This window comes from Aeromonas sp. 160P, assembly GCF_055193095.1.
In genome coordinates this window covers 740172-797233 of record NZ_JBUXKV010000001.1, presented here as the reverse complement: position 1 = coordinate 797233, position 57062 = coordinate 740172, and the positions used below count along the sequence as shown (strand labels likewise).

Annotated in this window: 52 protein-coding genes, 4 tRNA genes and 1 pseudogene (2 of these 57 cut by a window edge); 35 read left to right on the top strand and 22 right to left on the bottom strand. The window is 58.3% G+C overall.

What is annotated here, in order from left to right:
• Together ACY8FN_RS03790 and ACY8FN_RS03785 are read left to right on the top strand one after the other, a co-directional pair.
• A protein-coding gene (locus ACY8FN_RS03790; RefSeq protein ID WP_101323206.1) for a DMT family transporter crosses the window boundary here: on the top strand, window positions 1–874 show its 3' portion. Its footprint begins 26 nt before the window's first position; the window shows 874 of its 900 coding nt (coding positions 27–900); its start codon lies off the left edge, out of view; it ends in the stop codon at window positions 872–874.
• On the top strand, window positions 859–1020 hold the full coding sequence (locus tag ACY8FN_RS03785; protein WP_463099267.1) for a hypothetical protein: 162 nt from the start codon (window positions 859–861) through the stop codon (window positions 1018–1020). Before ACY8FN_RS03790 ends, ACY8FN_RS03785 begins: the two co-directional genes overlap by 16 nt.
• A gap of 123 nt (window positions 1021–1143) precedes the next feature.
• Here ACY8FN_RS03785 and ACY8FN_RS03780 read toward each other — a convergent pair whose 3' ends face one another.
• Window positions 1144–1602: a DUF6314 family protein gene (locus tag ACY8FN_RS03780; RefSeq protein ID WP_463101128.1), complete on the bottom strand. Its 459-nt coding sequence runs from the start codon at window positions 1600–1602 to the stop codon at window positions 1144–1146.
• 42 nt (window positions 1603–1644) lie between these two features.
• Here ACY8FN_RS03780 and ACY8FN_RS03775 point away from each other — a divergent pair, with 42 nt between their 5' ends.
• Window positions 1645–2499, top strand: coding sequence for a carboxylate/amino acid/amine transporter (locus ACY8FN_RS03775; protein WP_463099266.1), 855 nt, complete (start codon window positions 1645–1647; stop codon window positions 2497–2499).
• Window positions 2500–2505: 6 nt separating this feature from the next.
• Here the strand turns inward: ACY8FN_RS03775 and ACY8FN_RS03770 are convergent, their stop codons facing one another.
• Together ACY8FN_RS03770 and ACY8FN_RS03765 are read right to left on the bottom strand one after the other, a co-directional pair.
• A complete protein-coding gene (locus tag ACY8FN_RS03770) occupies window positions 2506–3369 on the bottom strand; it encodes a sensor domain-containing diguanylate cyclase (RefSeq protein ID WP_139719784.1) in 864 nt (287 codons plus the stop codon).
• 70 nt (window positions 3370–3439) lie between these two features.
• Window positions 3440–4153: a 3-deoxy-D-manno-octulosonic acid kinase gene (locus tag ACY8FN_RS03765; protein WP_463099265.1), complete on the bottom strand. Its 714-nt coding sequence runs from the start codon at window positions 4151–4153 to the stop codon at window positions 3440–3442.
• 134 nt (window positions 4154–4287) lie between these two features.
• Here ACY8FN_RS03765 and ACY8FN_RS03760 point away from each other — a divergent pair, with 134 nt between their 5' ends.
• The 8 genes from ACY8FN_RS03760 to ACY8FN_RS03725 all read left to right on the top strand — a co-directional run bounded on the left by ACY8FN_RS03760 (window position 4288) and on the right by ACY8FN_RS03725 (window position 12362).
• Window positions 4288–5343, top strand: coding sequence for a glycosyltransferase family 9 protein (locus ACY8FN_RS03760; RefSeq protein ID WP_463099264.1), 1056 nt, complete (start codon window positions 4288–4290; stop codon window positions 5341–5343).
• Between the two features lie 300 nt (window positions 5344–5643).
• Window positions 5644–6270: a guanylate kinase gene (gene gmk, locus ACY8FN_RS03755; protein WP_101323201.1), complete on the top strand. Its 627-nt coding sequence runs from the start codon at window positions 5644–5646 to the stop codon at window positions 6268–6270.
• A gap of 79 nt (window positions 6271–6349) precedes the next feature.
• On the top strand, window positions 6350–6625 hold the full coding sequence (gene rpoZ, locus ACY8FN_RS03750; RefSeq protein ID WP_005307060.1) for a DNA-directed RNA polymerase subunit omega: 276 nt from the start codon (window positions 6350–6352) through the stop codon (window positions 6623–6625).
• Between the two features lie 130 nt (window positions 6626–6755).
• Window positions 6756–8873 (top strand): bifunctional GTP diphosphokinase/guanosine-3',5'-bis pyrophosphate 3'-pyrophosphohydrolase, encoded by a 2118-nt coding sequence (gene spoT / locus ACY8FN_RS03745; RefSeq protein WP_139691574.1) that lies wholly within the window; start codon window positions 6756–6758, stop codon window positions 8871–8873.
• A 153-nt stretch (window positions 8874–9026) separates the two neighbouring features.
• On the top strand, window positions 9027–9758 hold the full coding sequence (trmH, locus tag ACY8FN_RS03740; protein ID WP_463099263.1) for a tRNA (guanosine(18)-2'-O)-methyltransferase TrmH: 732 nt from the start codon (window positions 9027–9029) through the stop codon (window positions 9756–9758).
• Window positions 9758–10417 carry a CatB-related O-acetyltransferase gene (locus ACY8FN_RS03735; RefSeq protein WP_463099262.1) on the top strand — a complete coding sequence of 220 codons (660 nt, stop codon included), beginning with the start codon at window positions 9758–9760 and terminating at the stop codon, window positions 10415–10417. Before trmH ends, ACY8FN_RS03735 begins: the two co-directional genes overlap by 1 nt.
• Window positions 10417–11457, top strand: a complete 1041-nt coding sequence (locus tag ACY8FN_RS03730) for an alpha/beta fold hydrolase (RefSeq protein ID WP_463099261.1) — start codon at window positions 10417–10419, stop codon at window positions 11455–11457. Before ACY8FN_RS03735 ends, ACY8FN_RS03730 begins: the two co-directional genes overlap by 1 nt.
• Before the next feature lie 89 nt (window positions 11458–11546).
• On the top strand, window positions 11547–12362 hold the full coding sequence (locus ACY8FN_RS03725) for a Cof-type HAD-IIB family hydrolase (RefSeq protein ID WP_101345860.1): 816 nt from the start codon (window positions 11547–11549) through the stop codon (window positions 12360–12362).
• A 34-nt stretch (window positions 12363–12396) separates the two neighbouring features.
• Here the strand turns inward: ACY8FN_RS03725 and ACY8FN_RS03720 are convergent, their stop codons facing one another.
• From ACY8FN_RS03720 to ACY8FN_RS03700, 5 genes are all read right to left on the bottom strand, one after another.
• Window positions 12397–12912: a ricin-type beta-trefoil lectin domain protein gene (locus ACY8FN_RS03720; RefSeq protein WP_139691567.1), complete on the bottom strand. Its 516-nt coding sequence runs from the start codon at window positions 12910–12912 to the stop codon at window positions 12397–12399.
• A gap of 184 nt (window positions 12913–13096) precedes the next feature.
• A tRNA-Pro gene (locus ACY8FN_RS03715) sits at window positions 13097–13173 on the bottom strand.
• An 80-nt stretch (window positions 13174–13253) separates the two neighbouring features.
• Window positions 13254–13339 (bottom strand) — tRNA-Leu (locus tag ACY8FN_RS03710).
• 20 nt (window positions 13340–13359) lie between these two features.
• Window positions 13360–13435: transfer RNA gene (locus ACY8FN_RS03705), tRNA-His, on the bottom strand.
• A 50-nt stretch (window positions 13436–13485) separates the two neighbouring features.
• Window positions 13486–13562: transfer RNA gene (locus tag ACY8FN_RS03700), tRNA-Arg, on the bottom strand.
• A gap of 242 nt (window positions 13563–13804) precedes the next feature.
• On the opposite strand from ACY8FN_RS03700, the gene ACY8FN_RS03695 reads away from it, so the two are divergent.
• From ACY8FN_RS03695 to ACY8FN_RS03650, 10 genes are all read left to right on the top strand, one after another.
• The gene (locus tag ACY8FN_RS03695) at window positions 13805–14401 is read left to right on the top strand and encodes a TetR/AcrR family transcriptional regulator (RefSeq protein ID WP_463099260.1); all 597 of its coding nucleotides are present in this window, start codon (window positions 13805–13807) and stop codon (window positions 14399–14401) included.
• Window positions 14398–15531, top strand: a complete 1134-nt coding sequence (locus ACY8FN_RS03690; RefSeq protein ID WP_101323196.1) for an efflux RND transporter periplasmic adaptor subunit — start codon at window positions 14398–14400, stop codon at window positions 15529–15531. Before ACY8FN_RS03695 ends, ACY8FN_RS03690 begins: the two co-directional genes overlap by 4 nt.
• A 15-nt stretch (window positions 15532–15546) precedes the next feature.
• A complete protein-coding gene (locus ACY8FN_RS03685) occupies window positions 15547–18627 on the top strand; it encodes a multidrug efflux RND transporter permease subunit (RefSeq protein WP_463099259.1) in 3081 nt (1026 codons plus the stop codon).
• Window positions 18628–18745: 118 nt separating this feature from the next.
• Window positions 18746–20713, top strand: coding sequence for an ATP-binding protein (locus ACY8FN_RS03680; RefSeq protein WP_463099258.1), 1968 nt, complete (start codon window positions 18746–18748; stop codon window positions 20711–20713).
• 76 nt (window positions 20714–20789) lie between these two features.
• A complete protein-coding gene (gene gorA / locus ACY8FN_RS03675; protein WP_463099257.1) occupies window positions 20790–22139 on the top strand; it encodes a glutathione-disulfide reductase in 1350 nt (449 codons plus the stop codon).
• 357 nt (window positions 22140–22496) lie between these two features.
• Complete coding sequence (gene kdpA, locus ACY8FN_RS03670) at window positions 22497–24191, top strand: potassium-transporting ATPase subunit KdpA (RefSeq protein WP_463099256.1); 1695 nt, start codon at window positions 22497–22499, stop codon at window positions 24189–24191.
• 67 nt (window positions 24192–24258) lie between these two features.
• Complete coding sequence (gene kdpB, locus ACY8FN_RS03665) at window positions 24259–26316, top strand: potassium-transporting ATPase subunit KdpB (protein ID WP_463099255.1); 2058 nt, start codon at window positions 24259–24261, stop codon at window positions 26314–26316.
• A gap of 62 nt (window positions 26317–26378) precedes the next feature.
• On the top strand, window positions 26379–26906 hold the full coding sequence (locus ACY8FN_RS03660; RefSeq protein ID WP_463099254.1) for a potassium-transporting ATPase subunit C: 528 nt from the start codon (window positions 26379–26381) through the stop codon (window positions 26904–26906).
• 126 nt (window positions 26907–27032) lie between these two features.
• Window positions 27033–29621: a DUF4118 domain-containing protein gene (locus tag ACY8FN_RS03655; protein WP_463099253.1), complete on the top strand. Its 2589-nt coding sequence runs from the start codon at window positions 27033–27035 to the stop codon at window positions 29619–29621.
• 58 nt (window positions 29622–29679) lie between these two features.
• Entirely contained in the window at window positions 29680–30363 is a 684-nt protein-coding gene (locus ACY8FN_RS03650) for a response regulator (protein WP_101317644.1), read from the top strand.
• A 4-nt stretch (window positions 30364–30367) separates the two neighbouring features.
• On the opposite strand, the gene ACY8FN_RS03645 is transcribed toward ACY8FN_RS03650, so the two are convergent.
• On the bottom strand, window positions 30368–31495 hold the full coding sequence (locus tag ACY8FN_RS03645) for a multidrug effflux MFS transporter (protein WP_463099252.1): 1128 nt from the start codon (window positions 31493–31495) through the stop codon (window positions 30368–30370).
• Between the two features lie 92 nt (window positions 31496–31587).
• Between ACY8FN_RS03645 and ACY8FN_RS03640 the strand changes: the two genes are divergently transcribed.
• Complete coding sequence (locus ACY8FN_RS03640) at window positions 31588–32412, top strand: AraC family transcriptional regulator (RefSeq protein WP_101323186.1); 825 nt, start codon at window positions 31588–31590, stop codon at window positions 32410–32412.
• On the opposite strand, the gene ACY8FN_RS03635 is transcribed toward ACY8FN_RS03640, so the two are convergent.
• Window positions 32342–32575, bottom strand: coding sequence for a hypothetical protein (locus ACY8FN_RS03635; RefSeq protein WP_463099251.1), 234 nt, complete (start codon window positions 32573–32575; stop codon window positions 32342–32344). The genes ACY8FN_RS03640 and ACY8FN_RS03635 overlap by 71 nt on opposite strands.
• A gap of 302 nt (window positions 32576–32877) precedes the next feature.
• Between ACY8FN_RS03635 and ACY8FN_RS03630 the strand changes: the two genes are divergently transcribed.
• Window positions 32878–34128, top strand: coding sequence for a valine--pyruvate transaminase (locus tag ACY8FN_RS03630; RefSeq protein WP_463099250.1), 1251 nt, complete (start codon window positions 32878–32880; stop codon window positions 34126–34128).
• Between the two features lie 73 nt (window positions 34129–34201).
• Here ACY8FN_RS03630 and ACY8FN_RS03625 read toward each other — a convergent pair whose 3' ends face one another.
• Together ACY8FN_RS03625 and ACY8FN_RS03620 are read right to left on the bottom strand one after the other, a co-directional pair.
• Complete coding sequence (locus ACY8FN_RS03625; protein ID WP_463099249.1) at window positions 34202–34642, bottom strand: Hsp20 family protein; 441 nt, start codon at window positions 34640–34642, stop codon at window positions 34202–34204.
• A 93-nt stretch (window positions 34643–34735) separates the two neighbouring features.
• Window positions 34736–35149, bottom strand: coding sequence for an Hsp20 family protein (locus ACY8FN_RS03620; protein WP_040098225.1), 414 nt, complete (start codon window positions 35147–35149; stop codon window positions 34736–34738).
• Window positions 35150–35428: 279 nt separating this feature from the next.
• On the opposite strand from ACY8FN_RS03620, the gene ACY8FN_RS03615 reads away from it, so the two are divergent.
• Complete coding sequence (locus tag ACY8FN_RS03615) at window positions 35429–36199, top strand: MBL fold metallo-hydrolase (protein WP_463099248.1); 771 nt, start codon at window positions 35429–35431, stop codon at window positions 36197–36199.
• A gap of 91 nt (window positions 36200–36290) precedes the next feature.
• A complete protein-coding gene (locus tag ACY8FN_RS03610; protein WP_463099247.1) occupies window positions 36291–37253 on the top strand; it encodes a helix-turn-helix domain-containing protein in 963 nt (320 codons plus the stop codon).
• A 101-nt stretch (window positions 37254–37354) separates the two neighbouring features.
• On the opposite strand, the gene gyrB is transcribed toward ACY8FN_RS03610, so the two are convergent.
• The 4 genes from gyrB to dnaA form a co-directional block, all read right to left on the bottom strand.
• Window positions 37355–39766 carry a DNA topoisomerase (ATP-hydrolyzing) subunit B gene (gyrB, locus tag ACY8FN_RS03605; RefSeq protein ID WP_463099246.1) on the bottom strand — a complete coding sequence of 804 codons (2412 nt, stop codon included), beginning with the start codon at window positions 39764–39766 and terminating at the stop codon, window positions 37355–37357.
• Complete coding sequence (gene recF, locus ACY8FN_RS03600; RefSeq protein ID WP_042022967.1) at window positions 39763–40866, bottom strand: DNA replication/repair protein RecF; 1104 nt, start codon at window positions 40864–40866, stop codon at window positions 39763–39765. Before recF ends, gyrB begins: the two co-directional genes overlap by 4 nt.
• 2 nt (window positions 40867–40868) lie before the next feature.
• A complete protein-coding gene (gene dnaN, locus ACY8FN_RS03595) occupies window positions 40869–41972 on the bottom strand; it encodes a DNA polymerase III subunit beta (RefSeq protein ID WP_042022966.1) in 1104 nt (367 codons plus the stop codon).
• Window positions 41973–42055: 83 nt separating this feature from the next.
• Window positions 42056–43426, bottom strand: a complete 1371-nt coding sequence (dnaA, locus tag ACY8FN_RS03590; protein ID WP_101317667.1) for a chromosomal replication initiator protein DnaA — start codon at window positions 43424–43426, stop codon at window positions 42056–42058.
• Between the two features lie 311 nt (window positions 43427–43737).
• Between dnaA and ACY8FN_RS03585 the strand changes: the two genes are divergently transcribed.
• The 9 genes from ACY8FN_RS03585 (at window position 43738) to ACY8FN_RS03545 (ending at window position 51315) form a co-directional block, all read left to right on the top strand.
• Complete coding sequence (locus ACY8FN_RS03585; protein ID WP_068979157.1) at window positions 43738–44496, top strand: amino acid ABC transporter substrate-binding protein; 759 nt, start codon at window positions 43738–43740, stop codon at window positions 44494–44496.
• Complete coding sequence (locus ACY8FN_RS03580; RefSeq protein WP_463099245.1) at window positions 44497–45165, top strand: amino acid ABC transporter permease; 669 nt, start codon at window positions 44497–44499, stop codon at window positions 45163–45165.
• Window positions 45166–45177: 12 nt separating this feature from the next.
• Window positions 45178–45912, top strand: coding sequence for an amino acid ABC transporter ATP-binding protein (locus tag ACY8FN_RS03575; protein ID WP_463099244.1), 735 nt, complete (start codon window positions 45178–45180; stop codon window positions 45910–45912).
• Window positions 45913–46180: 268 nt separating this feature from the next.
• Complete coding sequence (rpmH, locus tag ACY8FN_RS03570) at window positions 46181–46315, top strand: 50S ribosomal protein L34 (protein WP_005307156.1); 135 nt, start codon at window positions 46181–46183, stop codon at window positions 46313–46315.
• The gene (gene rnpA, locus ACY8FN_RS03565) at window positions 46315–46674 is read left to right on the top strand and encodes a ribonuclease P protein component (RefSeq protein WP_101317671.1); all 360 of its coding nucleotides are present in this window, start codon (window positions 46315–46317) and stop codon (window positions 46672–46674) included. The genes rpmH and rnpA overlap by 1 nt, the downstream gene beginning before the upstream one ends.
• Window positions 46641–46889 (top strand): membrane protein insertion efficiency factor YidD, encoded by a 249-nt coding sequence (gene yidD, locus ACY8FN_RS03560; RefSeq protein ID WP_010672280.1) that lies wholly within the window; start codon window positions 46641–46643, stop codon window positions 46887–46889. The genes rnpA and yidD overlap by 34 nt, the downstream gene beginning before the upstream one ends.
• A 5-nt stretch (window positions 46890–46894) precedes the next feature.
• Window positions 46895–48541 (top strand): membrane protein insertase YidC, encoded by a 1647-nt coding sequence (gene yidC / locus ACY8FN_RS03555; RefSeq protein ID WP_438579554.1) that lies wholly within the window; start codon window positions 46895–46897, stop codon window positions 48539–48541.
• 110 nt (window positions 48542–48651) lie between these two features.
• Window positions 48652–50013 carry a tRNA uridine-5-carboxymethylaminomethyl(34) synthesis GTPase MnmE gene (mnmE, locus tag ACY8FN_RS03550; RefSeq protein ID WP_463099243.1) on the top strand — a complete coding sequence of 454 codons (1362 nt, stop codon included), beginning with the start codon at window positions 48652–48654 and terminating at the stop codon, window positions 50011–50013.
• Window positions 50014–50175: 162 nt separating this feature from the next.
• Entirely contained in the window at window positions 50176–51315 is a 1140-nt protein-coding gene (locus tag ACY8FN_RS03545) for a site-specific integrase (RefSeq protein ID WP_101345822.1), read from the top strand.
• Between the two features lie 237 nt (window positions 51316–51552).
• Here the strand turns inward: ACY8FN_RS03545 and repC are convergent, their stop codons facing one another.
• The 6 genes from repC to ACY8FN_RS03515 form a co-directional block, all read right to left on the bottom strand.
• A complete protein-coding gene (gene repC, locus ACY8FN_RS03540) occupies window positions 51553–52332 on the bottom strand; it encodes a replication protein C, IncQ-type (protein ID WP_233270752.1) in 780 nt (259 codons plus the stop codon).
• Window positions 52333–52378: 46 nt separating this feature from the next.
• The gene (locus tag ACY8FN_RS03535; RefSeq protein ID WP_139427436.1) at window positions 52379–53230 is read right to left on the bottom strand and encodes a helicase RepA family protein; all 852 of its coding nucleotides are present in this window, start codon (window positions 53228–53230) and stop codon (window positions 52379–52381) included.
• A gap of 7 nt (window positions 53231–53237) precedes the next feature.
• Window positions 53238–53573: a helix-turn-helix domain-containing protein gene (locus tag ACY8FN_RS03530; RefSeq protein ID WP_075112298.1), complete on the bottom strand. Its 336-nt coding sequence runs from the start codon at window positions 53571–53573 to the stop codon at window positions 53238–53240.
• A 195-nt stretch (window positions 53574–53768) separates the two neighbouring features.
• Complete coding sequence (locus ACY8FN_RS03525; protein ID WP_139427437.1) at window positions 53769–54371, bottom strand: hypothetical protein; 603 nt, start codon at window positions 54369–54371, stop codon at window positions 53769–53771.
• 20 nt (window positions 54372–54391) lie between these two features.
• Entirely contained in the window at window positions 54392–55174 is a 783-nt protein-coding gene (locus ACY8FN_RS03520; RefSeq protein ID WP_463099242.1) for a hypothetical protein, read from the bottom strand.
• 311 nt (window positions 55175–55485) lie between these two features.
• Window positions 55486–56334 (bottom strand): hypothetical protein, encoded by an 849-nt coding sequence (locus tag ACY8FN_RS03515; protein ID WP_463099241.1) that lies wholly within the window; start codon window positions 56332–56334, stop codon window positions 55486–55488.
• Between the two features lie 137 nt (window positions 56335–56471).
• Here ACY8FN_RS03515 and ACY8FN_RS03510 point away from each other — a divergent pair.
• A pseudogene (locus ACY8FN_RS03510) lies at window positions 56472–57062 on the top strand (IS5-like element ISAs4 family transposase) (its annotated part continues 141 nt past the right edge of the window); the annotation flags it as partial.

Genomic DNA, 57062 nt, shown 5'->3' with positions numbered 1-57062 from the left:
CATTGGCCTGCTGTGGGGTTCCCAGTTCATTTTTATGCATCAGGCCGTTGCCGAACTGCCCCCCATCATGGTGGCTGCCGGTCGTGCCTTGTGTGGCAGCCTGATCCTCGGTCTGCTCTGCCTGTTTATGCGTCTCAAGAGTGAGCACACCCCGTGGCGCACCTATATGTTGATCGCCCTGATGGATGCCACCATGCCCTTTATCATGGTCGCCTGGGGTCAACAGCATGTTGATAGCGCCACTACCGCCGTGCTGATGGGCTGTATCCCGTTTGTGACCATTCTGGCCGCCCCGCTGTTTATTGCCGGTGAGCGCATCACCAAGAGCGGCCTGCTCTCTGTCATCATCGGTTTTGCCGGTGTCTTGACCCTGTTCTGGCCGAATCTCTCCCAAGGCATGAACGCTGGCCTGATGGGTGCCATTGGCATACTGTTTGGCGCCAGCTGCTTTGCCATCGGTCTGCTGATGATCAAGCGCTTTGCCAAGGATCACCCTGTGGTCGTTGCCCGCAATATCCTGCTTTGTGCAGCAACCCAACTGCTGATTGCAACACCGTTTATTACTGACCTGAGCACCTTGACCATGCCAAGCGGCCAGGCGCTGAGTGCCATGATTGTGCTGGGTAGCCTCTGCACCGGTCTGGTTTACTTCCTTTACATGGTGCTGATCCAGAAGGCTGGCCCGACTTTCGCCTCCCTTAGCAATTATCTGGTGCCGCTGTTTGGCGTGATGCTGGGTGCCCTGTTCCTCGGCGAGCAGATCCACCCAACCACCGGCATCGCACTGGCACTGATCCTCGGTTCGGTTGCCATGAACCAGTGGGCGCAGCAGCGCCGCATGCAGCGCGAGAGCTCACTGTGTCAGGCATCCTGACCACACTGTGCGGTGGTCTGGTCATGATTGCTGGTTGGCAATATCGCCAGCGACTGGCTGGCATGCTGGGGCTGCTGATGGTGCTGCTGCCCTGGCTGTTCGATAGCAAGCTGCAAGCCATGCTGAGCTATGCCATCCATGCCTGAATGCAAGATCTGAGTGTGTGAAGAGAGCGTATCGCTCCTGTTTGGGGACCTTTTTTAAATAACCTCCGATTGTCTCCCGCTACCGGCGCTGTGCGCCGGTTTTTTTATGCCTGCCAGCCAGCGTCAGACCAGATAGCGATAACTGAGCCGCTCGTTCTTGCGCGGGCCAGTGATCTGCCAGCTCAGCAGAAAACCGCCGTCGATCTCGGTCAGCTCGGCGCTGTAGTGATCCGCCCCGCACAGATGGGGCTCGGCGGTCAGCCAGCGGCCATCCCCTTGCGGCAGCAGCTCGAACAGCGCCACCGGCTGCTCATAACGCAGATGAGCGAGGCGGATCCCCCGCGCAGTGCGTTGCCACCAGAAGCGGTTGTGCATGGCAAGCTGCCGCCCGTGAGGCGTGGTGTAGCGACCCTGTTCGCTAAACAGCCAGCCACCTTGGTGATCGGTCACCAGCACAGTTCCCTCACCGCGCCCATTCCAGTCGGTCGCCGACCCCTCGCCATTGCTGGCGGTAAAGGCAAATGCTCCGACCTGTGGCAATCGCGCCCATAAACGCTGGATTGCCGCTTCCATCTCGGCCATCATAGCCCCCTTAAAATTGACAACTGACGATAAATCAAACACATGAACTACTTGATAGGGGTCACCCTGCTCTGGTCATTCTCCTTTAGCCTGATCGGGGTCTACCTCGCTGGCCAGGTGGATGCCTACTTTTCGGTGCTGACCCGCATCGCCCTCGCCACTCTGGTGTTTCTCCCCTTTCTGCGCCGCCGCTGGCTGCGCCCCGCTCTGGTCGCCAAACTGATGGCCCTTGGCGCCATCCAGCTCGGCATCATGTATCTCTTCTATTACCACTCCTTCCTGCTGCTGACGGTGCCGGAAGTGCTGGTCTTCACCATCTTCACCCCCATCTACGTCACCCTGCTCCACGATCTGCTGGAAGGGCGCTTCAAACCCACCTATCTGTGGGGCGCCCTGCTGGCGGTGCTCGGGGCCGCCGTCATCCGCTTCGACGGGCTGACCGAAAGCTATGTGCTGGGATTTTTGGTGGTACAGGGGGCCAACCTCTGTTTCGCGCTGGGTCAGGTGGGCTACAAGGTACTGCTGGCACGGGAGGCGGAGCAACCACCGCAGCTGGCGGTGTTCGGCTGCTTCTATCTGGGCGCACTGCTGATAGCGCTGCCCGCCTGGTGGCTGCTGGGCAAGCCGCAATATCCGACCTCCGGGCTGCAGTGGGGCATTCTGCTGTGGCTGGGGGTGGGTGCCTCCGGCCTCGGCTACTTCCTGTGGAACAAGGGGGCGACACTGGTCAGCAGCGGGGTGCTGGCCATCATGAACAATGCGCTCATTCCGGCCGGCTTGCTGGTCAATTTGCTGTTATGGGGCAAGGATACCGATCTGACCCGGCTGGCGATTGGCGGCCTGCTGATGCTGGCCTCCCTTTGGGTCTGCCAGCGTCACAAGGTCAACCAGCACTGACCGCTGTCAGCCGACCACGGCGTTGCGCTCTCGTCTGGCCTGGCCGTGACAGGTGGCCAATCGGGCCAACAGGTGGTCGAGCTGCTCACCGGGCTGGCTCTGCACCAGCCCGATGCTGACGGTCACCGGCCGCTGGGTCAGCAGGCTGGCGTCGGCAATCTCCAGCCGTAGCCGTTCGGCGATCTCCAGTCCGCTCATCCGCTCGGTCTGGGAGAGCATCAGGATAAAACCGCCCTCATCCCAGCGAGCGAAGGGATCTTCTCGCCGCAGTTCGTGGCGCACGATGCGTGCCAGCTTGGCGATCATCGCATCGCAGGTTGCCTCGCCAAACAGCAACTGGATTTTGGCCATGTGGTCGACTGAGAACTGCAGCAAGCTGAAGCTGCCACTCTCGGTCGCCAGCCGATCTTCAAGCAGTTGCTCGAAGCGACCGCGACTCTCCAGACCGGTCAGCGGATCGGTACCGTGCCGCTCTTCCACCAGCACCACCACAGGATCGAGGTGGCGGACCACCCCCAGCAGATGGCCCCGCTCGTCACGGCGGATGCGCTCTTCCAGCCGGATATAGTGGCCATGATGATGGAGAATGCGGTATTCGAGGCGCAGACCACTGCTGCTGCCGCTCTGGCAGGCCAGCAGGGAGTCTTCCAGCCGGGAGAGATCGTCGGGATGGACCCGATCCAGCCAGCCGAGCTCGTCAGGCCAGTGATCCCCCAGCCCCAACAACCTCAAGCAAGAGGGATCGCGGCGCAACCCCTGTGGCGCGGACCAGGTCCAGATCCCCGCCTCCAGCAGCGCCATCGCATCAGCGAGCAGACCCGGATCAAGCCGGGCAGTCACATCGACTGGGGATGTCTTGAGCATTTCCATGGGGCGCCTCGAAACAGGATCTGAATACCTGCTCAATAAGTAACATTGGCTCTCACGCCGAGCAACAGGGTCAGATCGCTTTTGTGTGATACCCGTTCATCAGGGTCTGCCAGTTCTCCGGAACGAAGTGGAAGCTGGTATGCAATTGGGCCTCTTTATTAAAAGACCGCTGCAACCGTTCCAGATTGGCCTTCTGCCACTCACCGGGGGAGCGGATCGCCCCCTTGTCAAAATCGATGACCCACACCTTGTTCTCTTTATCGATCAGCAGGTTGTGGCTGTTAAGATCGGCGTGATAGACCCCGGCATCGTGAAACTGGCGCACTGTCTGGCCAATCTTTTGCCATACCTCGGCCGCCACTGGCCCCTGTTTGAGCAGGGCCACCATGTCTTTGGCACCGCGAATCCGCTCGATCAGGATATCGGCGCGATAGAAGGGGCCCTGTTTGACCATGCGGGCACCAAACGGACGCGGCACCGGCAGCCTCAGTTCGCATAACTTGGCGAGCAGGGTGTATTCGGCCATGGCGCGGCTCGATTCGACCCCTTCGAACCAGAAGCGATCCCGCACCACCTTGCCCACCATGCCGCCGCGATAGTAGTGGCGCAGCACCAGATGGCGGGACTCATCCTTGACGAACCAGGTCACCCCCCGACCAATGGCGGTACCCACCACCTGTCGGTTGTTCTGCCACCAGGCAGGATCGAATAACTGGGGAGAAGGGTCGCGAAAGGCCCCTTCGGCATACCAGCAGATCTGGTTGTGTTCGGTCTGTATTCGCATTATGAAGATCCCGCTCGGTGGGTCATTGATCGCTTGCGCGATGAGGCTGCCGCTCTGGCATGCGCGCAATTTTACAATCCGCAGGGGAGTTTGCATAATGCCATCCACCCTTTTTGCCAGCAGTGCGCCACAACATGCCGCTATTTCAAACGCCACCCTCCTCCATCTGCATCCTGCGGCTCTCCGCCATCGGGGATTGCTGCCACGCACTGGCGCTGGTGCGGGTCATCCAGCGGGAGTGGCCACAAACCCGCATCACCTGGATCACCGGCAAAATAGAAGCAACCCTGTTTGCCGATCTGCCCGGGGTCGAGGTGATCCCTTTCAACAAGAGCAAGGGGTGGCGCGGCTATCGCGATCTGTGGCAAGCCCTCAAGGGGCGCAAATTCGATGCCCTGCTCCACCTGCAGGCCGCCATGCGCGCCAGCATTGCCACCCTCGGCATCCGGGCCAACATCAAACTCGGCTTTGACAAAGAGCGGGCCAATGACGGTCAGTGGTTGTTCACCAACCACAAGGTGCCATCCCCCGCCTCTCCCCACGTGCTGGACGGTTTCCTCGCCTTCGCTCAAGAGCTCGGCATCAAGGATCTGACTCCGGACTGGCAACTGCCCATCAGTGCCGAACATCAGGCATGGGCAAAGGAGAAGATTGGCGGCAAGCCGACCCTGCTGATCTGCGCCGCCGCCAGCAAGGCGTTCAAGAACTGGACCGCAGCTGGCTATGCCGCGCTGGCAGATCACGCCGCCAGCAAGGGCTTTCAAGTCTACCTCTGTGGCGGGCCGGCCAAGCTGGAGCGGGATCTGGCCGCCGAGATCCAGCAACTCAGCCACAGCAAACCGGCCGATCTGGTGGGGCAGACCAACCTCAAGCAGTTGTTGGCACTGATTGGCGAGGCGAGTCTGGTGCTGGCTCCCGATACCGGCCCAACTCACATGGCTACCCTGGTCGGCACGCCGGTGATTGGCCTCTATGCCCACCACAATCCGGCGCGCACCGGCCCCTATCTGTGTCGCGACTACGTGGTCAGCGTCTATCAACAGCTGGTCGAACAGGAGACCGGCAAGCCGCTGGTCGAGCTGAGCTGGCGCACCCGCCTCAAGGACCCGGAGGCCATGAGCAAGATCACCCGCGAGCAGGTGATCGCCGCCTTCGACTGCCTCTGCGCCGATCGCCAGTTGCCGCACTGAAAGGGCAACTCGGAAATTCCGAGCCATCAGGCAGGGATAACCTGATGGCCCCTGTCCATCCTCACAGGCACAATGCTGGCTGATGTGGGTTACGCTCCCGCAGCAAGCTACGAATACTTTGATCGGCTGGAATATGATTCCGGCCGTTTTTTTATTCGCCGTATTCTGGTAAAATTCGCCGCCTTTACATCCCCCTAATTCAAGAATTTTCCGCGTTTTGCGTTTGGCTGTCTCCCTTTCGGGCACAAGACGGCGGCCTCTGCTACAACCAAAACACCGGTTTCGATTAAAGGTAATAACATGGCGCAACAAGGCACTCTCTATATCATCTCTTCTCCGAGCGGCGCGGGTAAATCCAGCCTGCTCAATGCCTTGCTGACCAAACCTAACGCCGCAGGCAAGATGCAGCTGTCAGTTTCCCATACCACTCGCGCCACCCGCCCGGGCGAAGAGCATGGGGTGCACTACCACTTTGTGCCGGTGGAAGAGTTCAAGGCACTGATCGAGCGCGGTGATTTTCTGGAGTGGGCCGAAGTGTTCGGCAACTACTACGGCACCTCCCGCGCCGCCATCGAAGCTTGTCTGGCCAAAGGGATCGACGTATTCCTCGATATTGACTGGCAGGGTGCCCGCCAGATCCGCGAGCTGATGCCGACCAAATCCATCTTTATTTTGCCCCCCAGCCGTGAAGAGCTGGAGCGCCGCCTGATTGGGCGTGGTCAGGACAGCAGCGAGGTGATCGCCGGCCGGATGGCGAAAGCCATTGCCGAAATGGTGCACTACGACGAGTATGACTATGTCATTATTAATGAAGACTTTGAGCAGGCACTGCTCCAGCTCGGGTCCATTATTGAGTGCCAACGGCTGGAAATGCGTAACCAGCAACAGGCTCAAAAAAACTTGCTGCAACAGCTACTGGCAGAATAAGCCAAAAACAAGTAAACTTTTGCGTCATTTTTAAACACTGCTTTTCTAAATACAGAAAGCCCAAACACTGGAGTCCTGCATGGCACGCGTTACTGTAGAAGATGCTGTAAAACAGGTAGGTAACCGTTTTGACCTGGTGCTGGTCGCCGCCCGCCGCGCTCGTCAAATCGCGGTACAAGGCAAAGATCCCCTGGTCGACGAAGAGAACGACAAGCCGACTGTGATCGCCCTGCGTGAGATCGAACTGGGTCTGGTAAACAATCAAGTGATGGATACCCAGGACCGCTACGAACAGCAAGAGCAGGAAGCCGCCGAGCTGGCTGCCGTTGCTGCCATCGCCGAAGGTCGCGGTTAAGTAATTTCTCCGGTTGGCACCCGCCCGGGTGCCGACTGTTCATCCCCATTTACAACCGCTCGAAAACCTCGCAAACTCAGGGCTATACCTCAATTCCACGAATTGCCGTTTCACCGCTGCGGGGACTGTCTTGTATTTATTTGAAAACCTTAAAGAAATAGCCAGTTCCTACCTGCCGTCAGAGCAGGTCGAGAAGCTCAAGCAAGCCTATGTGGTGGCCCGTGACGCACACCAGGGTCAGATGCGCTCCAGTGGCGAACCCTATATCACCCATCCCGTTGCCGTAGCCCGTATCCTGGGCGACATGCGTCTCGACCATGAAACCCTGATAGCCGCAGTACTGCATGATGTCATCGAAGACACCTCGGTGACCAAGGTCGACCTGGCCGAGCAATTTGGCAGCGCTGTTGCCGAGCTGGTGGCCGGGGTATCCAAACTCGACAAACTGAAGTTTCGCGATCGCAAAGAGGCTCAGGCCGAGAACTTTCGCAAGATGGTGATGGCGATGACCCAGGATATCCGGGTCATCCTGATCAAGCTGGCCGACCGCACCCACAATATGCGCACCCTGGGTTCGTTGCGTCCGGACAAGCGCCGCCGCATCGCCCGGGAAACCCTCGAAATCTTCGCCCCCATCGCCAACCGCCTCGGCATTCATACCATGAAGAACGAGCTGGAGGAGCTGGGCTTCGAGGCACTCTACCCGATGCGATCGCGGGTGTTGCGGGAATCGGTACGGCGGGCTCGTGGCAACCGCCGCGAAATCATCGACGCGATCCAGAGTGAAATCAGTGGTCGTCTGCACGAAGCGGTGATCGAGCATCAGGTCAGCGGTCGCGAGAAAAACCTGTTCTCCATCTACAACAAGATGGAGAAAAAAGAGCTGCAATTTCATGAGGTAATGGATATCTACGCCTTTCGGGTCAAGGTGAAGGACATAGATACCTGTTACCGGGTGCTGGGGCAGATGCACAGCCTCTACAAGCCGCGCCCCGGCCGCTTCAAAGATTACATCGCCATCCCCAAAACCAACGGCTACCAGTCGCTGCATACCTCGCTGGTTGGCCCCCACGGGGTGCCGGTGGAGGTACAGATCCGCACCGAATTTATGGATCAGATGGCCGATAAGGGTGTAGCCGCTCACTGGACCTACAAACAGGATGGCGACAGCTCCGGCACCACGGCACAGATCCGCGCCCAGCGCTGGATGCAGAGCCTGCTGGAACTGCAGCAGAGCGCTGGCAGCTCCTTTGAGTTTATCGAGGGGGTTAAAACCGACCTCTTCCCCGATGAAATCTACGTCTTTACCCCGGAAGGGCGCATCATGGAACTGCCCACTGGCGCGACGGCGGTGGACTTTGCCTATACGGTACACACAGATATCGGTCATGCCTGCGTTGGTGCGCGGGTCGATAGGCACCCCTACTCCCTGAGCAGCCCGCTGCATTCTGGCCAGACAGTAGAGATCATCACGGCGCCGGGCGCCCGCCCCAATGCAGCCTGGCTCAACTTCGTGGTGACCACCAAGGCACGCTCCAAGATCCGTCAGTTCCTCAAAAATCTGCGTACCGAAGAGTCGGTGGTGCTGGGTCGCCGCCTGCTCAACCATGCGCTCGGCGCCAAAAATATCGAAGATATTTCCGAACCGCGCATCAAACAGGTGCTGGCAGATACCAAACACGAGAACCTACAGGGGTTACTGGCCGATGTGGGTCTGGGCAACGCCATGAGTGTCATGGTGGCCCGTCGCATGCTGGGTGATGAGCTGCCGCCTGATGAACAACCCAAGTCCAGCAGCAAGAAGATGCCGATCAAGGGTGCCGACGGCATGCTGGTCACCTTCGCCAACTGCTGCCGCCCGATCCCGGGAGATGCCATCATTGCCCATATCAGTCCGGGCAAGGGGCTGGTGATCCACCAGGAGTCTTGCCGCAACATCAAGGGCTACAGCAAAGAACCGGACAAGTACCTGCCGGTGCAGTGGGAACTTGACAAGGATCAGGAGCAGGAATTCCGTAGCGGCATCAGTGTCGAGATCGTCAATCATCAGGGTGCGCTGGCGGAGCTGGCCAACGTGATTGCCGCCACCGGCGCCAATATTCACGCCATCAGTACCGAAGAGAAGGATGGCCGGATCTATCTGGTCAGCCTGCTCATCACCACTAAAGGCCGGATCCATTTAGCCAATATCATGCGCAAGATCCGCGTAATGCCCAACGTGCTCAAGGTGAGCCGACAAAAGAACTGAACACAGGCGGCGCAAGCCGCCTGCTGCTTTTATAGCGACAACCATTGCCCGGCATGCTGCCGCGCACCATCGTCATGCAGGCCCAGAGTCAACTCGCTTTAACCGTCGGCATGCACGAGAAGAGTGCACAAACCTCACCGAATAGACATTGATATGACCCCTGAACGCTTTAAACGAATCTCCGACATGCTGGCCCAGCGCCAGCTCGATTTGACCGTCTGCATGGAAGAGGTCCACAAACCTCACAATCTCGCCGCTATCGTGCGCACCGCCGATGCCATCGGCATCCACCGAGTACACGCCGTCTGGCCCAAAACCTGGATCCACAAGCGCAAGGGCACCGCCCGCGGCAGCCAGAACTGGGTGGATGTAAAACTGCACCCGGATATCGGCAGCGCCGTTGCCGAGCTGAAAGCCTCCGGCATGCAGATCCTGGCGACCCATCTCTCCGACAGTTCGGTCGATTTTCGCGCCATCGACTACACCAAACCGACCGCCATTCTGGTGGGTCAGGAGAAGCACGGCATCGGTGAAGAGGCGCTGGCACTGGCCGATCACCATATCGTCATCCCCATGGTCGGCATGGTGCAGTCCCTCAACGTCTCGGTAGCCGCTGCCGCCATCCTCTACGAGGCCCAGCGTCAGCGTGAGCTGGCCGGTTGCTATCAGCGCGGCTGCCCGCTAAGTCTGGAAGAGCAGAACAGCATACTGTTCGAAGGGGGTTACCCCATCTATGCCCAGCTCTGCAAAGAGAAAGAGATGCCCTACCCCCAACTCGGCCCGGCCGGTGAAATTGTGGCGGACGAGGCGTGGTGGCAGCGGATGCAGCTGACCCGCAAAGGCTGGGCGCAGCAGAGCGAGCAGGACGATCTGCAGGAGGAGTGATGGAGAACCCTTTTGGCAGCTGGCTGGAGTCCCGCATCATCCGGGATCACCTGAGCAACCCGAACATAGAGGCCGGTGACTACAGCTACTACTCCGGCTACTACCACGGCAAGCCGTTCGAGGATCACTGCGTCCGCTACCTGCTCGGCGATGGCTCGACCCGCGAAACCTGGGAGAGCGGCCTCTGGGGCGCAGTGGATCGGCTGATCATCGGCAAGTTCTGCTCTATCGGCTCGGGCGCCACCTTCATGCTGGCAGGCAATCAGGGCCACCGGCTGGATTGGGTCTCCACCTTTCCGTTCAATCCCGACACCTTTGGCGAAGGGGCTCGCAGCGGCTTTCTGCGCAAGGGGGACACCCGGATTGGCAACGATGTCTGGATCGGCTCGGAAGCGATGATCATGCCCGGCATCACCATCGGTGATGGCGCCGTCATTGCCGCCCGTGCCGTGGTGACCAAGGATGTTGCCCCTTACACCATCATGGGCGGCAACCCGGCCCAACCGATCCGCCGTCGCTTCAGCGATGAGCAGATCGGCATGCTGCAAGAGATGCGGTGGTGGGATTGGCCCCTGCCCCGCTTGCAAGCCAGCATGGCGCTGCTCTGCTCGGGGGATATCGCCGCCCTTTATCACCATTGGCAACAGGAGTGTGCCTGATGAAACCCCTCTCTCTTTCCCTGTTGGCCCTGACCCTGTTTTCTGCCGGAGCCCTTGCCGTGACCAATACCTATCCGCTCACCAGCGAAGCCGATGTGCCCACCCTCTACCAGCAAACCCTACCCGACTTCTGGCGTCAGCATGCGGTCGAAGGGGAGTTCAAGGGTAAGGATGGGGTAACCATCCGCTATGCCGCGCTGCGGCAAGCCAAGGTCGATCGCGCCATCCTCATCGTCAATGGCCGGGTCGAGAGCTATCTCAAGTATCAGGAGCTGGCGTGGGATCTCTGGCGTCAGGGCTACAGCCTCTATCTCATCGACCATCGCGGTCAGGGGATGTCTGGCCGGATGCTGGCTGACCCGCAGAAGGGATATGTCGACCAGTTCGACGATTATGTGCTCGATCTCAAGCAGTTTCACGACCAGGTGATCATGGCGGATCAGCCCGCCAAGCTGTTCCTGCTGGCCCACTCCATGGGCGGCGCCATCTCGGCCCGCTATCTCGAGCGTTGGCCTGATGATATCAAGGCGGCCGTGCTCTCCTCCCCCATGCTGGGCATCAATCTCGGCGGCCTGCCCAAGTGGCTGGCCAAGGGCTTGGCGACCACCATAGGCACGGTCGGCGACTGGATCGGCGAGCCCCCCTACGGCCCCGGTCAGGGCGGCTATAAGGATCACGGCTTTGCCGATAACGAGCTGACCCACAGCCAGTCCCGATATCAGGCGTTCCGCCAAATCTACGAGCAGCACCCGCAGATCAAGCTGGGGGGCGCCACCGCACACTGGATTTATCAGGGGATCACCGGTGCCGATGCCGCCATCGCCGATGCGGGCGCCATCAAAACACCGCTGCTGGTGCTGCAGGCTGGCAACGACAGCGTGGTGGACAATGCCGCGCAGGATCGCTTCTGTACCCTGGCCAACTGCGAAGGGGGCAAACCGCTGCGGATCGAGGGAGCCTGGCACGAGCTGTTTATCGAATCCGATGACAAGCGCCAGCCCGCCCTGACTGCCATGGCTGACTTTTTCGCCCGCTTCTGAGCAGGCTATTTTTTGTAACCCTAAATAAATGGGGTGACAGTGCGGGCTAAGGTAAACTGCCCCTGTTTTCAATCGATGCCGAGGTAATGATGTTCAAGGTAGTTGTATCCGATCTCGATGGCACCCTGCTCAACAAGCAGCACCAGATCTCTTCCCGTACCCGGGATACCCTGCACCGCCTGGTAGCACAAGGTGTAAAGTTTGTGGTTGCTACTGGTCGTCACCACGTTGATGTGCGCAGCTTCCGCGATGCCCTGGGAATGGACATCTACCTCATTACCTCCAATGGCGCCGTGGTCCATGACAAACAGGATCAGCTGATTTTCAACCAGCCGCTGCCGACCGAGATCGCCGCCGAGCTGATTGCACTGGAGCGCGACCCTTCTATCCACCTCAATGTCTATCAGGGTGATGATTGGGTGGTGGAAGAGGAGCTGCCATGGCTGCTGCAATTCCATGACGAGTCAGGGTTCACCTACCGTCTGGTCGATGACCTGAAGCAGGAACCGAAAGAGAAGATCAACAAGGTGTTCTACATCGGCGACCACGAGAAGCTGCTGAAGATCGAGGCACACCTCAACCAGCGTTACGGCGACCAGCTCAACGTCACCTTCTCCCTGCCGGATTGCCTCGAAGTGATGCACGCCGGGGTTCACAAGGGCAACGCGGTACGTGCCGTACTGGAGCAGAACGGCTTCGACATGTCAGAGGCGATCGCCTTTGGCGATGGCATGAACGACTTCGAGATGCTGACCATGGTGGGCCGCGGCATCGTGATGGGCAACGCCCATGACCGCCTGAAAGTGGCACTGCCGGAGTATGAGCAGACCCTCACCTCCGATGAAGATGGCGTTGCCGTCTATCTGGAAAAACTGTTCGAGCTGGAGAGCGTCAGCGCAGCCTGACCCTCTCCATATCCACATCAGATTCCGCAAAGCCTCACCATGTGAGGCTTTGTTTTTTCAGGGTCTCCAGCCAGGGATTGGGTCGCTGCCAGCTGAAGCTCTGGTTGGCCCCACCGTAGCATTCGGCCAGCCGCAGCGGCGTGCCGGGCATATGGCGTCGCCCGGCCACATCAAGGCAGCGGGAGACCTTGCTGTTGAACAACCTGTCCTTCTGCCACTCCCACTGCGCCCGCCCATCACAGGGGGCCAGCATCAGCTCGCTGTCGTTTTTGGCCTGCAGGCAGAGATCCTGCAGGTGTAGCTCACCCAGATCCCACTCGAACAATTGGTCGTCTTGGCCGCTGCAGGGTTGTGCCAGCAGCTTCTGCTGTGACACCGCAACGCAAAAATCGCCGCTGGTCAGCAAGGGGGAGCGGGCACGTTCCTCCTGCGGTTGCGACGCAATGGAGCCCATCATCATATCGGTTGATGGCGGCTTGATGGTACAGCCACCCAGCAGCAAGGCTGCCAGCAGGGCGGGAGTGCAAGAAAAAGAAATTTTGTTATACATGGGAAACACGCCTGAAATGGGCCGATGACATCCGGTTGTCAGTGACTCTAGGCTGCAGCATAACTGAAAGGGCAGACATCTTGCCCAAAGAGAGTGTAAACAGACGTAACAGCGGGTTAATAGAGGCGAGGATCTCAAATACCAGAAAGCAAAAAACCCCGCCGAAGCGGGGTTTTTCTAAATGTGGTCGGTGATAAAGGATTCGAACCTTTGACCCTCTGGTCCCAAACCAGATGCGCTACCGGACTGCGCTAATCACCGAGGCTATTTCTTGCGAAACAGTTTACTACTTTTAAAGTCTAAAAACAACAACTTAAGTCATCTTCATCATACAGCAAGTATGGTGCGAAGAGAGGGACTCGAACCCTCACACCCGGGGGGCACTAACACCTGAAGCTAGCGCGTCTACCAATTCCGCCACCTTCGCATACCTGACAAGCTGTAAAATGGGGTGGCTGATGGGGCTCGAACCCACGACAACCGGAATCACAATCCGGGACTCTACCAACTGAGCTACAGCCACCACAGCTGTTTTCGTTCCACAACACGCCCGTTTAACCGGCGCACTTTTGATGGTGCGCCCGACAGGATTCGAACCTGTGACCTCTGCCTCCGGAGGGCAGCGCTCTATCCAGCTGAGCTACGGGCGCTACGCTGTCGAACGGGGCACATTATTGATGATGAACGATGCCTAGTCTACAATTTTTTTCCTTTATCGTGCTGACCGTTGCTTTTTACAGCACATCGTATGCTTTTATCGCAGTTTTCCTCAATAAACACACCAAACGGCGCAATGCACGCCGATCTTTTGTGTCATCTTGGCTTGTTATCTTGACTTGGTTTTATGCCCACCTAAAATGAATGAACGTTCATTCAACCGAAAATAGCGCAGATGAGTCCAGATAAAAAAGAGTGCATCTTCAATGCTGCCCATGAAGTGCTGGGTGAACGGGGCTTTCATGGTCTGTCGATTGCAGAAGTTGCCAAAAAGGCCAACGTTGCCACCGGCACCATCTATCGCTACTTCGCCGACAAGGATGATCTGGTTCGGCAGCTCCATCAGCACACCATCTTGCAGTGTGTCCCCATGGTCATGGCTGATGTAGATGTCGATAAAGTTGTATTTCAACAATTTCGCCAACTATGGCTAAATATTCACACCATATTCGTTAACGAACCCAACGCTATCAAGTGCAAATTACAGTACGAAAGCTCCCCGCTAGGGGCAGAGTTGGAAACCAATCCTGTCATCCTGGCCGCTTGGGAGCCTCTGGACCGATTTTTTGAACAGGGTGTTGAACAAGGACTGTTTATTGATTTACCGATACGGGCACTCCAGGTGTTGAGCCTGGACAGTGTCATGCATCTGGCCCTGCAATGCAGGGTGCATCACATCACGCTGACCGAAGCGCAGTTGGAAACTGCGATTCTGGCCAGCTGGAACGCCATTTTACCCCCCATCACGTCTACCTCAGGAGCCTGTTCATGAAAAAGTGGATGGCCATTATGCTGCTGATTGCGATTGCCTTGTTTGGCAGCGTCATCGGTTTCAATTTGTTCAAACAAAAGATGATTGCCCAATACATGGCCAACCGGCCAGAACCCGAGTTCCCTGTCACCGCCATGGTGACCAAGGCGCAAGACTGGGTACCGACCATAGAGGCTATCGGCTTCATCGAACCAAACCAGGGGGTCACTCTGTCTACCGAGCTAGCCGGTACCATTGATGCCATCACCTTTGAGTCGGGCACACGGGTTAAGGCTGAACAGCTGTTGCTGAGCCTGGACTCCAGCGTAGAAAAAGCCAATCTGCGCGCGTCCCAAGCCAAGCTGCCCGCAGCCAAGGCCAAGTTCGATCGCTTCCTGAATCTTTACAAGACCAGCTCTATCTCCAAAGAGCAGCTGGATGATGCCGAGGCATCTTTCCGTTCACTGGAAGCGGATATCGAGAGCCTCAAAGCCACTATTACCCGTCGTGAAGTCCGCGCCCCGTTCAGTGGTATGGTCGGCCTGCGTAATGTGTTCCTCGGCCAGTACCTGCAACCGGGTACCGATATCGTGCGACTGGAAGATACCAGCATGATGCGCTTGCGCTTCACCGTGCCCCAGACCGACATCTCCAAAATCACCCTGAACCAGATCGTCAAGATTAATGTGGATGCCTATCCGCAAACCCAGTTTGACGGCCACATTACTGCCATCGAGCCTGCCGTTAACTACCAGAGCGGCCTGATCCAGGTGCAGGCAGATATCCCGAATAACGAAGGCCAACTTCGTTCCGGTATGTTCGCCCGTGCCAGCATCATTTTGCCAACAGTGAAAGATCAGATGGTTATCCCGCAAACCGCCATCTCCTTCACCCTTTACGGTCAGAATGTCTACGTGCTCAAAGAGGGCGAAGAGACTGACAAAGAGGGTAACAAGGTAAAAGTGCTGCGAGCCAAGCAGGTGGTGGTCAAGGCAGGCGAACGACGCGGCAATGACGTGCATGTGCTCTCTGGCATCCAGGCCGGTGACCAGATCGTACTGTCGGGCCAGGTTCGCCTGAGCAACGACACCAAGGTGCATGTGGTCGAGAACGATGCTCTGGCCGTCCCGGCACAAACCCCGATGCTGTAAGCGCGGAGATCTGCGATGCGATTTACTGACATATTTATAAAACGGCCGGTGCTGGCGATCTCGCTCAGCTTCCTGATCGCCCTGCTGGGCTTTCAGGCCATCTTCAAGATGCAGGTCCGGGAATACCCCGAAGTCACCAACACGGTGATCACCGTCAGCACTGGCTACTATGGTGCCAGTTCTGACCTGATCCAGGGCTTTATCACCCAGCCGCTGGAGCAGGCGGTCGCGCAAGCCGACAACATCGACTTCATAACCTCCTCCAGCCAGCTGGGTAGCTCAACCGTAACCGCCTACATGAAGCTCAACACCGACCCCAACGCTGCACTGTCCGACATTCTGGCGAAGGTGAACTCGGTGCGCTCCCAGTTGCCGAAAGAGGCGGAAGACCCCTCGGTCACCTCCTCCACCGGTTCGACCACTGCGGTGCTTTACCTCGGCTTCACCAGCCCGGAGCTCAACTCCAGCCAGATCACCGACTATCTGGAGCGGGTTATCAAGCCGCAGCTCTTTACCGTGGGCGGGGTCTCCAAGGTTGACCTCTACGGCGGGGTCGAGTTTGCCCTGCGGGTATGGCTGGATCCGGCCAAGATGGCGGCCTTCAACCTGACCGCCAGCGACGTGATGACGGTGCTCAACAGCAACAACTATCAGTCCGCGACAGGCCAGGCGACCGGTTACTTCTCCCTGTTCAACGGCAACGCCGAAACCCAGGTCAAGGATGTCGACGAGCTGAAACGTCTGGTAGTGGCAACCCGGGACGGCAAGGTGATCCGCCTCTCCGACATCGCCAAGGTAAGCCTGGAGAAGAGCCACGACATCTACCGCGCCAGTGCCAACGGCCGCGAAGCCGTGGTCATGGCAGTCAACGCCGCCCCGACAGCCAACCCCATCACCATCGCCCACGATGTGCTGGCGTTGCTGCCGAGTCTTGAGCGCAATATGCCGACCACCATGCATCTTAACGTGATGTATGACTCCACCGTAGCGATCAACGAGTCGATCCACGAGGTAATCAAGACCATCCTCGAGGCAGCCGCCATCGTCTTGGTGGTCATCACCCTGTTCCTCGGCTCATTCCGGGCGGTCATAATCCCGATCATCACTATTCCGCTCAGTCTGATCGGCGTGGTGATGATGATGGATATGTTTGGCTTCTCGATAAACCTGATGACCCTGCTGGCGATGGTGCTGGCGATCGGTCTGGTGGTGGATGACGCCATCGTGGTGCTGGAGAACGTGGACCGTCATATCAAACAGGGAGAAGAGCCGTTCCGGGCGGCCATTATCGGTACTCGCGAGATCGCGGTACCGGTCATCGCCATGACGGTCACCCTGGCGGCGGTATACGCGCCAATCGCCCTGATGGGGGGCATCACCGGCTCGCTGTTCAAGGAGTTTGCCCTGACCCTGGCCGGTGCTGTGTTCGTCTCGGGCATCATCGCCCTGACCCTGTCACCGATGATGTGTTCCAAGATGCTCAAGGCTAACGAAACACCGGGCAAGTTCGAGAGCACAGTCCACCACCTGCTGGAGCGAATGACAGATCGCTACGACAGCATGCTGCATGCGGTGATGAAAAAGCGCATCGTCATCGTGGTGTTCGCCATCATCGTATTCGGCAGCCTGCCGTTGCTGTTCAAGTTCATCCCGAGCGAACTGGCTCCGTCAGAGGACAAGGGGGTAATGGCGGTGCTGGGTACCGCACCGTCCAACGCCAACCTGGACTACATCGAAAACACCATGGCGGACGTGAACAAGATCCTGGACGACCAGCCGGAAATCGCCTTCTCCCAGGTCTTCTCCGGGGTGTTCAACGCCAACCAGGCATTTGGTATCGCCTCCATGGTGCCCTGGAGCCAGCGTGAAGCGAGCCAGAAAGAGGTGCTGGATCGGGTCGCCAATCTGGTGAAAGACATCCCGGGTATGGCTGTCACCACCTTCCAGTTCCCGGAACTGCCGGGGGCCTCCGGTGGTCTGCCAATCCAGTTCGTCATCACCACCCCGAACAGCTTCGAAAGCCTGTTCCTGGTGGCCGGTGAAATTCTGGCGGCAGCGCAGAGCAACGGTCAGTTCGTCTATTCGGATCTCGATCTGAACTACGACTCCGCCACCATGAAGATCAAGATCGACAAGGACAAGGCGGGTGCCTACGGCATCACCATGCAGGACATCGGCATCACCATGGGCACCATGATGGCGGACGGTTACGTCAACCGTATCGACCTGGATGGCCGCTCCTACGAGGTGATCCCGCAGGTCGAGCGCAAGTACCGTCTCAATCCGGAATCCATCAATGGCTACTACGTGCGGGCCGCTGACGGCAAATCGATCCCGCTCGGCAGCCTGATCAGCATTGAAGTGGTTGGCGAGCCCCGCGCCCTGCCCCACTTCAACCAGCTGAACTCCGCCACCATCGGCGCCGTTCCGGCACCGGGTGTGGCCATGGGTGATGCGATCAGCTGGTTCCAGACCGTCGCCGACGAGAAGCTGCCGCAAGGCTATCGTTACGACTTCATGGGTGAAGCCCGTCAGTTCGTCACCGAAGGCAATGCACTCTATGCCACCTTCGCGCTGGCACTGGCGATCATCTTCCTGGTGCTGGCGATCCAGTTCGAATCGGTCCGCGACCCCTTGGTCATCATGGTCTCGGTGCCACTCGCCATCAGCGGGGCATTGATTGCCCTGGCATGGGGATTGGCGACCATGAACATCTACTCACAAGTGGGCCTCATCACCCTGGTGGGTCTGATTACCAAGCACGGCATCCTGATCTGCGAAGTGGCCAAAGAGGAGCAATTGCTGCGCGGCATGAACCGGATGGAAGCCGTGATGCAAGCCGCCAAGGTGCGGTTGCGGCCAATCCTGATGACCACGGCCGCCATGATTGCCGGTCTGATCCCGCTGCTCTATGCCTCAGGCGCAGGGGCAGCACAGCGGTTCAGTATCGGTATCGTCATCGTGGCAGGCCTGGCCATCGGTACCCTGTTTACCCTGTTTGTGCTGCCGGTGATCTACACCTATCTGGCTTCCGAGCACAAACCCTTGCCGGTATTTGATGAGACCATTCCGCCCAAGGCAAACGGCGGACACTGATCATCAACAGCATATCAAGGCCCCGATCAGGGGCCTTTTTTATGACGCTCAGGAAAGACGACATAAGTGCATGAAGCAGTTAAACTAAAAAAAACACTATCCAGACCGCAAGGACGCCATGTCAGGACTCTTCTCCAAGACCGCCAAGGCCGTGGGCCGTAACGGACTCTCATACCGCCTGCTCTCCTACATTCTGGTGTGCAGTACCGTACTGGCGCTGATCATCACAGCTCTGCAGCTCGCTTGGGATTACCGCAAGGATGTCGCCGTTATCGAAGATAGCATCGGCCAGATCGAAGCCTCCTTTCTGCAACCCATCGCCGCCAGTTTGTGGAACCTGGATGAAGAGCAGGTCAAGGTGCAGATCGAAGGGATCATGAACCTGCCCAACATGCAGTTCGTGATGGTCAAGGAGATGCTCGGCAACTCCGAAGTACCGCTGCTGACCCAGGGGGTCGAGCGGGAAAGCTATGACATATCCCAGGAGTTCAACCTCACCTATCAGGGGGAAATCGTCGGAAAACTGTTCGTCGCGGCCTCCCTTGAGCAGATCTACCAGCGCTTGATCGAAAAATCGGTGCTGATCATGGTCAGCCAGACCATCAAGACCCTGGTGGTCTCATTTTGTATCCTGATCATCATTTACTACCTGGTGGTCAGACACATCAATCGCATTGCCCACTATGCCCAGAAATTCAATCTTGACCGCCTCGATATGGAACTCGAGCTGGAAGGGCGACCGCAACCACGCCAAAAAATGGATGAGCTGGATACCCTGGTCTCCACCCTCAACCAGATGCGCACCCGGCTGCGTGACGAACTGGTTGCCCGCCATCAAGCGGTCGAGCAGCTGCAACAGGAGCGGGATTTCTCCGCCACCCTGATCAACTCCGCCAACATGATCATCTGTTGCATGGAGCCGAACCTGACCATCGCCAGCATCAACCCGGCAGCCATACTGCTGACCGGCTACCACCAGCAGGAGCTGTTGCAGCACAACTGGCTGGATCTGTTTGTTAGTCCGAACAAACGGGCAGAAATTACCGGCATCTTGTCAGCAGATGGCTCGCTATCAGACAAAGAGGTCATCATGCATGACCAGCAGGCACACGAGCTGGTGCTGCAGTGGACCTTCGTTCCCTTCTACGATGGCCCCAATCTCAAGTACCAGATCGGGTTCGGCTACGACATCACCCAGCTGAAAAAGGTCGAGCGGGAGATTATCCAGCTCAACGAACAGCTGGAAGGCAAAGTGGTGGAACGCACCCGCAGCCTGAGCGAAGCCAACGGTCAGCTGGGCAAGGCGTACGACGACCTGAAACAGGCCCAGCAGACCCTGGTGGAGTCGGAGAAAATGGCCTCCCTCGGTTCACTGGTGGCCGGGGTGGCGCACGAGATCAACACCCCGATCGGCATCAGCGTGACCGCCTCCTCCTACCTGCAGGAGCGGGTCGCTGACTTCAAGTCACACATCGACTCCAAGCAATTGTCACGCTCCTATCTCACCGAGTTCACCGTCAACCTCGATGAGTCAATGCAACTGCTGCAGAGCAACCTGCGCCGCGCCTCGGAGCTTATCGCCAGTTTCAAGCAGGTGGCCGTCGATCAGTCATCTGAAGCACGCTACAACTTCAGTCTCGCCGACAACCTTCATCAGGTGGTGGTCTCCCTCGGCCACAAACTGAAGAAGAGCCAGTGCGAAGTGGATATCCAGTGCGATCCCAAGCTGTCGACCTTCTCCTTCCCCGGCAGTTTTACCCAGATCTACTCCAACCTGATCCTCAACTCCATCAACCACGGGTTCGACAACTGGGACAAACCCAAAAAAATCACCATCAAGGTGGAGCAACAGGGAGGAGACCTGCTGATCGACTATTCGGACAATGGCCGTGGCATACCGCCGGAGATACTGCCGCGCATCTTCGACCCCTTCGTCACCTCCAAGCGAGGTCAGGGTGGCAGCGGGCTAGGCACTCACATCATTTACAATCTGGTGGTGCAACTGCTCCGTGGCCGCATCAACTGCATCAGCGCGCCGGGCAATGGTGCCCAGTTCCATATTCGCCTGCCGATCCAACATAACTGAACGCTGGCTCTTGTGAGCCAGCGGCTTTATCCCCATCATGCTGTGATTGCATTCTTAATGAGCGGAGAACCTCGCAATGGCACAGCATTTTGACTATATCGCCATCGGTGGCGGCAGCGGCGGTATCGCGTCTGCCAACCGGGCTGCCATGTACGGCAAAAAAGTCGCCCTGATTGAAGCCAAAGAGTTGGGTGGAACCTGCGTCAACGTCGGCTGCGTGCCGAAGAAGGCCATGTGGTATGCAGGACAGATCGCCGATGCCCTGAAATATGGCGCCGACTACGGCTTTGACGCCACCCTCAACCACTTCAACTGGGCCAAGCTGGTCGAGTCCCGCCAGGCCTATATCGGCCGCATCCACCACTCCTATCAGAACGTGCTGGGCAAGAACCAGATTACGGTGATCAAGGGCTTCGCCCGTTTCGTCAGCAGTAACACTATCGAGGTCAATGGCGAACACTACACCGCCGATCACATCCTGATCGCCACTGGCGGCCGCCCGGAAATTCCGACGATCCCGGGCGCCGAACTGGGTATCGACTCCGACGGTTTCTTTGACCTGCAAAGCCAACCCAAGCGGGTTGCTGTAGTCGGTGCCGGCTACATCGCAGTCGAGATCGCAGGCGTGATGCAGGCGCTCGGCTCCGAGACCCATCTGGTGGTACGCAAGCATGCCCCGCTGCGTAACTTCGACCCCATGATCCACGAGACCCTGGTCGAAATCATGGCGCAGGAAGGGCCCAAGCTGCACACCCACGCCATTCCCAAAGCCGTGCTAAAGAACGCTGACAACAGCCTGACCCTGCAACTGGAAGATGGTCGCCACCTCACCGTCGACTGCCTGATCTGGGCCATCGGCCGCGCACCTGCTACCGACAACCTCAATCTGGCTGCCGCAGGCATCGCGCTGGACGAGAAGGGCTTTATCCCGACCGACAAGTTCCAGAACACTACCGTCGCCAACATATATGCGGTGGGTGACAACACAGGTCGCATCCAGCTCACCCCGGTGGCCGTCGCTGCGGGCCGTCGCCTCTGTGAGCGGCTGTTCAACAACAAGCCGAACGAGCACCTTAACTACGATTTGGTGCCAACCGTGGTGTTCAGCCACCCGCCCATCGGCACCATAGGCCTGACCGAACCGGAAGCCATCGCCGAATACGGTGAAGCGCAAGTGAAGGTCTACCGCAGCCAGTTCACCGCCATGTACTCGGCACTGACCCAGCATCGCCAACCCACCCGGATGAAGCTGGTCTGTGTCGGCCCGGAAGAGAAAGTGGTCGGTCTGCACGGTATCGGCTTTGCGATGGACGAGATCCTGCAGGGCTTCGGCGTCGCAATGAAGATGGGTGCCACCAAGGCCGACTTCGACAACTGTGTTGCCATTCACCCCACCAGCGCGGAAGAGTTCGTCACTATGCGTTAAGGGCAGATGAAGTTGGCCTGTCTCGAGCAGCCGGCTTCTACAGCCATGTAACTCCTTCCCCCAAACCCGGCTCAGGCCGGGTTTTTTGTTCCCTCCTCGCCACTTCTCTCGCAAAACCGCCGTTCTTTACGGCGATTTTACGCCTGCCTCAGGGCGCTTTATGGCGCCTTTACGCCTGTTTTACATACCCTTGTCTCGTCAATTACACCAACAGAGTCGATACGGTTTTACATCGACTCTCGCAGCTAATTATCTCAATGGAGTCGATATGAATTGGCTATATCTGCTGCTCGTCCTCGCCTTAATGGTCTATCTGCTGCGCGCACTAACGCGCAGTCACGAGTGAGGAACTAGAACATGTGGCAAGAAATAATCTATCCGGTGGCCTTCGTGCTGCTGGTTCTGCTACCGGCACCGCTGCTGGGCAATTACATGTACCGGGTATTTGAGGGAAAAACCCGCTGGCTGGCACCGGTCGAGCGCGCCACCCTGGCTTGCTGTGGCACCGATGGACGGGAGCAGGACTGGAAGTCCTACGCCCTCAGTCTGCTGGCCTTCAACGGCGCCGGTTTCGGCCTGCTGTTCCTGATCCTGATGGCGCAGGGGCTGCTGCCCCTCAACCCGCAACAACTGCCGGGCATGAGCTGGCAACTCGCCTTCAACACCGCGGTCAGCTTTATGACCAACACCAACTGGCAAGCCTATTCCGGTGAGGCCAGCCTCTCCTACTTCAGCCAGATGGTGGGGCTGACCACCCAGAACTTCGTCTCCGCCGCCACTGGCGCCGCCGTTGCAGTCGCGCTGTTCCGTGGTATCGCCCGCCAGCAGACGACCAACCTTGGCAACTTCTGGCAGGATCTGGTGCGTTTCTGCCTCTACGTGCTGCTGCCGATCGCGCTGATCATGGCGCTGCTGCTGGTGTGGCAAGGGGTGCCGCAAAGCCTCTCCGCCTACCTGCCGTTCCAAGGGGTGGAAGGTCAGGAGCAGTTGCTGCCCCTAGGCCCGGCGGCCTCGCAAATCGCCATCAAGCAGCTTGGCTCCAACGGCGGCGGCTTCTTCGGCATCAACTCGGCACATCCGTTCGAGAACCCGACCGCCCTCTCCAACTGGCTGGAGATGGTGACCCTACTCACCATCGCAGCTGCCATGGTCTTTACGCTGGGTCGCTACGTGAAAGACATGGCCCATAGCCGCGCCATTCTTATTGCCATGACCCTCATGCTGGTGCTGGGGCTCTTCGTCTCCATCACTCAGGAGCTGAAACTGGATCCGGCCCTCGCCCATCTCACCACTGACGCCAGCAATATGGCAGGCAACTGGGAAGGTAAAGAGAGCCGCTTCGGCCCAGTGCTCTCCAGCATCTGGGAGGTGGCGACCACAGCCGCTTCCAACGGCTCGGTCAACGCCATGCACGACAGCTTTGCCCCGCTCTCCGGCATGGTCGCCATGATCAATATGCTGCTGGGTGAAGTGGTGTTTGGCGGCGTGGGGGCCGGTATCTACGGCATGATGCTGTTCGTGCTGCTGACCGTGTTCCTGTGCGGCCTGATGGTGGGACGTACCCCGACCTATCTGGGCAAACGCCTCGGCATCACCGAGATGAAATGGGTGGTTGCCAGCATGCTGGTGATGCCGGTGGGTGTGCTGGTGATCGGCGGCGTCACTCTGCTGATGCCGGATGCCAGCACCATCATCGGCCATGATGGCCCGCACGGTCTGTCACGCCTTATATACGCCTACGCATCGGCTGCCGGCAACAACGGCTCCGCCTTCGCCGGCTTTGCCGCCGGTGACAACTGGCAGTGCATCGCCATCGGTCTGGCCATGCTGCTCGGTCGCTTCGGCTACATCATTCCGGTACTGGCCATTGCCGGTCAGCTCGCTCGTGCCCAACGCCAGGAGACGAGCGAAGGGGACTTCCCCATCAGTGGCCCGCTGTTCATTACCCTGCTGATCATCACCGTCCTGCTGATTGGCGGCCTCTCCTTCCTGCCGGTACTGGCACTGGGCCCGGTGGCCGAACATCTGAGCCTGATCGGAGGGGCATTCTGATGAACCTGACCCTGTCGATCACCATCCGGATGTCAATGGCCAACTATCTGATGCTGGGAGCTTTCCAATGAGCAAGTCCACTGCAATGAGCACCGACACCATTCAGGTGAAGGGCAAGAAACAGAAATCGCAAGTCATACAGGCCATGGTTGAAGCCCTTTATCGCTTCAATCCCAAGGCGCTGTTTGGCAGCCCCATCCTGTTCACCCTCTGGCTGGCCGCCGTGATGGCCACCGTGGAATCCCTGCTGGGACAACCCTTCTCGGGGGTTGCACCCTCGCTGGCCTGGCAGCTGACTGCCTGGCTCTGGCTGACCCTCTGGTTTGCCAACTTCGCCGAAACCCTGGCCGAAGGGCGCGGCAAGGCGAGAGCTGACAGCCTGAAAGAGGGCATGAGCCAGCTCAAGGCCCGTCGGGTCACCGATGCCAAAGATGGTCAGGGCGAGTGGGTAGCTGCCACCAGCCTGATGAAGGGTGATCTGGTGCTGGTACGCAGCGGCGAGATGATCCCGGCAGATGGTGAAGTGGTAGCAGGGATTGCCTCGGTCAACGAGGCAGCCATTACCGGTGAATCCGCCCCCGTCATTCGCGAGTCGGGCACCGATCGCAGCGGTGTGACCGGCAACACAACGGTCGTCTCCGACGAGATCTGGGTGCGCGTCAGCAACAATCCGGGCGAGAGCACGCTGGATCGGATGATCGCTCTGGTGGAAGGGGCCAAACGTCAGAAGACCCCCAACGAGATGGCGCTCGACGCCCTGCTGGTGGGGCTGACCCTGATCTTCCTGCTGGTGGTCGCGACCCTGCCCTGGTTCCTCGACTACAACGGCACCCAGGTGCCGCGCCTCTACCTGATCGCCCTCTTCATCACCCTGATCCCGACCACCATCGGCGGTCTGCTCTCCGCCATCGGCATTGCTGGTATGGATCGACTGGTGAAGCTGAACGTCATCGCCAAGTCTGGCCGTGCCGTCGAGGCAGCCGGTGACGTGCGCACCCTGCTGCTGGACAAGACCGGCACCATCACCTTCGGCAACCGGATGGCCGACGAGCTGATCCCGGCACCCGGAGTCGATCCATCCCTGCTGGCACAAGCGGCCATGCTGGCCTCGCTGGGTGATAACACCCCGGAGGGCAAATCAATCCTGACCCTGGCTGGCAAGAGCATGGCCAAGCCAAGCCAGCTGGAGAGTGACAAGGTGATCCCCTTCAGCGCCGAGACTCGCCTGAGCGGGCTGGATCGCAACGGTCATCAATATCGCAAAGGGGCGGTGGATGCGGTACTCAACTACCTCTCCCTCGACCGCAAGGCGGTGCCGGAACTGGTGCTCAAGTCGGTGGACAATATCGCCCGTCAGGGTGGCACCCCGCTGCTGGTCTGTACCCATGAGCAACTGCTGGGAGTGGTGTACCTCAAGGACATCATCAAGCCCGGCATCAAGGCTCGCTTCCAGATCCTGCGCCATATGGGGATCCGCACCGTGATGATCACCGGCGACAACCCGAAAACCGCCGCCGCCATCGCCGCCGAAGCCGGGGTGGATGACTTCATCGCCGAAGCGACGCCGGAGAAGAAGCTGGCCTATATCCGTCAGGAGCAGGCCGATGGCCGTCTGGTTGCCATGTGCGGTGACGGTGCCAACGACGCACCGGCGCTGGCACAGGCTGACGTGGGTCTGGCCATGAACGAGGGTACCCAGGCCGCCAAGGAGGCGGGCAACCTGGTGGATCTCGACTCCAACCCCACCAAGCTGCTGGACGTGGTGCTGGTCGGCAAGCAACTGCTGGTGACCCGTGGTGCCCTGACCACCTTCTCCATCGCCAACGACGTGGCCAAATACTTTGCCATTCTGCCTGCCCTGTTCATTGCCGCCTACCCGCAGTTGGGCGCGCTGAACCTGATGCAACTGGGCAGCCCGCAGAGCGCCATCCTGTCGGCCATCATCTTCAACGCCCTGATCATAGTGGCGCTGGTGCCGCTGGCGCTGCGCGGCGTCAACCTGAAGGGATCCGCCGCCAGTCTGCTGCGCCGCAACCTGCTGATCTACGGTGTCGGTGGCCTGCTGGTGCCCTTTATAGGAATCAAAGTGATCGATCTGGTCATCACCGGCCTCGGTCTGGTGTAACGGCATAACAGGATGCGGGGCAGACCCGCATCCCCAACCATCCCTTTTGGAGCAAGCGAATCATGATAGCAATCAGAACCCTGTTGACCCTGACCCTGCTGCTGGGAGTCGCCTACCCGCTGGCCGTGACCGGACTGGCCCAGTTGTTGTTCCCCTGGCAGGCCAACGGCAGCCAGCTGACCGACAGCAAGCAGCAACTCATCGGCAGCGCCCTGCTGGGGCAGAAATTCGAGCGGGCTGACTATTTCCATCCCCGCCCCTCCGCCAGCGATTTCAACACCATTGGCGGCAGCGCCAGCAACCTGGGGATGAGCTCGCCGCTGCGGGCAGAGTTTGCCGAACAGGCAGCCAAGACGTCGGAAAAAACCAACTCTCCCGCCATGCTGACCCGCTCCGCTTCAGGCCTCGACCCTCATCTGCCGCTGGATGCGGTGCTGGCTCAGGTGGACCGTGTCGCCAAACAACGTGGGCTGGATCCCGCCCAGCTGACGGAGCAGGTCAAGTCGGCCACACAAGCTGGTATCCTTGGCCCGCAGGTGGTCAACATTCTCCAGCTGAATCTGCAACTGGATCATAAAAAGGGCGCCTGATGGCGCCCCATCCGGTTTGGTGATGACCTCGATTTTCGCAACGGGCGGTTGGCTCGATAGGGATAACAATGGCTGATGTGGCAAGAGCTGACACCCTGCTGGTGAGCCTGAAACAGGAGCATGGGGATGCGTGATGAAGTTCGGGCCGACGCCCTGCTGGCGAGCCTGGAACAGGAGAACAAGGGCAGGCTGAAGGTGTTTCTCGGGGCCGCTCCCGGCGTAGGCAAGACCTACGCCATGCTGCAAGCGGTGCGGGAGCAGGCCAAAGAGGAGATCGATATCCTGATCGGCGTGGTGGAAACCCACGGCCGTCAGGAGACCCTGGCCCTGCTCGACAAGCTCGCCATCCAGCCACGCAAGATCCACATGCACCGCCAGCAGCGACTGGAGGAGATGGATCTCGACGCCCTGCTCGCCCGCAAACCGGCCATCGCCGTGGTGGACGAGCTGGCCCACAGCAACGCCCCCAGCAGCCGCCACGAGAAGCGCTGGCAAGATGTGGAGGAGCTGCTCAACGCCGGTATCGATGTTTACAGCACCCTCAACGTCCAGCATCTGGAGAGTCTCAACGATCTGGTGTGGCAACTGACCGGGGTCAGGGTGAAAGAGACCTTGCCCGACCAAGTGCTGCTTGAAGCTGACAGTATTATCCTGATCGACCTCCCCCCCAAAGAGCTGCTCGACCGCCTGCGGGAGGGGAAGGTCTATGTGCCCCATCAGGCCAAGGCAGCGCTGCAATCCTTCTTCTCCCTCAACAACCTCACCGCATTGCGGGAGCTGGCGATGCAGACCGCCGCCAGCCACGTAGAGGGGGATCTGCAACTGCAGTGGCAGGCAGCAGGCAAGACCACCCTGCCGCTGCGGGGCAAGCTGATGGTCTGCCTCGGCGATCAGCACGGTTCGGCACTGGTACGCTATGGCCACCGCTTTGCCCAGCGTCGTCAACTGCCCTGGCTGGTAGTGCATATCGACAGCAATGGCCGCCGCTCTGCCGACGTGGAGCAGGCGCTGGCGCTCGCCTCCCACCTCGGCGCCAAAGTGCTGACCCTCTCCAGCCCGGCGGTGGCCAATACCCTGCTGGAGACCGCCGAGCAGCAGCAGGTCTCCCAGCTGCTGCTCGGCAAACCCCACAAGGCCCCGTGGCGCCGCTCGCTGGTACAACATCTGCTCAAGCAGGCGCAGGGGCTCGAAATCACCCTGGTCGATACCGAGCAGAAAAAGCCCAGAGTGGGGATACAACCTCCGACCCCGAAGGATATCCACCATAGCCTGCTGGCGGTGGTGATCATGGGGATCACCTCGGCCGCCGCCTGGGGGCTCTCCTACTGGCTGCCCCCCGCCGCCCTGCCGCTACTGTTCGTGCTGGGGGTGCTGGCGACCGCCCTCACCACCAGTCTGGTGCCCGCCATACTGGCGGCGGTACTAGGCTTCGTCGCTCACAATCTGCTGTTCACTGCCCCCTACTTCTCCCTGAGTGTCGCCAACCACAGCGACCTGCTCACCCTGTTCGTGCTGCTTATCGTCGGCATAACGGCGGGACGGCTCGCCTCTCGCCAGCGGCAACAGTTGATCGGCCTGCGCGAGACCCAACAGCTGGGTAATGCCCTGCTCTCCCTCAGTCAGGGGCTGGCCACCGCCAGCAGTCCGGAGGAGGTGCTCAGGCAGGGCGCCCAGGCCATCTCGCTGGCACTCGGTCAGCCGACTGTGGTACTGGACCAGGATTTTCACGACCGACTCGGCAACGAGAAGCACAGGCCCGGACAGACCGACAAGGCGGCCATCGACTGGTGTCTGGCCCAAAAGCAGAGCGCCGGCGCCCACACCGCGACCCTCAATGCCGCCGAGGCCCAGTATCACCACCTCAGCGATGATCTGGTGATCGGCATAACGCTGGCCAATCCGCTCTCCTCCTCCGCCGAGCACCAGTTGCAGGCGCTGCTCACCGACATTCGCGCCGCGCTGGCGCGGATCGATCTCAACGAGCGGCTGGCCGACAGCCAGTTGCAGGCGGAGACCGACCGGATGCGGGCGGCCCTGCTCTCCTCGGTCTCCCACGATTTGAAGACCCCGCTGGCGACCATCATGGGGGCTGGCAGCACCCTGCTGGAATATGGTGACCGGATCCCCGCCGAGGATCGCAACGAGCTGCTCCATTCGGTACAGGATGAGGCGCGCCGCCTGCACAGCTATGTGCAGAATCTGCTGGATATGACCCGCATCGGCTCCCCCGATTTCCAGCTGAAACGGGACTGGGTCGATCTGGCGGATCTGGTGGAGAGCGCTCGCAAACGGCTCGACTCCTCCTGGCGCCAGCACAAGCTGCTGGTCCATTTCGATCAGCATGTGCCCCAGCTCTATGTCCACGGTGCCCTGATCGAGCAAGTGCTGGTCAACATCCTCGACAACGCCTCCCGCTACTCGCCGGCTGGCACCCCCATCGAGTTCAAGGTGATGCTGGCCGAGCCCGACCTCATCATCGACATCATCGATATCGGGGTCGGTATCGCCGAGTCGGATCGGGAGAAGATCTTCAACCTCTTCTACACCCAGCCGGTGGGCGATTGCGGCAGCCGTGGCACCGGGCTTGGCCTCGCCATTTCCCGCGCTATGATAGAGGCCCACGGCGGCAAGATTTGGGCCTTCTCCGGCCCCAATGGCAACGGCACCTGCATGCGCATCTCCCTGCCGCTCGCCCTCAATTCACCGGAGGTCTGATGGCTGACCGCCAGATCGGGTCACTCAACCCCTCCCACCATTCGCCTCTGGAGGTTCGATGGCGCACATTCTGGTCATAGATGATGAAGCGGCGATCCGTCGCTTTCTGCGGATCAGCCTGATTGCCGAGGGGCATCAGGTGAGTGAAGCGGTGGGGGTCAATGAAGGGCTGGAGCAGTATCGCCACCTCAACCCCGACCTGGTGATCCTCGATCTCGGTCTGCCGGACGGCGATGGCATTCAGGTGTTGCAGGCCATTCGCGAGCATCACCCCAACCCGGTGCTGGTGCTATCGGCCCGCGATTCGGAGCAGGAGAAGGTGCGGCTGCTGGATGCGGGAGCCAACGACTACATGAGCAAGCCGTTCGGCATCAGCGAGATGATGGCCCGTATCCGCGTGCTCTTGCGCCAGCGAGCCGGGGTCAGCAGCGGCGAGCGGCGCCACTTCCCCCAATGCGGCCTGACCCTGGACGCCAGCAGCCACAAGGTGACCATGAAGGAGGAGGAGATCCCCCTCTCCCGCAAGGAGTTCGCCCTGCTGCAAGCGCTGGTGTGCCACCCCGGCAAGCTGGTGATGCAGACCCAGCTGCTCAACGATATCTGGGGGCCGAGCCACAAGGAGGACACCCACTACCTGCGCATCGTCATCGCCAGCCTGCGCAAAAAGCTGGGGGATAACCCCCAGCAACCGACGCTTATCGAGACCGAATCCGGTATTGGCTACCGCTTTATCGGCAACTGATGTTTCACGTGGAACGGCGCCCGCAGCAGAGCAGCACCAACATACCGCAGCCACTGAGCAACAGGCCAAGATCCTGCAATCCGGCCGCCACCGCCAACCCCAGACTGAGCAGCAGGTAGTAGCCAAGCCCAAACAGGGCGCCAGCACTGCCTGCCACTTCGCGATAGGCCAACAGCGCCTGACTCAGCACATTGGGGATAGCCAGCCCGAAAGCGACGACTACACCCATCATGGGCAACAGGAACCATAGGTTGCCCTGACTCGCCCAGACCAGCAGTCCGGCGACCAACGCCAGAGCGCAAGCCAGCCTGATCAGAGAGGACGGCAGCCACCCTCTCCCCAGCAGATGCTTGTTGAGCAGGCTGCCGAGCAGAGTCGCCAGCGCCAGCAAGATCCCCGAGTAACCAAACTCGCCGGTGCTCAATCCCAACCCGGCAAACAGGAAGGGCGCCAGACTGTAGTAGCCAAACAGCATGGTGTTGAACAGGGCGACCAGCATGGCACTACGCCAGAGCCCGCCATCCTTCATCATCCGGCACGCCAGCGGCCAGAGCGCGACTCGCTGGCTGGTGGCCGGGCGGGTTTCCGGCAACTGCCAGCAGGCAACCAGCAACAAGAGAGCCGCCAGCACCAGTAAACCGCTGAATACCCCGAGATAGCCAAACCAGCTCGCCAACTGGCCACCACTGAGTAGCCCCAGCACCGGGCTCAAGGAGAGCGCAATGCCCATCACCGAGAAGACCCGCGCCAGCTCGCTGCCCTGATAGCTGTCGCGCAGCATGGTCTGGGTCACCACGGAACCCACGGCGGCGCCAAAGGCCGAGATGACCCGGGCCAGCAGCAGGGTTTCAAACTGATTGGCCAGCAGCGCCAGCAGGGTGCCAGCGCCATAGGTGAGCAGACCCGCCAACATGGCGGGACGCCGCCCGATCAGATCGCAGAGCCGTCCCCAGCAGACCACCCCCACCGCAAACGCCAGAAAATAGACCGACAAGGTCTGGGATGCCTGCCCCTCGCTCACCCGAAACTGGGTAGCGATCTGGGTCAGTACCGGGCTGTAGATGGTCTCCACGATCTGGGGAAACATCATCAATCCCACCACCAGCCAGAGCGGTGGCAACTTGTTGTTCATGACCAACCTCCTTCACAAGAGGTCGCCATTCTAGAGAGATGCCGATTGTCTGATTACAATAAGCAGGACTATAAACATCAAAAATCGGACATATGGCCTTTATTCTTCCCGATCACCCTTTTGACCCCGACCAGCTGACGGGCAGTGTGATCGGCATTGCCTCCGCCCTCGGCTGGCACGACTCGGGCCTGCATCAGCATCAGCGCCATCAGCTGCTGTTCGCCCAATCCGGCTGCATGACCATGGAGCTGGCAGGTCGGGTCTGCCTGCTGCCACCCACCCGCGCCGCCTGGCTGCCAGCGGGCACAACTCACCGAGTATTGATGCGTGGTGTGGTGGCCTACCGCTCCCTCTACTTCACACCACACCCAGAGTTGCCCGGCACGGTGGAGGTGCTGGCGGTCAATCCGCTACTGCACGAACTGATCGAACGGATGGCGCTCTGGCCGTGGGACAAACCGCAAGAGCAGCAACAACGGACGGTAGCGCTGTTTATGGAGGAGTTGGGGCAGGCACCGCGGGAGTCGTGGCAGTTGCCACTGCCGACCGACCCCAGACTGGGCGACTGGCTACAGCAGTTGAAACGGGGAGATGCCCTGCCCGATCGGCTCAACCGGCTGGCCGAACGGGTGGGTGCCAGTGACAAGACCATTGGCCGCATCTTTATGCGAGAGACCGGCATGAGCTATCAGGCGTGGCGTCAGCAGTGGCGGCTGTTGCGCGCCATGGAGCTGCTGGCAGAAAGCGAGCCCATCAGCCGGATTGCCGCTGCGCTGGAGTTCTCCAGCGACAGCGCCTTCATCAGCTTCTTCAAACAACATATGGGGCAGACCCCCCTGCGCTATCTCAGCTCTCGGGGTGAGTCGCCACAGCCTGACTCGCCTCCACCACCAGGGTATCCAGCGCCAGCGGCTTGAGGTTGTGCAGCGCATCCTGCACTACGGCATGGGATGCCTGCAGCAACTCGTTCTGCACATCCTGCTCCAGCTGGGCGCTCTCCAGCTCGGGCCGCGGATTCTCGTTGGCCATCACGTTCAGGCTCAGGGCACTCACAATCAGGGTGGCGATCAGGATTTTCATCTGGTTTGCTCCGGTATGGTTGAGATGACCAGATAGCTACTTCAATTGCTGTACCAATTGTTGCGCCAACCCTCACAAAACATAACATGATGATTTTGTTTAAATTCACCATCTTGCGATACCAAATTGAGTCGCAAAACGCATCCTGCTCGGTCATTTTTAAACCAACAGTTGGTACTTTTAACCACGCTTAATTTTTACACCACGTTCCACGTGGAACGTCCCGCTATTTTGATCGACACCCGCTTTTAAACTGAGCTATGGTGCTACATCTTCGTAACTGACTCTGGATCTGTCACCGAATGGAATTTTCCTTGTTCGGCGAGAAGTTCACTCGCCACGCCGGTATTACCCAACTCATGGATGACCTCAATCAGGGGCTGACCAATCCGGACGCCATCATGCTGGGTGGCGGCAATCCGGCCCCGATCCCCGCCATGCTGGAGCGCTTTCAGGCCGAGGCCAAGAGTCTGCTCGACAACGGCGAGCTGGTCAAAGCGATGGCCAACTACGACGGCCCGCAGGGCAAAGACAGGTTCACCAAGGCGCTGGCCGCCCTGCTCAACAAGGAGCTGGGATGGGATATCTCCGCCCGCAATATCGCCCTGACCAACGGCAGTCAGAATGCCTTCTTCTATCTGTTCAACCTGCTGGCCGGTGAGTTTGCCGATGGCCGAAAGAAGAAGGTGCTGTTCCCGCTCGCCCCCGAATACATCGGCTACGCCGACTCGGCGCTGGCCGACGACTACTTCGTGGCCTACAAGCCCACCATCGAGAAGCTGCCCGATGGCCAGTTCAAATACCATGTGGATTTCGAGAGCCTGCAGGTGGGTGACGACATCGGGGTGATCTGCGTCTCCCGCCCGACCAACCCCACCGGCAACGTGCTGACCGACGAAGAGATCGAACATCTCGATCAGATCGCCCGCGACAAGGGGATTCCGCTGCTGATCGACAACGCCTACGGCGTGCCCTTCCCGGGCATCATCTTCAGCGAAGCCAAACCGTTCTGGAACGCCAACACCATCCTCTGCATGAGCCTCTCCAAGCTCGGCTTGCCGGGCACTCGCTGCGGCATCGTCATCGCCGACGAGAAGATCATCCAGGCCATCACCAACCTGAGCGGCATCATCAATCTGGCACCGGGCAGTCTGGGGCCAGCCATCACCATCCCGATGATCGAGAACGGCGATATCATCACCCTCAGCGAACAGGTGGTGAAGCCCTTCTATCAGCAGAAGGCGGAGCTGGCGGTGCAGCTACTGCGCGAAGCGATCCCCGACCCGCGCTTCCATATCCACAAGCCGGAAGGCGCCCTCTTCCTCTGGCTCTGGTTTGAAGGCTTGCCGATCCACTGTCAGGAGCTGTACGAGCGACTGAAGGCCAAGAACCTGCTGATCGTGCCGGGTCACTACTTCTTCCCCGGTATCGATGACCCCGAGTGGCGTCACAGCCAAGAGTGCATCCGCCTCAACTACTCCCAAAGCGAGGAGCTGGTGCGCCGCGGCATCGCCATTCTGGCGGAGGAGATCAACGCCCTCTACGCTGGTTAATCCAATCCGGCGATACAAAAACAACAAAGGCCTGCAGATGCAGGCCTTTGTTGTTTATCGCGATCCGGTTTACTTAACCGGGCAGCGCCAGCTGGTCGGGTTTACCGATGGGGATGGCGCGGGGCTTGAGTGCCTCCGGCAGTTCGCGAGCCAGATCGATGGTCAGCAAGCCATGCTCCAGCTTGGCACCCTGTACTTCCACGTGCTGGCTCAGCTTGAAGGCGAGCTCGAAGTCGCGCTCGGCAATCCCCTGATGGAGGAACTGATGCTCACCGGCCGCAGCCCCTTTGCGACCCTTCACCTTGAGGGTGCCGTTTTCGGTCTCCAGCGCCAGCTCTTCGCGCTCGAAGCCAGCCACGGCGACCGTGATGCGATAGCCATCCTGATCGCGCTTTTCAATATTGTACGGGGGGTAAGCGGCGGTCTTCTGCTCGAACAGACCTTCCAGCTCACGGGCCATCCGCTCGAAGCCGACGGCGTTGGAATAGAGATGAGAAAAATCGAGGTTACGCATAATCCTATCCTTCTAATAAGCAACAGGTTCAACTCTCCACAGGGCCCATCATCGGCACCCGGGAAACGTAAGCAATTCAATGAGGTCAGGCTATCAGCCGTTGATCTCAATCTTGCGCGGCTTCATCGCCTCGGGGACTTCACGCACCAGCTCGATGTGCAGCAAGCCGTTTTTCAGGTCGGCCCCTTTCACCCGCACATAGTCGGCCAGCTGGAAGCGGCGCTCGAAACCACGTTCGGCGATCCCCTGATAGAGATAGTTGCGCCCGGTGTCGGCCTGCTTGTTGCCCTTCACCGTCAGCAGATTTTCCTGGAAGCTCAGCTCCAGCTCTTCCTGGGTAAAGCCAGCCACCGCCATGCTGATGCGGTAGTCGCTGTCACCCAGCTGCTCGATGTTGTAGGGGGGATAACCGGCATTGCCATTGCTGGCCGCAGATTCGATGAGATTGGCCAGACGATCGAAACCGATGGCAGAGCGATAGAGCGGAGAAAAGTCGATAGAACGCATAGTATTACCCTCTTGTGAGCGATAACCGATTGTTTGCCCTCCTCATGGACGGGCGCCTGGTCGAAACCTCTGTCGAGCGTTCCGGCCTTGTTACCTATATAGGGGCTCACTTTTTCCTTTCAAGGGGATTTTTTCAAATTTTTAAATGGCCGCGCCGACCTTTGGCACATCAACCTGTTGGCCCGATAGTGATGATAATCGACCCGTGGGCCACTGATGGCAACTCGCTCCGCACACCATAATTGGTTGCATATCCACCAGCCAACATGGAGTCACCCCATGAAGATTACCCAGGTTCGCAACGCCACCCTGCTGCTCGACTATGCCGGCACCCGCTTTCTGATCGACCCTATGCTATCTGCCAAAGGGGCCTTCCCCGGCTTTGAGGGCACAGCCAACAGCCAGCTGCGCAATCCGCTGGTCGAGCTGCCGCTGTCGATCGATGAGCTGGTCGATGTGGATGCCGTTATCGTCACCCACGATCATCCCGACCACTGGGATGACGCCGCCAGAGCCTTGGTCCCCAAGCATCTGCCCATTTTGGTACAACACCAGAAAGATGCTGACACCATACGCGCCAGCGGCTTTAAAGATGTGCGCCTGCTGAGCGAGCAGCCCGAATTTGCCGGTATTCGCCTGCAGCAAACCGGTGGCAAGCACGGCAGCGATCAACTGATGGCGGTACTGGGCGAGCGCATGGGGGAGGTGTGCGGTGTGGTCTTCTCCCACCCCGATGAGCAGTGCCTCTATCTGGCCGGTGATACCATCTGGCATCCCTCGGTCGCGCAAGCCCTGCAGCAACATCAGCCCGAGGTCATCATCCTCAACTGTGGTGATGCGCAGGTGCCCGGGCTCGGTTCCATCATCATGGCCAAGGAGGATGTCGCCGCCGTATATCAGGCCGCACCGCAAGCCACGCTGATCGCCAGCCATATGGAGGCGGTCAACCACGCCCTGCTGTCACGCCAGGAGCTGCGCGACTATCTGACGGAACGGGGCATGACGGATCGGGTACGGGTGCCGGAAGATGGCGAGGCGATATCGCTGTGATCCGCAGGAGGGCCATGCCAGACATGGCCCTTCGGCTTTCACAGCCGAACGCTTATGATAAGTGGTCTGCGCGCAGAGAGGAGCCAACACCATGACCACCCCGATCGTTGCCGTGGTTACCTTCGATCACTTCAGTCCTTTTCACTGCGCAGTCCCCTGCCTCATCTTCGGCGATATCCTGCCGGGCCAGCCGCTGTTCGAGCTCAAGATCTGCTGTGGCGATGGCAATCGTCACTCACACTCGGCGCAAGGCTTCACCATTCAGGCTCCCCATGGGCTGGAGGTGCTAGCCGAGGCGGAGATCATCATTATCCCCTTCTGGCACGACCCGGCAGCACGGCCACCGGCAGCGCTGCTCGATGCCCTGATTGCCGCCAGAGCCAGAGGTGCCCGACTGGTCGGGCTCTGTCTCGGCACCTATGTGCTCGCCTACGCCGGGCTGCTCAATGGTCGCAAGGCTTCCACCCACTGGGAGTACGAACAGGATTTCTGCCGCCGCTTTCCCTGCGTACAGCTCGATACCAATGCCCTCTATGTGGATGATGATGGGCTGGTCACCTCGGCAGGCACTGCTGCCGGACTGGACTGCTGCCTCTATCTGGTACGTCAGTACCACGGCTCGGCCATCGCCAACAAGGTGGCACGGCGGCTGGTGATCCCGCCCCACCGCGAAGGGGGTCAGGCCCAGTTTATCGAGCAACCGGTGCCCGCCTCCACCCGCGATGTCCGGATGAACCAGTTGCTCGATCACCTGCGCGCCCATCTGGCCGAACCCCACACCCTGGACTCTCTGGCGGCTCACACCCTGATGAGTCGGCGCACCTTTACCCGCCGCTTTCATCAGGCTACCGGCCTCTCGGTAGGTGAATGGCTGCTGGCGGAGCGGCTCAGGCGCAGTCAGGAGCTGCTGGAGGTAAGCGGTCATTCCATCGATCGCATCGCCGAGCTGGTCGGCTTCAAGAGTGCCACCTCCCTGCGCAATCACTTCCGGGCCCGCTTTGCCATCTCCCCCAGCGAGTGGCGACGCTCATTTCGTGGTAGCTCGGCAACATAATCAGGCTCCACGTTTCACGTGGAACATGTTCTCAGCTCATCCCAAAAACAAAAAAGCCGCTCACAAGGAGCGGCTTTTTACTATCTGTCTGACTGCGTCGATTAGACGTCGAGGTTGGCTACGCGCAGGGCGTTGGTCTCGATAAAGTCACGACGGGGCTCAACGGCATCACCCATCAGGGTGGAGAAGAGCTGGTCGGCACCGACGGCGTCGTCGATGGTGACGCGCAGCATGCGACGGGCTTCCGGATCCATGGTGGTTTCCCACAACTGGTCCGGGTTCATCTCACCCAGCCCTTTATAGCGCTGGATGTAGATGCCGCGCTTGCCTTCGCTCATCAGCCAGTCGACTGCTTCCACGAAGTTGGCAACCGGCTTGACCTTCTCGCCGCGCTTGATAAAACCACCATCCTCAATCAGGTTGGCGATCTCCTTACCCAGCGAAACCAGTTGACGGTACTCGGAAGATTGCAGGAATTCGTAGCTGATCGGGTATTCACGATCAACACCGTGCTGACGTACCACAGCGTGCGGCACGAACAGACTGCGCTCTTCGTCGCGGCGAACCTGGATCTGGTACTGGATACCGTGGTTGCTCTCGTTGAGCACGGCTTCCATGCTCTGGCACCAGAGCAGCAGATCGCTCTCGTTGGCCAGCAGTGCTTCGTGCAACTCAGGCTGATAAATCAGCTGGGTCAGTACGGCAACCGGGGCACGACGGGACATGCGGGTGATCAGATGAGAGACCGCGCGGTGCTGGTTGACCAGACGCTCCAGCGCCTCGCCACCGATAGCCGGGGCAGACTCGTTGACGTGCAGGGTTGCACCATCCAGCGCCATGGAGGTCTGATACTGCAGCAGTGCATCTTCATCTTTCAGATACTGCTCCTGCTTGCCCTTCTTGACCTTGTAGAGCGGCGGCTGGGCGATAAAGACGTAACCACGCTCGATGATTTCCGGCATCTGACGATAGAAGAAGGTCAGCAGCAGGGTACGGATGTGAGCACCATCGACGTCCGCATCGGTCATGATGATGATGTTGTGGTAGCGCAGCTTGTCCGGGTTGTACTCGTCACGACCGATACCGCAGCCCAGTGCGGTGATCAGGGTGCCGACCTCTTGCGAGGAGATCATCTTGTCGAAACGGGCTTTCTCGACGTTCAGGATCTTGCCCTTGAGCGGCAGGATGGCCTGGTTCTTACGGTTGCGACCCTGCTTGGCGGAACCGCCAGCAGAGTCTCCTTCCACTATGTAGAGTTCGGAAAGAGCCGGGTCTTTCTCCTGACAGTCAGCCAGTTTGCCAGGCAGACCTGCGATATCCAGTGCACCTTTGCGGCGAGTCAGTTCGCGGGCCTTGCGGGCCGCTTCACGGGCACGGGCCGCATCGATGATCTTGTTGACCACGATCTTGGCATCGCTCGGGTTTTCCAGCAGAAACTCACCCAGTTTCTCGCCCATCGCCTGCTCAACGGCAGTCTTCACTTCGGACGAAACCAGCTTGTCCTTGGTCTGGGAGGAGAACTTGGGATCCGGCACCTTGACGGAGATAACGGCAATCAGACCTTCACGCACGTCGTCGCCACTGGCGGCAGACTTGGCCTTCTTGCTGTAGTCCTCTTTGTCCATATAGGTGTTCAGAGTACGGGTCAGCGCGGTACGGAAGCCCACCAGGTGAGTACCACCATCGCGCTGCGGAATGTTGTTGGTGAAGCAGTAGACCCCTTCCTGATAGGCGTCGTTCCACTGCATCGCCACTTCCACGCCAATGCCATCGTGCTCGGTGGTGAAGTGAAATACCTTCGGGTGGATCGGGGTCTTGTTCTGGTTCAGATATTCAACGAACGCCTTGATGCCACCCTCGTAGCAGAAATGCACCTCACGGCCATCACGCTCGTCATGCAGACGAATGGAGACACCGGAGTTGAGGAAGGAGAGCTCACGCAGCCGCTTGGCCAGGATTTCGTAGTGATACAGGGTATCGGTAAAGATGGTCGGGCTCGGCCAGAAACGCACCTCGGTACCGGTACCTGAGCTGTCGCCAATCTGCTTGAGTGGCGCCTGCGGCTCACCCAGATGATAGGTCTGCTCGTAAACATGACCGTTACGACGAATGGTCAGCAACAGTTTGTCAGAGAGGGCGTTAACCACGGAGATACCCACACCGTGCAGGCCACCGGATACTTTATAAGAGTTGTCATCGAACTTACCGCCAGCGTGCAGCACGGTCATGATAACTTCGGCGGCGGAACGGCCCTCCTCTTCGTGCATGTCTACCGGGATGCCCCGGCCATTGTCACGCACAGAGACAGAACCATCGGAATGGATCTTGACCAAAATATCGGTGCAGTAACCAGCGAGTGCTTCGTCAATGGAGTTATCGACCACTTCGAACACCATGTGGTGCAGACCCGAGCCATCATCCGTATCGCCGATATACATCCCCGGGCGCTTGCGGACCGCATCCAGGCCCTTCAGTACCTTGATATTCGAGGAGTCGTAAGTATTCTCAGTCATAGCTTACTCTCTGCCTTCTCTAACGTTTCGGAGACCTTGCCTTGTTCCACGTGGAACAACTTGCAGTCATTCGCATCCATCATGTCTGCGAGCTGACCGGTGTCGATGGCGGTGATAAACACCTGGGACGCACACTGCTTCAGCCTTGCGGCCAGCAAGCGGCGCTTGTCGACATCCAGTTCAGAGGCAAAATCGTCAATTAAAAAAATACAGCCACGGCTGCTATGTTGATTCAAATAGAGCCCTTGAGCCAAGCGCATGGCGCAGACCAGCAACTTCAGTTGACCCCGGGACAAAATATCTTGAGCGGGCACCCCGCTCGCCTTGAGGCGGACATCGGCCTTCTGTGGCCCGACGCCGGTATAGCCCAGCGCCCGATCCCGCTCAAACCCCGCCTCCAGCAACTCATTGAGGGGAGTATCTTTCTCCCAGCCCCGATAAAAACCGAGACTGATATCGAATTCCGGCAGAAAATCCGCCGTCATCTCCTTGATCAGGGGCGTAATGGCCTGACAATAACTGGCGCGAAACTCGGCCAGCTCACCCCCGAGCCGCACCAGCTCCTGATCCCAGAACGCCAACTGGCGATACTGGGTGCTCTGGCGCAGCAGCGCATTGCGCTGTTTCAGCAGCCGCCGTACTCGTCCCCACAGGGAAAAAAAGGTCGGTTCCTGATGGAAGACGCCCCAATCGAGCCAAGCACGACGGGCTTGAGGCCCGCCAGTCAGCAGGTTGAAGCCATCTGGATGGATCAACTGCACCGGCAACAACTCGGCAAGATCGGCCAGACGTTGCGCCTGAGTACCGGCAATCTTGAGTTGGGTCTCGCCACTCTTGTCCTTGGCAAGGCCAATGGGAACCTGACGCCCCTCCAGTTCACACTGGGCAAACAGGGTGAAGGCCCGCTCCCCCTGACGGATAACCCGTCCGGTCAAATGAGTACGAAAGGAGCGCCCCAAGCCAAGGTAGTGGATAGCTTCCAGCACGCTGGTCTTGCCGCTGCCATTGCGCCCGACCAGGATATTGAGGCCGGGCGACAGCTTGAGACTGGCTTGCTGGATATTGCGAAAGTCGCTGAGCTGGAGTTTGACCAGAGACACGACTAGATCCGCATCGGCATCACCACGTACTGAGCATCCTGATGTTCAAAATCCTCAATAATGGCACTGCTGATCGAATCGCTCAGGCTAATCCGGATTTGGTCACATTTTAACGTATTCAGCACGTCGAGCACATAAGAGACGTTAAAGCCGATCTCCATCTCGCCAGCGGCATATTGTACGTCAAGCAGCTCTTCGGCTTCTTCCTGTTCCGGGTTGTTGGCGGTAATGCGCAGCAGGTTTTCCTGCAGATTGAGACGCACCCCACGGAATTTCTCGTTAGAGAGGATCGCCGCACGGGCAAACGCCTGGCGCAGATCCTCACGACCGGCAATCAAGGCTTTGTCACTGTTGCGCGGAATAACCCGGCGCCAGTCAGGGAAGCGACCATCCACCAGTTTGGAGGTGAAGATGAAGCCATCGAGGGCAGCACGCAGATTGCTGCGGCCGATCTGCAGCCGTACCGGCTTGTCGTCAGCTTCCAGCAAGCGCACCAGCTCCAGCACCCCTTTACGGGGCAGGATAACTTGATGATCGGGTAGCGATTCTGCAACCACCTCACGGCGGCAAGTGGCCAGACGGTGACCGTCGGTTGCCACGGTACGCAAACCGTGCCCCTCGCTCTCGAACAACATGCCATTCAGGTAGTAACGCACATCCTGACTGGCCATGGAGAACTGGGTGGCATCGATCAGCTTTTTCAGTTCCAGCTGGCTGATATCGAACTCGAGCACGGATTCCCAATCCTCGATGTTCGGATACTCGGTTGCTGGCAGGGTCGAGAGGTTGAAGCGGGAACGACCTGATCGGATGATCAGGCGCTCACCTTCGGTATTGAAGCGGATCTCGGCACCTTCTGGCAAACCACGGCAGATATCCAGCAGCTTGCGCGCTGGCACCGTGGTGCGGCCATCCTGGCTGTCACTATTGAGATAGACCTGACCGATCATCTCAACTTCGAGGTCGGTCCCGGTCAACGACAGCAGACCGTTGCTGACATCAAGCAGCACGTTGCCGAGGATCGGCAGGGTCGGTCGGCCACCCAGAGCACCGGACACCAGTTGCAGAGGACGTAACAGGGCCTCACGGCTAATTTCGAGCTGCATCTGTGCTCTCCGTTGTTATTGGGAGGAAAGGGTTCGGATCAGGTTGGAATATTCACGCTGCATCTGTCCACTCCGTGCTGTTATCAGGACGAAAGAGTACGGATCAGGTTGGAATAGTCCTCCTTGATGTCGTGACTCTCCTCCTTCAGCTGCTCAATCTTGCGGCAGGCATGAAGAACGGTAGTATGGTCACGGCCACCAAAGGCATCACCTATCTCCGGCAAACTGTGGTTGGTCAGCTCCTTGGCCAGCGCCATCGCCAACTGGCGTGGGCGGGCAACCGAGCGGGAACGACGCTTGGAGAGCAGATCCGCCAGCTTGATCTTGTAATACTCCGCCACCGTCTTCTGAATATTGTCGATGGTGACCAGCTTCTCCTGCAGTGCCAGCAGATCACGCAGCGCTTCGCGCACGAAATCGATGTTGATGGCACGGCCAGTGAAGTTGGCGTTGGCGATCACCCGGTTAAGGGCGCCTTCCAGTTCACGGACGTTGGATCGCAGACGTTTGGCGATAAAGAACGCCACCTCATCCGGCAAATGGACCTGGTTCTCGTCCGCCTTGCGCATCAGGATCGCGACGCGGGTCTCCAGCTCCGGTGGTTCGATCGCCACGGTCAGGCCCCAGCCAAAGCGGGACTTGAGACGATCCTCAACACCGTTGATCTCCTTCGGATAGCGATCCGAGGTCAGGATGATCTGCTGGTTACCTTCAAGCAACGCATTGAAAGTATGGAAGAACTCCTCTTGGGAGCGCTCCTTGTTGGCGAAGAACTGGATGTCATCGATGAGCAGGGCGTCGACACTGCGGTAATAACGCTTGAACTCTTCAATGGCGTTATTTTGCAGCGCTTTTACCATGTCCTGAACAAACCGCTCGGAGTGCATATAGATGACTTTTGCATCTTTTTTGCCCTCTTTGATCGCATTACCAACCGCGTGCAACAGGTGGGTTTTACCCAGACCGGTACCGCCATAGAGGAACAGCGGGTTGTATGCACCACCCGGATTGTCCGCTACCTGACGGGCAGCCGCACGGGCCAACTGGTTGGACTTACCCTCAACAAAATTCTCGAAGGTATAGTTCACGTTGGTGTTGCTCTTGTGGTTCGGCTCAGGCTTGTTTTCTGCCTTGCGTTCCCAGCTCTTCTGCAAGTTATTCACAGGCGCGGCACCCTGCACTGGCGCTCTGGCGACAGGGACAGGATGAGGACGATTGCCTATATCAAAACGCAGGGCGGGGCCGTCGACCCCATAGAGTTCATTGATGATGCCATTAACCCGGATGAGATACTTGTCTCGTACCCAGTCCAGAACAAAGCGATTCGGTGCATACAGGGTCAGAGTATTGTCACTCAACTCCGCTTGAAGCGGCCGGATCCACATGCTGAATTCTGCCGAGGGCAACTCATCTTGCAGCCGGTTTAGGCACTGCTGCCATAGCGAAGCAGTCACTCTAAGCTCCTGTCGATTGATTAACTAAAGACCGGCTATTCTACGTTTTTAGCGATCTGATCTCCAGCCATCGCCCGGTGGATCCAGCAAATAAGATCCTTGACTTTCAAGGATCCCACGGCTTTGGATCAGATTTCATCCCCAAAGTTACCCACAGCTTGATCCACTATCCAGATTGGCGGATCGCACCCATCTCTCTTGTTATTTAATATAACTAAATATCATTTATTAATTAGGTTTTATTCCAATAGCATGCGTTGCAACCTAGTGATTACAACTACAAATACAAGACATTGAGAGCGAGAAACACCATGAGCAGATCCATCAAACTGATTTCCGGCGCAGCCATCCTGCTGGCCACCCTGTCCGGTCAGGCGATAGCCCAGGAGACCATCAAGGTCGGCATGTCCGGCAAGTATTTTCCGTTCACCTTCGTCAAGCAGGACAAGCTGCAGGGCTTTGAGGTGGATATGTGGAACCAGATCGGTGAGCGTACCGGTTACAAGGTCGAGTTTGTGACCGCCAGCTTCTCCGGCCTGTTCGGCATGCTGGAAACCGGTCGCATCGACACCATCTCCAACCAGATCACTATCACTGACGAGCGCAAGGCCAAATACGCCTTCTCCCAACCCTACGTCTATGACGGCGCCCAGATCGTGGTGCGCAAGGGCAACAGCACCATCCACGGCATCCAGGATCTGGCAGGCAAGAAGGTAGCGGTGAACCTGGGTTCCAACTTCGAAGAGCTGCTGCGCAAGAATGACCCGGCCAAGAAAATCGATATCCGTACCTATGATTCCAACTTCGAACAAGATGTCGCGCTGGGTCGTATCGATGCCTTCGTGATGGACCGCGTCTCCACCGCCCAGTTGATCAAGGAGTCCAAGCTGCCACTGCAACAGGCCGGCGCACCGTTCGAAACCATCGAGAACGCCCTGCCCTTCCTGAATACCCCGGAGAAACAGGCCGTGCTGAACAAGGTCGACGGTGCCCTGACCGCCATGCGCAAGGATGGCTCCCTGCGTCAGATCTCCGAAAAATGGTTCGCCTCCGACATCACCGACAAATAAATGATGGAATTTGACCTCGAATACACGCTGGGGCTATTTCCCATCCTGCTCAAGTACCTGGGCACCACGATGGAGATGGCCCTGTGGGGATTCGTGCTAGCACTCGTGCTGTCGCTGGCTCTGGCGATAGTGCGGGTGTTTCGCATCCCCATCATTCACTGGCTGGCAATGCTCTATATCTCGTTCTTTCGGGGTACACCGCTGCTGGTCCAGCTATTCCTGCTCTATTACGGGCTACCGCAGCTGTTCCCAATCTTCGTGGGGATGGATGCCTTTACTGCCGCCATCGTTGGTCTGACCCTGCACTTCGCCGCCTACATGGCCGAGTCGATCCGGGCGGCCATCCTCGGCATTCACAAAAGTCAGATGGAAGCGGCGCTCAGTATCGGCATGAGTCGCTATCAGGCGATGCAGCGGATCATCCTGCCACAAGCGGCACGTATCGCCACCCCGTCGCTGATGAACTACTTCATCGACATGATCAAGAGCACCTCACTGGCATTCACCCTGGGGGTGGCCGAGATCATGGGCAAGGCACAGATGGAGGCCTCCTCCTCCTTCAAGTTCTTCGAGAGCTTCATGGCGGTGGCGCTGGTCTACTGGGGGGTCGTTATTATCTTTACCCGCTTGCAGCATCTGCTGGAAGTTCGCCTGAATCGGGCCTACTAACGGAGGTCAGCGATGATCAAACTCACCGGCCTCACCAAGGCTTATAACGGCAATCAGGTACTTAACTGCATCGATCTGGAGGTAAAAAAGGGAGAAATTGTCGTCATCATCGGCCCCTCCGGCACCGGCAAATCGACCCTGCTGCGCTGCCTGAACCTGCTTGAAACCCCGGATGCGGGCACCCTGGCCATCGACGACCTTGCGCTGGATCTGGCCAAGGCCAGCGAGCAACAGGCAATCGAGTTGCGCAAGCGCACCTCCTTCGTGTTCCAGAACTACGCCCTGTTTGCCAACAAGACGGCGCTCGACAACATTGCCGAAGGGCTGATCACCGTCTGGAAGCAACCGAAGGCAGAAGCCCGCGCCACCGCGCTCGGCATCCTCAAAGAGATAGGTCTTGCCGACAAACAGGATGCCTATCCGGCGTCACTGTCCGGCGGTCAACAACAACGGGTCGGCATTGGCCGCGCCATGGCGGCTCACTCCAAGGTAATTCTGTTCGATGAGCCCACCTCCGCCCTCGACCCCGAGTGGGTAGACGAGGTACTGGGGTTGATGAAGGCGCTGGCTCGTCGTCACCAGACCATGGTGGTGGTGACCCATGAGATTGAATTTGCTCGCGATATTGCTGATCGGGTGATCTTCATGGAAGGGGGGCGGATCGTCGAACAGGGGCCACCAGATCAGATATTGGTTGATCCCAAGGATCCCCGCACCCGGGAGTTCTTGCGAAAAGTTCTGAAATAGCCGCCGCTTTCGCAGCTTGACCACCTTTTTTATTGAAGGATCCCTTGTTTAACCCCGGGTTGCCAGTATAATCCGGAGCCCTCGATCCTCTGGATCCTTACACTCGGCAGTGGCCTTTCAAGACCATCGCAGGATGAGAGGGAACGGCGGATTGACTAAAAGCCGAACTCTGTTTAGAATTCGGCCTCTTTTGCTAGTCGTCACACGCTATAGCTGGCGCGTCGGCTAAGTGTGACATCAAAACTGTACAGAAATACGGAATCGAATCATGAAACGTACTTTTCAACCGTCCAACCTGAAGCGCAAGCGCTCTCACGGTTTCCGCGCCCGCATGGCAACTGCCAACGGTCGTAAAGTTCTGGCCGCTCGTCGTGCCAAGGGTCGTGCCCGCCTGGTAGTCTAATGCCTACCCAGCACACCTTCTCTCGGGAGTTACGTCTGTTAACTCCCGAACACTTCAAACGCGTTTTCGCTGAGCCTGTCCGGGCTGCTTCCCCGCAAATTACGCTTCTCGCCTGCCCCAATTCACTCGAACACTCTCGTCTTGGTCTCGCTGTGCCCAAAAAAGCACTCAAGCGTGCCGTCTGGCGTAACCGTGTCAAACGGGTGGTTCGGGAAAGTTTCCGCCTCCAACAACATCAGCTGCCCGCTATCGACATCGTGGTGATCGCCAAGGCCGGTGTAAAAGAGATGGATAACGAGGAACTGTTCAAGTTACTGGAAAAGCTATGGCGCACTCTGTCACGCCGTTGCAATGGGTAGCTATCAAACTGATACGCCTGTATCAGCTAATCATTAGCCCACTGCTCGGGCCGCGCTGCCGTTTTACTCCAACTTGTTCCCAATTTGCGATAGAAGCCATCCGACTTCACGGTTTCATAAAAGGCGTTTGGCTAGCTAGCAAACGTCTATTAAAATGCCACCCCTTATCCGAGGGTGGTTATGACCCGGTTCCGCAACCAAAGCGAAGAAACTGAAGACTATGGAATCACAACGCAATCTACTTCTGATCGGTTTGCTGTTCGTGAGCTTTTTGCTCTGGCAACAGTGGGAGTCCGACAAGGCTCCGAAGCCGGCCCCGATTACCGTGGCCCAAACCGAACATTTCGTACCTGAAGCCGGTCAAACCGGTGACATTCCTCAGGTTTCCGAGCAAGCCAACGCGACTGCCGCACGCAAGCTGATCACCGTCTCCTCTGACGTGCTCAAACTGACCCTGGATACCCAGGGTGGCGATATCGTCTCTGCCGAACTGCTGGCCCACAAGCTGGAAGAAGGTAAAGAGCCGTCATTCGTGCTGCTGACCAATGTGCCTGATCGCCTCTATGTCGCCCAAAGCGGCCTTGTCGGTCGTGATGGTCCTGACAGTCAGCCTCAGGGCCGTCCTACCTATGAAGCCGCCCAGACCAGCTATCAGCTGGCCGATGGTCAGGATCAAGTCGTCGTACCGATGACCTGGACCGACAGCAAGGGCGTGCTCTTCACTAAAGAGTTCGTGCTCAAGCGTGGCGACTATGCCGTTGGTGTTGATTACAAAATCGACAACAAATCTGCCGAGCCGGTTCAGGTGCAGTTCTATGGTCAGCTGAAGCAGACCGTAGCAACCCCGAAAGACCAGGAAGGTCATGCCATGGTAGCGAGTGCTTACCGTGGTGGTGCTTTCTCCAGCGAGGAGACTCGCTACAAGAAGTACACCTTCGACGAAATGAAGGATGCCGACCTGAACAAGACCACCAAGGGTGGTTGGGTCGCCATGCTGCAACACTACTTCGTCTCTGCCTGGGCACCGAACGCTGACGATACCAACAGCTTCTACAGCCGCGTGACCCCTGGCACAGGCCAGGCCATCATCGGTTACAAAGCCCCGCTGGTAGACGTGGCCGCTGGCCAACAGGCCGAAGTGACCAGCAAGCTGTGGGTCGGTCCCAAGCTGCAAGACCAGATGGCCAAGGTGGCAAATCACCTCGACCTGACCGTCGACTACGGCTGGTTGTGGTTCATCGCCCAGCCACTGCACTGGCTGCTGACCGTGTTCCACGGCTTCGTCCAGAACTGGGGTCTGGCCATCATCATGCTGACCATGCTGGTGCGCGGTATCATGTTCCCGCTGACCAAAGCCCAGTACACCTCCATGGCCAAGATGCGCATGCTGCAGCCCAAGATTGCAGCCCTGCGTGAGCGCTTCGGCGAAGATCGCCAGAAGATGTCTCAAGGCATGATGGAGCTGTACAAGAAGGAGAAGGTCAACCCGCTGGGTGGTTGTCTGCCGATCCTGGTACAGATGCCAATCTTCATTGCCCTCTACTGGGCCTTGATGGAATCCGTCGAGCTGCGCCATGCGCCGTTTGCCCTGTGGATCTCTGACTTGTCAGTGAAGGACCCCTTCTTCGTGCTGCCAATCCTCATGGGTGCTTCCATGTGGTATCTGCAGAAGATGAGCCCGACCACTGTCACCGATCCGATGCAACAGAAAGTGATGCAGTTCATGCCGATCATCTTCACTTTCATGTTCCTCTGGTTCCCGGCTGGCCTGACTCTGTACTGGTTGGTGAGCAACGTCATCTCCATTACCCAGCAGACCATCATCTATCGTCAGCTGGAGAAGAAAGGCCTGCACACTCGCAATTGATGCGCAGCTAATCTTCCCGTGATGACAAAAGAGGCGGCCTTCGGGCCGCCTTTTTTATTACAATGTCTCCCACTACGTTTTCCTATCAGCGAACAAACGAGCCAAGCAAGATGACAACAGATACGATCGTGGCCCAAGCCACCGCGCCAGGCCGTGGCGGCGTGGGCATAGTCCGGGTCTCCGGCCCCGCCGCCGAACAGGTCGCCGAGATAATGCTCGGCAAGCTCCCGCGGGTGCGCTACGCCGAATATCTGCCGTTCAAGGATGAGCAAGGCCAGGTACTGGATCAGGGCATCGCCCTGCTGTTCAAAGCCCCCAACAGCTTCACCGGCGAGGATGTGCTGGAGCTGCAGGGGCACGGCGGCCCCGTCATCATGGACATGCTGATCCGCCGCATTCTGCAGATCGATGGCATTCGCCCTGCCCGCCCCGGCGAGTTCAGTGAGCGCGCCTTCATCAATGACAAGCTGGATCTGGCCCAAGCCGAGGCGATAGCCGACCTTATCGAAGCCTCCAGCGAGCAGGCAGCCCGCAGCGCCATGCACTCCTTGCAGGGGCAGTTTTCCAGCAAAATTCAATTGCTGGTCGAAAGCCTGATCCGGCTGCGCATCTATGTGGAAGCGGCCATCGACTTCCCCGATGAGGAGATCGACTTCCTCTCCGACGGCAAGGTGGCGGGCGATCTCTACGCCATCATGGCCGAGCTGGATGGGGTGCGCGGGGAAGCCAAGCAGGGCGCCCTGCTGCGGGAAGGGATGAAGGTGGTGATCGCCGGTCGCCCCAACGCCGGTAAATCCAGCCTGCTCAACGCCCTGGCAGGCCGTGAGTCCGCCATCGTCACCGAGATCGCCGGTACCACCCGCGACGTGCTGCGCGAGCATATCCACCTCGATGGGATGCCGCTGCACATCATCGACACCGCCGGTCTGCGCGACACGCAAGATCAGGTGGAAAAGATCGGCATAGAGCGCGCCTGGGCCGAGATAGAGCAAGCCGATCGGGTGCTGTTTATGGTGGATGGCACTACCACTGACGCCATCGACCCGCGCGAGATTTGGCCGGAATTTGTTGATCGGTTGCCAAAAAACATCGGCCTCACCGTCATTCGCAACAAGGCCGACCTGACTGGCGAGAAGCTGGCACCGAGTCAGGAGCTGGGTCACGCCGTCTACCGCATCTCCGCCAAGACCGAGCTGGGCCTGCCCGCCCTGCGCGAGCACCTGAAGGCTTGCATGGGCTTCCAGGGCAACACCGAAGGTGGCTTTATGGCCCGACGCCGCCATCTCGATGCGCTGGAGCGCGCCGCCGAGCGGCTACTGATCGCCAAGGACCAGCTGGAAATCTATGTCGCCGGGGAACTGGTGGCCGAAGAGCTGCGCCTCGCGCAGGAGTCCCTCTCCGAGATCACCGGCGAATTCAGCTCCGATGATCTGCTGGGCCGTATCTTTTCAAGCTTCTGCATCGGCAAGTAATGTGGTGAAAAATCAGCAATAAAAAGCAGCCAATGAGAACATAAGACCTTGTAAATATTGGACTTTGTTTTTTACTGGCTATTCTTGCCTGATCTTGTTTCGTGAGAATTTACCCCGAGAGTACCCCGAAGTAACCTCTCGGGGTACTTTCGGGGGACAATTATGAAGATCAGCATCGAATTCCGCGAACCGGACGCCGAAGGCAAGCGCGCTCTGCGCTTAACCTATTACGCCGGCTCCTACCTTGACCCAACCACGGGCATCCGCAAGCACAAACGCAGCAGAGAGCCCCTGGATCTCTTCCTGTACGACAAGCCGCGAACCCCAGCACAGCGGCTCCACAACAAAGAAACCCAGCGAGCAGCCGAAGCCATCCGCGCCAAGCGGCTCTTCGAGTACGAGACAGGTAAACACCATCTGGATTTCTCGAACGCCTACAAGGCCAGCTTCTTCGAGTACTTCCAAGAGGTTACTGACCAAAAAGCGGCAGGCAGCAAGAGCAACCATTCCATCTGGATATCAGCCCTCAAGCATTTACGCCAGTACCATAAGCTGCCGGAGCTGACTTTTGAGGAAGTAGATCAGCTGTTCCTGGAGGGGTTTCGGCATTACCTGATGCACAAGGCCCGCACCAAAAGCGGCACACCACTCAGCCGCAACACCCAGAGTGCCTACTTCAACAAGTTGAGAGCAGCCTTGAACCAGGCAGAGCAGGATCGGCTGCTGCCGGATAATCCGGTACGCCGTGTCAAAGCTATCCAGGGGGAGAAGAACAAGCGGGTTTACCTGACCGAAGATGAGGTTCGGGCCATGGCCCAGGCTGAGTGCCGCTATGACGTTCTTAAGCGTGCCTTTCTGTTCTCTTGTTGCACTGGCTTGCGTTGGTCCGACATTCACAAGCTGACCTGGGCCGAGCTGGAGCCCTTCTATGGCCATTACCGTATCGTCTTCACCCAGAAAAAGACCAGCGGCCTGCAATACCTGGATTTGAATGACATGGCGATGCAGCTGATGGGGCGCCCAGGCAAGGCAACAGAGCGGATCTTCAAGGGCCTCAAGTACTCGGCTTGGCACAACATGGAGCTCACCCGGTGGGCGTTGCAGGCGGGTATAACCAAGAAGGTAACCTTCCACAGCGCGCGTCATACCTTCGCCGTCATCCAGCTTAACCGTGGCGTCGATATCTATGCGCTCTCCCGCTTGTTGGGCCACAGTGAGCTGAGAACCACCGAGATCTACGCCGACATCCTTGAATCACGACGCAGGGACGCCATGCTCGATTTTCCCAACGTATTGTTGTGATCATGATGAGACAAAGCCTCGACGAGATCTTGACCTGAATTGATCGAAACAGCTTAGCCAGTTAGGGAAGAGCCAACAAACAGGCCAGCGCAACCATGCGCTGGCCTAGATTATCTTAGATAATATAGATCGGATCTCAAGATCGGCCTGCAGCCCAAGTAACACTTGGGTTTGACTGATTAGGCCTGTGACCAATATCGTGAACTTTGTGACCACTTTCGTGATAGTCCGTGACCATTATCGTGATAGCGCAGGCCGACCTATGGTGAACCGCCCCTTGGCATGTTCACTGATTGACCAACCCAGTTCAGCCAGTTCATCCAGTGCCTTGCGGACTCGCGATTGCCGCTTTCGGTCGGTGGCCGCGCTGGACTTATCAGGAAAAGCGTAAGAGACCAGTTTATCTAAACCTACTGGCTTGCTGCGGCCACAATCAATCCAGGCGCAAAGCCGCTGATGCAATATCCGAGCAGTGCTACTACGCAGTTGCCGTACCTCAGCCAGATCGATATAGGTATATCGGCCATTCCCCAACACGGCATTGGTCAGCAAAGGATTAAGCGCCACAAAGAGCCCATCGGTCAGGGCATCGCTGGCATAGTTCGCCAGCAGACGAAAACCGCTACGCAGGCCTGCCACCTGTGCTATTACCGACACCTTCCACAACCGCTCGACACTGCGGCGCACCGTGTTGGTGTCACGAGGGTTGGCGTAACCAATCTCCTTGGCCAGTTTGCGCAAGCTGCTTTTGACCACCAAGACATCCTGCTGGTTGGCAATCCCACGAAGCTGAAGTAGTTCTCGTAATATCTCTCCGGTTTCACCACTCGCAACAGGCTCAATCTTGCCGCCTTGTGATTCAAGCCCAGCTAGGGCAACCAACCCTTGAAGTACGCGCAAATCGTCGGCCCCCAAGGGTTCTGGCCCAGAAAACTCAATCTGATTACCGTTATCCAAACGGTAAATCACCGCCAGTTTGTCTCGACGGCGCTGACCAGGAGCGATGGCTCTGAACAATCCTGGGGCCAGACAGTGCATATGGTCGTGCCGAGCATGAGTTAGTTCAAAGCAAGGCACGTTTGCCTCCAGCCCGGCGTGTTACGTCCAACCTGACGGGGTGCAGCACGCCACCTTCCCCCCGCACCAACCAGCGCTCCGGTAGTGGCTGCCCATAATTACTTTTGCTTACTCCAAAGCGCACGTAAAGTTGGCTCAGCTCTGCCGATACGCCCAGCTGCTGCGCCTCTTTCTTGGTCATAGTGGCGAGATAGCCCTGCCAGCGGATGTTATCCACCAGAACTGACGAACCTCGGCTTGCCTGCTGTAGATCGCCAGCTTCTTGGAATACTGAGGATTTGCTGGTGTGGTGTACAAACAACACAGCGCATCCCAGCCTCATGGCCAGCCGCTCCAACTGACTCAACACCAGTGTCATAGCACAGGCTGCATTCTCGTCAGCATCGTGAAATCGTCTCAGTGTATCGATAACCACCAACCTGACCCCCTCAGCCCAAATGGCAATCGCTTCCCACCAGTGGCTATCCAACACATTTGGACTGGATCCCTGCAGCGGTATAAGACGAAGGTCTCGTTCAACGTTGGCACGAAGTTCAGCGTCAAGATATCCGCCCAAGGCAAACAAGCGCTGGTGCAGTACAGGCCAAGGGTCCTCGGCAGGCAGGTAGAGCACAGCCCCTCTGCTCAGATTGCCAAGCCCAATCCAATCTGGCCCACCGGATATCTGCATTGCCAGTTGTAATGCCAACATAGATTTGCCCACACCTCCCGGTGACACCAAAGCACCAACGCAGCCCACCGGCAGCCCCGGGAGGACAAAATCGAGGGGTTTCGGAGGTTCAACAAAAGCAGACCGGAGATCCTGAGGCCAGTGAGATGCAATGAGATCTCGTTCCATAACAGCCTCACAACCGCCCATGACTAGCTTGCCGCACACGCTTGGTTACATGCTCAGTGAGTTCGGCGTCCGGTGAAATGCGGTGGGAGAGCAGCCAGTCCAGCAGCTCAACGCGCTTGAAGTAGATCTTTTTGCCTTGTGGCTTGTAATGCGGCAGACGCTTTTCACTGGTCAGCCGGTACACATAGCTGACAGAAACCCCCAGCAACTCAGCGCACTCCTCGGCAGAAAGCACCTCTTTTTGCGCTAGTCCTTGCTGGATTACCAGCTGCTTAAGCTCATAAAGCTCTTTCAGAATTGACCCGTTAGGATCGCTGTAAACTGACGGATTTTGCTCACGCATGCAGATGATCTCCCTGTAACAAACATCAACATGCAAAGCGTACCGAGGACCTAACGAAATCCAGAGCGCTGTAAGTGCCCAAAATGGGCACTTACAGCGTATTCTGGAAAATTTTCACATGTGAAATTTTGGCGAGAAACCGCCAGTAAAGTCATCAGGCTCCACCAGGTTGGCTATCCCAAACCAACCACAGGCTCAACGATGGCTCATCTCTTCGATCCAACGGCCAACGCCATCAGGATCGGCAAGCAGCTGAGCGAGCGGCACATGGTTGGAGCACAAGGCGAGTAGGCTACACACTTCACTTTGTTTCCAATCCGGTTGATGAAAGGGCCAAGGCACCGGGCTCCACAGCTCGTCGAAATGCTTGTCGCTATTTTCCAGACAACGGAACAGAGTCACTTCCACAATGGCCTGCCCGTTAAGTTGCAAAGGATCTGGCTGACCTTTTACTCCCGCTCGCAAAGAAGAGGTGCGGCGAAAATCGTGATCGAGATAGAGGCGGAAGACCAGCGTTTTATCCCCCTGCTTAGCGGTATCCCCATCCCAGTCTCGGTAGGCGTGATTCGATGCAAACAGTGGCAGATAGTCCCATGCCCAACTGCTGGATGGGCGGGTTCCCGAGCGGCAGGGGCGGCTATTTTCGCTGGGCTCCCAATACCAGAACTCGGCGTCCAGCGCCTGACTGGCGATCTGATCGAATAGCGGGAGGATACGCTGATAAAAACCGGCGGCGAGTCGGTGGGCTTGTTGCAGTTGGGTAACCAGCTGGGTGGTCTGTTCAAGATCGTGTGACATGACGGCATCCTTAGCCAAAGTCAGTGATTCAAAAAAGAGAAATCGGGGCGAGATAGGTGCAATATCCCGGCATAGTCGAGCAGAGCAGCCCAACCAGTAGGCTCAGCCGGTGGGGGAGTTTCCTGTTCTGACATCACCCTGCAATCCAGATCCAGCCGCCCTGCGTAGGCAAACAACGGCGCCCATTCAGGCACCACCGGGGCCATGCCAAACAGCTCAAACGCCTGCAGCCACTCATCGCGAATGGAGCGATCCTGTCGGCAGGATTCAAACTCGGAGGCAGTTTGCAGATAGCGGCGCAGTGGCTCCCATTCACGCAAGGTCATCTGGACAAAGCGTTCGGGCAGATCGGGGGGAGACAGCGGAGCGACTGGGATATTGCCAAGCGCCACGTAATAGAGCCGGTCTTCATAGTCATCAAACTCGGCTTCGCTGACCACAGCATTGACCTGGGCCAGCCACTGTCCCCGATACTGGTCGCCACCGAACGGGGGCTTCACCTCGATAACCAGCAAGGCGTCGTCAAAGTGGAGCAGCACATCGGGCTCGACATAACGGCGATCCTGCAGCGATGCCAGTTTTGGCCACAGCTCCAACCGTTGAAAGGTGGCCGGGTCTAGCGGATTGTCACCAAGTAGAAAGCGCAGCACGGCACCCAGAGCACCGTCCGAGAGGTGGGGTAGACGGCCGAAGATGGTGGCGGTCAGCAGATCTTCGCTGCCTTTGAACAGGTCGCGCCAGCGCAGGGATTCCCCTTCCCGCTCGATACGGCCAGCTTTGCCACGCAAAATGGCATGTAGCATCGCAACTCCTTGTAATGTTGATATTTCAAGCAGGCTCCCACATAGCTGAAGAGCCTTCGAGATCCTGCTTTAATACCCACTCGACTACCACTCGATCCGTCACAAAATGGGGTAAAAATGTTTGACTGAAAGAGGGCGTCTCTTTAAGGTTGCCCGCAACATGACCCCGGCCGCTTGGTTGCTTTGCAACTTACGCCGGGGTTGTTGTTTGACGGTTTTTGGCCAGCCAGCGTGGTTTGCTTATCGGCGATATCACGGCCAGCCCATCATCGGATGGATGGCCCGTCAAACCTCAATATCTCCTCGCATTGCTAGATTTTTTCAATCTGGTAGCCCAACTGTTTCATCCCCTGCAGCAACCGTTCGGTATCGGTTCCCCACTGGTTGGAGATGGCGATCTGCTCACCCGATGGCAGCTCAACCTGGTTGCCCTCACCTAAATGCCAGCGGTTAAGGTTTTTTTCCGGGATCTGGTCAACCGGCGTTACCTTTCTGGCCAGATCAAGTTGCGCCAGATAAGCAGTGATCTCGGCCAGATCGGCAAGTTGCCGGTCTTTTATCCAATGGCTGAGTACCGCCAAGGCAAAATGGCGTTTGTTGTAAACCCCGCCGTTAAAGCGGTACTTGCTGTAGTCTCTGGTGCCTTGCTGGCTGGCCCGTTGCTCGGCACGCTTTTCTCGAAACTGGATCTGATAGGACTCCGCCTCTTCTAACGGGATGATCTGCGCAGCATTGATCAGCACCTCTCCCTGATAGCGGAACGGGGTCAGCCGCACACAGCGAATATCGATGCCCTTGTCCCGCAGCCACAATACAGAGGTGGTCAGCTCTTTGCCAAAGTCAGCCGACGCAAGAACGATGCGCACCTCGTTGCCGAAATCATCGAGCTGGCTCTCGTCCAGATCGACGAACTCCAGCAGGGTGTTTCGGGCATCGATCTGTAACCCTTCCTGCTTGATATAGGCAGCAAAGTAATCACAGGCTTTATCGAAAGTCATATTCGCGATCATAGCGGCATAGCGCAGAGCCTGAAGCTCCATATGTGCGCCAACCTCATCACGCTTTAACTCGATCACCACCAGATTGGCATTGCGGTCGATGGCTAGCAGATCGATACGGCGGCGGCTATCTTCCCAGTCGGAAAACTCGTCGGCGATCACCAGACAATCGGGGGCGATGGCGGCGATATTGCGCTTTAACGCCTCCTGGGCGTTGTTTCCTAAATCGATGCAGCTTGAATGGAACTAATTGAAAACCCAGTGATCTGAGCACCACCATCCCCCCTCAAGTCTGCATCATGGGTAAAGCGCTTCACCCCATCACCAATTGGCCTCAATACAACAGGTCTTTGATCAACCGTGGCTCTCTCACTTTCTGGGTTGATGCCGAGGCCATGGATAACTGGTTTCACCAAGACCATCACGGAAAACGGGGACGCAGCCAGCTCTACACCGACCAGAGCATCTGTACCTTTCTGATGCTCAAAGGGATTTTCAGCCTCACGCTGCGAGCCACTCAGGGGCTACTCGACTCTCTGTTCGAGCTGATGAATGTGCCGCTGTGTGCCCCGGACTACAGCTGTGTCAGCAAGCGTGCACGCACAGTGAAGGTGGCCTATCGGCAGCCCCCCAAGGGGCGGATCACCGACCTGGTTATCGACTCAACGGGTCTGAAAGTGTTTGGTGAAGGCGAGTGGAAAGTCAGAAAACACGGCGCTGAGAAACGTCGCGTCTGGCGTAAGTTGCATCTGGCTGTAGATCCCGTGACTCACGATATCGTGGCGGCAGAAGTGTCGCTGGAGAATGTGCATGACGCAGAGGTGTTGCCGACCTTGCTCAATCCTCTGCGTCGCAAGCTGGGGCGTGTTTACGCAGATGGCGCCTATGAC

Bases quoted from the DNA above. Each gene is read 5' to 3' on its own strand.
- ACY8FN_RS03780 (WP_463101128.1), bottom strand. From the start codon at position 1,602: ATGGCCGAGATGGAAGCGGCAATCCAGCGTTTATGGGCGCGATTGCCA.
- ACY8FN_RS03775 (WP_463099266.1), top strand. From the start codon at position 1,645: ATGAACTACTTGATAGGGGTCACCCTGCTCTGGTCATTCTCCTTTAGC.
- ACY8FN_RS03770 (WP_139719784.1), bottom strand. From the start codon at position 3,369: ATGGAAATGCTCAAGACATCCCCAGTCGATGTGACTGCCCGGCTTGAT.
- ACY8FN_RS03765 (WP_463099265.1), bottom strand. From the start codon at position 4,153: ATGCGAATACAGACCGAACACAACCAGATCTGCTGGTATGCCGAAGGG.
- ACY8FN_RS03760 (WP_463099264.1), top strand. From the start codon at position 4,288: ATGCCGCTATTTCAAACGCCACCCTCCTCCATCTGCATCCTGCGGCTC.
- gmk (WP_101323201.1), top strand. From the start codon at position 5,644: ATGGCGCAACAAGGCACTCTCTATATCATCTCTTCTCCGAGCGGCGCG.
- rpoZ (WP_005307060.1), top strand. From the start codon at position 6,350: ATGGCACGCGTTACTGTAGAAGATGCTGTAAAACAGGTAGGTAACCGT.
- trmH (WP_463099263.1), top strand. From the start codon at position 9,027: ATGACCCCTGAACGCTTTAAACGAATCTCCGACATGCTGGCCCAGCGC.
- ACY8FN_RS03735 (WP_463099262.1), top strand. From the start codon at position 9,758: ATGGAGAACCCTTTTGGCAGCTGGCTGGAGTCCCGCATCATCCGGGAT.
- ACY8FN_RS03730 (WP_463099261.1), top strand. From the start codon at position 10,417: ATGAAACCCCTCTCTCTTTCCCTGTTGGCCCTGACCCTGTTTTCTGCC.
- ACY8FN_RS03725 (WP_101345860.1), top strand. From the start codon at position 11,547: ATGTTCAAGGTAGTTGTATCCGATCTCGATGGCACCCTGCTCAACAAG.
- ACY8FN_RS03720 (WP_139691567.1), bottom strand. From the start codon at position 12,912: ATGTATAACAAAATTTCTTTTTCTTGCACTCCCGCCCTGCTGGCAGCC.
- ACY8FN_RS03695 (WP_463099260.1), top strand. From the start codon at position 13,805: ATGAGTCCAGATAAAAAAGAGTGCATCTTCAATGCTGCCCATGAAGTG.
- ACY8FN_RS03690 (WP_101323196.1), top strand. From the start codon at position 14,398: ATGAAAAAGTGGATGGCCATTATGCTGCTGATTGCGATTGCCTTGTTT.
- ACY8FN_RS03685 (WP_463099259.1), top strand. From the start codon at position 15,547: ATGCGATTTACTGACATATTTATAAAACGGCCGGTGCTGGCGATCTCG.
- ACY8FN_RS03680 (WP_463099258.1), top strand. From the start codon at position 18,746: ATGTCAGGACTCTTCTCCAAGACCGCCAAGGCCGTGGGCCGTAACGGA.
- gorA (WP_463099257.1), top strand. From the start codon at position 20,790: ATGGCACAGCATTTTGACTATATCGCCATCGGTGGCGGCAGCGGCGGT.
- kdpA (WP_463099256.1), top strand. From the start codon at position 22,497: ATGTGGCAAGAAATAATCTATCCGGTGGCCTTCGTGCTGCTGGTTCTG.
- kdpB (WP_463099255.1), top strand. From the start codon at position 24,259: ATGAGCAAGTCCACTGCAATGAGCACCGACACCATTCAGGTGAAGGGC.
- ACY8FN_RS03660 (WP_463099254.1), top strand. From the start codon at position 26,379: ATGATAGCAATCAGAACCCTGTTGACCCTGACCCTGCTGCTGGGAGTC.
- ACY8FN_RS03655 (WP_463099253.1), top strand. From the start codon at position 27,033: ATGCGTGATGAAGTTCGGGCCGACGCCCTGCTGGCGAGCCTGGAACAG.
- ACY8FN_RS03650 (WP_101317644.1), top strand. From the start codon at position 29,680: ATGGCGCACATTCTGGTCATAGATGATGAAGCGGCGATCCGTCGCTTT.
- ACY8FN_RS03645 (WP_463099252.1), bottom strand. From the start codon at position 31,495: ATGAACAACAAGTTGCCACCGCTCTGGCTGGTGGTGGGATTGATGATG.
- ACY8FN_RS03640 (WP_101323186.1), top strand. From the start codon at position 31,588: ATGGCCTTTATTCTTCCCGATCACCCTTTTGACCCCGACCAGCTGACG.
- ACY8FN_RS03635 (WP_463099251.1), bottom strand. From the start codon at position 32,575: ATGAAAATCCTGATCGCCACCCTGATTGTGAGTGCCCTGAGCCTGAAC.
- ACY8FN_RS03630 (WP_463099250.1), top strand. From the start codon at position 32,878: ATGGAATTTTCCTTGTTCGGCGAGAAGTTCACTCGCCACGCCGGTATT.
- ACY8FN_RS03625 (WP_463099249.1), bottom strand. From the start codon at position 34,642: ATGCGTAACCTCGATTTTTCTCATCTCTATTCCAACGCCGTCGGCTTC.
- ACY8FN_RS03620 (WP_040098225.1), bottom strand. From the start codon at position 35,149: ATGCGTTCTATCGACTTTTCTCCGCTCTATCGCTCTGCCATCGGTTTC.
- ACY8FN_RS03615 (WP_463099248.1), top strand. From the start codon at position 35,429: ATGAAGATTACCCAGGTTCGCAACGCCACCCTGCTGCTCGACTATGCC.
- ACY8FN_RS03610 (WP_463099247.1), top strand. From the start codon at position 36,291: ATGACCACCCCGATCGTTGCCGTGGTTACCTTCGATCACTTCAGTCCT.
- gyrB (WP_463099246.1), bottom strand. From the start codon at position 39,766: ATGACTGAGAATACTTACGACTCCTCGAATATCAAGGTACTGAAGGGC.
- dnaN (WP_042022966.1), bottom strand. From the start codon at position 41,972: ATGCAGCTCGAAATTAGCCGTGAGGCCCTGTTACGTCCTCTGCAACTG.
- ACY8FN_RS03585 (WP_068979157.1), top strand. From the start codon at position 43,738: ATGAGCAGATCCATCAAACTGATTTCCGGCGCAGCCATCCTGCTGGCC.
- ACY8FN_RS03580 (WP_463099245.1), top strand. From the start codon at position 44,497: ATGATGGAATTTGACCTCGAATACACGCTGGGGCTATTTCCCATCCTG.
- ACY8FN_RS03575 (WP_463099244.1), top strand. From the start codon at position 45,178: ATGATCAAACTCACCGGCCTCACCAAGGCTTATAACGGCAATCAGGTA.
- rpmH (WP_005307156.1), top strand. From the start codon at position 46,181: ATGAAACGTACTTTTCAACCGTCCAACCTGAAGCGCAAGCGCTCTCAC.
- rnpA (WP_101317671.1), top strand. From the start codon at position 46,315: ATGCCTACCCAGCACACCTTCTCTCGGGAGTTACGTCTGTTAACTCCC.
- yidD (WP_010672280.1), top strand. From the start codon at position 46,641: ATGGCGCACTCTGTCACGCCGTTGCAATGGGTAGCTATCAAACTGATA.
- yidC (WP_438579554.1), top strand. From the start codon at position 46,895: ATGGAATCACAACGCAATCTACTTCTGATCGGTTTGCTGTTCGTGAGC.
- mnmE (WP_463099243.1), top strand. From the start codon at position 48,652: ATGACAACAGATACGATCGTGGCCCAAGCCACCGCGCCAGGCCGTGGC.
- ACY8FN_RS03545 (WP_101345822.1), top strand. From the start codon at position 50,176: ATGAAGATCAGCATCGAATTCCGCGAACCGGACGCCGAAGGCAAGCGC.
- ACY8FN_RS03535 (WP_139427436.1), bottom strand. From the start codon at position 53,230: ATGGAACGAGATCTCATTGCATCTCACTGGCCTCAGGATCTCCGGTCT.
- ACY8FN_RS03530 (WP_075112298.1), bottom strand. From the start codon at position 53,573: ATGCGTGAGCAAAATCCGTCAGTTTACAGCGATCCTAACGGGTCAATT.
- ACY8FN_RS03525 (WP_139427437.1), bottom strand. From the start codon at position 54,371: ATGTCACACGATCTTGAACAGACCACCCAGCTGGTTACCCAACTGCAA.
- ACY8FN_RS03520 (WP_463099242.1), bottom strand. From the start codon at position 55,174: ATGCTACATGCCATTTTGCGTGGCAAAGCTGGCCGTATCGAGCGGGAA.